The sequence below is a fragment of the Nitritalea halalkaliphila LW7 genome, from assembly GCF_000265075.1.
GTDB lineage: Bacteria > Bacteroidota > Bacteroidia > Cytophagales > Cyclobacteriaceae > Nitritalea > Nitritalea halalkaliphila.
On record NZ_AJYA01000005.1, the window covers coordinates 55,893 to 113,563 of the forward strand.

Genomic DNA, 57,671 nt, shown 5'->3' on the forward strand with positions numbered 1-57,671 from the left:
GTCTTGGTGCTCTCGCAAACATGAAAGGTCTCGTTTTTATATGGTTAGCACAAATATACCAATTTCCGCTTATCCTCCGAAAAGCTTCGTATAAAAAATATTTCTTGCCCCCACGCCCCCTATGTGATCTCCATCACCTGAAAACAGCGCCCTTTCCCCTATCTTGAACCAAAATTTCCATTGACAGCATGCGTTTTCTCTATCTTTTCCTCTTTTTTATCGCTACTCCTCTTTTGGGCTTCGCCCAAAAGCCCTCCGAAGCCCATAAAATCGTCCTCCACTACGCAGAAGGTGCCCCAGAAACACATCCCAAACTGGTGCGCAACTTAGAAAACATCCTGGCCGCCGCACCCGACACCGAGCTTGTCGTCGTCACCATCGGCATGGGCGTGGACCTGATGCGCAACAGTATCCCGCAGCCGCTACAAGAAAAAATGCAGGCGCTGGAAGCCCGCGGCGTGCGCTTTGAGGTTTGTGAAAACACGCTCAAGCAGCGCGGACTGGAAAAAGAAGACTTTCTGTCCATCAGCAGCTATGTGACTGCCGGCATCCTCGCCCTCGTGGAGCTCCAAAAAGCCGGATTTACCTACATTAAAGCGGGATAAGCCCCAGAATCCTCCGAAAATGCGTAACTTGCAGCCTTTCGTGATCGCCTTTTCGCGCACGCACCGCTCATGATGCAAGAACTCGTCGCTTTCGCCGAACGTATCGGGCCCGTTTATGCTGCCCTTATCGCTACCACCTTTACCTGGATGCTCACCGCAGCAGGAGCGGGCATCGTCTTCTTTTTCCGCACCATAAACCGCGCCGTATTCGACACCCTGCTGGGCTTCACCGGTGGCGTGATGCTGGCGGCCAGCTTTTGGTCCCTGCTCCTACCCAGCATCCACCATGGTGCCGAACAGTTTCCCGACACTCCCTGGCTGCCCGCCGCCATCGGCTTCCTCCTCGGAGGACTCTTTATTTTTAGTTTGGATAAGTTGTTACCGCACATGCATGTCAACTTCCAGCGCACGGAAGGGGTGAAAACCGACTGGCAGAAATCGACTTTGCTGGTACTGGCCATCACACTCCATAACATCCCCGAAGGACTGGCCATTGGCATCCTCTTTGGCGCAGCCGCCCAGGGGGTCGCCGGAGCATCCACCGCCGCTGCTATCGCCCTAGCCATCGGCATCGGCATCCAAAACCTGCCCGAAGGCATGTCCGTTTCCATGCCCCTCCGACGCGTAGGCTACAGCCGAAGCAAAAGTTTTTGGTATGGTCAGCTCTCCGCTGCCGTGGAGCCTGTAGCCGGTGTCGTGGGCGCCATCGCCGTGAGCCACACCCAGAGCTTTTTGCCCTTCGCACTGGCCTTTGCCGCAGGCGCCATGATCTTCGTTATCGTGGAGGAGGTCATTCCTGAAACACAGCGAGATAAATATACCGACCTGGCCGTTCTCGGCTTTATGGCCGGATTTACGCTGATGATGATTTTAGATGTCGGGCTGGGCTAAAGCCCAAAAATCACATTGCCAGCCCGAAAAAATGCAGCAGCATGCGCTACTGAGGCGCCAAAAGTGTGATCGCATTTCGGCCTACGCGTACGACGCCCCGCTGCTCCAGCTTCTTTAAAAGTCGCGAAATCACCTCGCGGGAAGAATTTAACTCCAGTGCGATCTGTTGATGCGTGGCATGCACCGTGCTACTTTGGTTGGCCTCCACGGACTTTTGTAGGTATTCGATCAGACGCTCGTCCATCTTGCGGAAAGCCACCGAGTCCACCACCTTCAGCAGCTCATCGAAACGATCCTGATAGCTGTCCATGACGAAAAAATACCATGATCTATACTTGAGCATCCACTCGTCCAGCTTGGCGATAGGCAAAATAATCGCTGTGGTATCCTCCATCGGGATGGCCTTGATTTTCGAGTAGCCCGTGCGCTCCGAGCAGATCAGCGTGATAGCACAGGCCTCCCCCGGCTCCAGGTAGTACAAGAAAATTTCATGGTCCTCATCATCTTCGCGAAAAACTTTCACCGAACCATCCACGATCAGCGGGATTACCTCCACGCGCTGGCCGATGTCCATCAGTAATTCGTCGGCTGGAAAAAGCACAAGTTCGCCGATGGATAAAATTTCCTGCTGAAGAGCGGGTTCGAAATGCGCGAAATGCGTGGTCAAATACTTTTTTAGGTCATTCGGGCTTCCCATCATAACGGTAAAGGGTGATACTGGTCACTGTTTGTTTTTACTCAACACGTAATTTTACAGTATTGTATGAAAAAAATAAAGGAATTCACTAAAAATTTATGGCACAGCGACGCGCACAATATCTCTTTCTACTGGGCCTCGGCCTGATGCTGAGCTATCGCATGCTTGTGAAACTCCCTTTTTTGCCGGATCAGCTGCTGGGTTTTGATACGCCGAAACTTCTCAAAATCCTCATCGGCATGCTGTTTATCAGTTTGACCCTCGCACACTATAGAAAATCCTTTAAAAACTAGCCTATGAATTGGGACGTAGAAACACTCTCGCGCATTCAGTTCGCCTTTACCATCATGTTTCACTACATCTTTCCGCCGTTTAGCATCGGCCTGGGACTGCTGCTGGTGATTTATGAATCGCTGTATCTGATTACCAAAAAGAAAATTTATGAAACCATCACCCGTTTCTGGGTGAAGATCTTCGCTGCCAACTTCTCCATCGGGGTGGCCTCGGGAATCGTGATGGAGTTTGAGTTCGGCACCAACTGGTCCGCTTATTCTCGCTTTGTAGGGGATATTTTCGGCTCTCCGCTCGCAGCAGAAGGGATTTTTGCCTTTTTCTTGGAGTCGGGCTTCCTCGCCATCTTGCTTTTCGGATGGAATCGCGTGCGGCCAGGCATGCACCTATTCGCCACGATTATGGTGGCCTTCGGCAGTATGATGTCAGGCTTCTGGATCGTGGTGGCCAACAGCTGGCAGCAGACGCCGGTCGCTTATGAAATCGTGGAAGATTTCGGTATTCGCCGGGCGGTTATCACCGATTTCTGGGCCATGATCTTTAATCCTTCCGCCATGATTCGCTTTGCGCACGTCATCGTGGGGGCATGGGTCCAAGGTGCCTTCCTGGTCCTTTCCGTTTCAGCCTATTACCTCTTAAAGGGTAAAAACATCGAGTTTGCGAAGCGCTCCTTCGCTATCGCGCTGGGCTTGGCAGCTATGGCCTCTTTGGCGCAGCCCATCCTCGGCCACACGCATGCCCAGGTGGTAGCAGAATGGCAGCCGGCCAAACTGGCGGCCTTCGAAGGACTCTATGAGACGCAGACGCAAGCCCCCCTGTATCTGGTTGGCTGGACGAATCCAGAGACCCGCGAGACGAAGGGCATCGCCATCCCTGGCATGCTGAGCTTCCTCGCACATGGAGATATAGATGCTGAGGTAACAGGCTTGGATGCCTTTCCTGAGGAAGACTGGCCACCGGTAAACGGCGTGTTTCAGTCCTACCACATGATGGTGGCTCTCGGGATGCTCTTCATCGGCCTGACGACCCTCTCCCTGTTTTTTCTGTGGCGGGGTACGCTCTTTAAACAAACCTGGCTGCTGAAGCTCTACCTGCCGGCCGTGGCGCTTCCCGTGTTAGCGAACCAGCTGGGCTGGATTTCTGCAGAAAGGGGGCGGCAGCCTGGATCGTGCAGGGACTCCTCCGGACGAGCGAGGGCGTCTCCCCATCGATAACGGCGCCAGAAGTTATGATCTCCCTCTTCCTCTTCTTCGTGGTGTACGTCCTGCTCTTCTTCGTCTGGCTCTATGTGCTCGACCGCGAAATCAAGCATGGACCGGAGCACGTGACCGAAATGATGGAGAGCTATAAGAAGAAAAACGATAAAATAGACGCTTTAACCTCGAATAAGTAATGGATTATCATGTAGTTTGGTATATTTTAGTGGGCATCTTACTCATCGGATATGCGATTTTAGATGGCTTCGATCTGGGCGTAGGGATTTTGCACTTACGTGCCAAAACAGATGAGGATAGACGTATCCTAATGAATGCGATCGGCCCCGTTTGGGACGGAAATGAAGTATGGCTCATCACCGCAGGGGGAGCGCTTTTCGCTGCCTTCCCGAATGTGTATGCCACAGCCTTTTCGGGCTTTTACCTGCCTTTTATGCTCCTGCTGATCGCGCTGATCTTCCGCGCCGTATCGATCGAGTTTCGAGGCAAGGAAGATAGCCGTGCCTGGCGCAATTTCTGGGACCGCGGCTTTTCGATCGGCTCCATAGCCGCCGCCCTGCTTTTCGGAATCGCTATCGGCAATGTGGTCATGGGCTTCGCCATAGAAGAAAATATGGAGTTCCAAGGGACCGTCTTTGACCTCCTTAACCCCTACGCACTGGCGGCAGGCCTATTTTCTCTAAGCATGTTTTCCCTGCATGGCAGCATTTACCTCAACATGAAGACGGAGGGAAAGCTCCAAAAGCAAATCCAAGGGTGGATCCGCGTAAATTTCTGGATTTTTCTTTTCGTTTTCCTGGGATTCTCTGGCCTCACCTTGTACCTAAAGCCAGAAATGATCGCTAATTTCTCTTTCGGAATGCTGGAGCTGCCCGGTAAAAAGCATGACCTCATCACGAATAATGAGACCTTTATCTCTCTCTTCGCCTGGACAGTGGTGGGCCTGACAGCTTTGGCTATCGCCAATATCCCCCGTACACTGGCCCGAGGTACTTATGGCTGGACCTTTATTTCCTCCGCCGCCACCATTGCGGCAGTGGTCATGCTCTTTGCACTGGGAATTTTCCCGAACATGATGATTTCGAATATCGACCCGAGCTATAACATAGACATCTATAATGGGGCCTCTTCTGCCTATACCTTACGCATCATGGCCATCCTGGCGTTCATCGGCATGCCCTTCGTCGTCGCATACACCTCGATTATTTACTGGACCTACCGTGGAAAAGTACGGATCGATGAAAATTCCTATTGAAAAAATATTGGTTTGATTCACTAGTCTAAAAAAATCTCTGACGAGAAAAAAAGGAGGCCTGCTTGCTTCGAGCAGGTTTCCTTCTCCCCATTTTTGTTTGGGCGGACACGCCCCCTCGGGGCAAAGCGCCACGCCGAGGCCTTAGCGTCCAATCGCGATCCCCATTTTCAAGCTAATCAATACCGTGTCGGGCTTAAAGCTAATGCGCGCCACACCAGCGGCATCCCCTGCCTGATAGCGAATAAATTGATTTACGCTTGAGCCCACATCAAAAAACTGCTCTATGCCCAGCTGTAGGTACTGGCGCTCTTGCAGTTGATAACTGATTGTCAAGCCCATAGCGGCACGGAGGCCCACTTTATCTTCCGATAGTTCCGGCCAAAGCTGTACCCTGCCTCCTGCGCTATCCCGAACCTCCCCTGAGCGAACTGCGTCCCCATCGATGGCACCCTGAAAAAGAGCAGGATAGGCTACCGCCTCTACGCGAAGAAATAAAGGGCGGTAAAGGCTGAGGGGAAGTTGGTATCCATACCGCAGCGAGGCCAGGAGACGCGTCTGATCGAGGCGCATTTCAGCCGTAAGGGGAGCACCCGAGGAGCTATGTCCCAAACCTACAGGGAGGCTAAACTGAGACCGCTCCCAAAGCAGTCCGATGGCTACCTGATGAGATTCTCCCTGCCAAGCTAGCGCTAAGGATGGGCTAAATCCGCCATGCGCGGTATGTCCACGAAGCGGGTCGCGCTGCAGCACTTGATGCCGCGTGGAAAATACGTTTACACCGGGGCGAAGAAAAAATCCCTGCCTGGGGCCATTCCACTGACTAGGCATGCCAGGATGCGCGGCAGATAAAGCCCCCTGAGAAAAAAAGCAGGTGATGAAAACCAAGACTGCGAAAAAGCGATACATAAAAAGAGTACTTTAGCATCGCAAGTTGGCCGAATTAAACTTTATTTACAAGCAAAGCTCTGATTTTCAATGTTTTAACTAATTCACTTATTTTCTTAATTTAACTTAATAACTTAATCAGTAACAAGACTTAAACAAGTCCAAGTCGATTTTTTCACTTCCTGATTAAGCGTTTATGGTATCTTTTAAAGATGAAAAATATACATATAAAAATCAAACCTCCCCCACCTAAAAAAGGCAGAGGAGGTTTGGATTTTTTATGCGATAGACGATTAGGCGATTCGAAATGCCTATAAGCGCTTACTTGCGCTGTAAAAGCTGCCGCACGAAATTCGGCAAAGCCAGTGAGGCCGTATGGATACTGCTATTGTAATACTTCAAGCCTTTCGCCTGAACGAAGGCCTCCACCTCCGCAGCATCGATGTGCCCGAAATCAGTGGCCGAAGCCTTCGTACCGACCTGGAAGGACCACATTCCCGTCGGATAGGTAGGCACATAAAATAGACTGACATAAGCATTGCCCTTCCCAAAAAGCCCCTCGATCGTATCGTGTAAATCCGTAAAGGCAGCTTCGTTAAATTTCGGTGACTCGCCCTGCGCAACCAAAATACCGTCTGGCTTCAGCGCCTTATAACAGTTATTATAGAATCCTACCGAAAACAAGCCTTCCGCAGGACCTACTGGATCAGAACCATCTACGATAATGAGGTCATAGCTGGAATGGGTGGCCTGCTCGGCAAAGGAAATGCCATCTCCGACGATCAACTCCAAGCGTGGGTCGTCGAACGCTGCTGCTATATCGGGTAGGTGCTGCTTACACGCCTTAATCACTTCTCCATCGATTTCCACCATGGTCACCTTCTCGATGCCCGAATGTCGGAGCACTTCACGAACCGTGCCACCATCACCACCACCGATGACCAGCACATTTTTTACGTTACCATGTGCGAAAATCGCTGGGTGACTGATCATTTCATGGTAGTGAAACTCATCGTTCTCCGTCGTCATCACCATATCATCCAGCGCGAGGAACTTGCCATACTTCGGCGATTCTAAAATCCGTACCCGCTGATAGGCTGTGGTGACATCGTGGTACACTTCCCCTGTGTAGCGTAGGGAAAGCGCCTGGAACTCATCCTTATCCGTAAACCACACATTACGGGTGTACATGCCCGGGTTCACCCACTCATCCGCCTTCTGCCGAGAAGAGCTGATATCAAAATCAATCCGCTTCAGTAAGTTTTTCGAGCCGCGCTTCATTTCGATCGCGGAATAGGAATCCGATCGGAAAGCCTCTTTTAAAAAGTCAAAAGAAATCCAGGCATCCATCTCCCCGCAGGTGAATAGGTCCACCGCCGCATATCCGTATTCCGGCCAGGTATGGATGGCCAGGTGGCTCTCCTCGATTACCACCACCCCAGACACCCCATAAGGAGAGAAATGGTGAAAAGTGGAATTGATAACTGTGGCTCCCGCCTTGCGCGCTGCCTCCACCATGTCCCGCTCGATGCTCGACACATCGTTTAATACATGCGGATCACAGCGCATAAACTCTACCAAGATGTGGTTTCCTAAAGCTCCCATCGTTCTTTTTTTATCGTTTAACAGCGCAAAAGTACGCTTTTCCACGTCCATGGAAAGTATTTTTTTTTCAGAAATCGCATCCACCCTCCTTTTGGGCGAAGCCCGAAACCACCCCACCACTCACAGGAGAAAAGCACCTTACAGCCTACTTCAGGCAAAATTTCGCGGAAAAATCAGAACATGTAAATGCGGAAACCTGTTAAAATAGAAAAAGACCTTACATGAAGTACCCTTTACTCCTAGGATTCCTTGCCTTATTTTTATTTTCCTGTGGCATCTCCGAAGAGCAGCAGCTCCAATCCCCCTCCGGCCTTATTACCGTAGACATCAGCCTGAAAGATGGGGTCCCACACTATGCTCTAAGCAAAAACGACGACAAGCTCCTACTGCCCAGCCCGCTCGGCATGGACTTTAAAGACTTTTCCATAGGAGAAAATGCCCGGCTGATCGCCGTGAGAAACTGGGAGGAAGAGGAGCCTTGGGATGCTGTCTGGGGTGAAAAAAGCAAATTTCTCGCCCACTACAAAGGAAAACTCCTTACCTATGAAGAAGCAAATGGCCTGCAGTTCCAACTTGAGTTTCGCGCCTACGACGATGGCATTGGCTTCCGATACATCCTCCCCGAGCAAGAGGGTCTACCGGACAGCCTATTCCTCCTAAACGAAAAAACATTTTTTCAACTTCCCGAGGACTACACCGCTTGGTGGATAGAAGGAAATTACGATACGTATGAGTTGCTCTACACCAAAAGCCCCGTCAGCGCTATCGGAGAGATCGAAAATGACTTGAACACCCACACGCACTCGATCGGAGGCTTCCCGAAAAACTCGGCGCACACCCCGCTGACGATGAAAACCAGCCAGGGTAAGTACCTCTCCATCCATGAGGCTGCCTGATCGACTATGCTGGCATGACGCTGGAACGCCTCGACGGCTACCGCCTAAAATCGAATTTGGTCCCTTGGCCGGATGGTATTTTAGTGCGCAGCGCCGGCTCCCTCCAGAGCCCCTGGCGTGCCATCATCGTGGCGGATAGCCCCGGAGAGCTCGTAGAGTCCGAACTTATTTTGAGCCTGAACACGCCGCGCGACCGCAGTAAAAATTATAGCTACATCGAGCCCATGAACTATGTGGGCATCTGGTGGAGCATGCACCTGGGCATCGAAACCTGGGGCATGGAAGGCGGCCGGCATGGCGCCACCACAGAAAATGCCAAGCGCTACATCGATTTTGCGGCAGCGAATAACATCCGCGGTGTACTGGTAGAAGGGTGGAACACCGGCTGGGAAAGCTGGTACCAAGACGATAATTTTGATTTCCAGACGCCCTATCCGGATTTCGATCTGGAGGAAGTGGCGCGCTACGCGCAAGAGAAGGGCGTGGCGCTCATCGGCCATCACGAAACAGGTGGACAGGTGCTATCGTACGAAGAAAATTTAGAAGCTGCGCTCGACCTCTACCAGTCGCTAGGGGTGAAAGCCATTAAAACCGGATATGCCGGGCAGATGCGCCCTGAGGGCCACTTTCACCAGGGACAGTTTATGGTTCGCCACCATCAGCGCGTGGTAGACGAAGCAGCCAAAAGAGGGATCATGGTGAATATTCATGAGCCCATTAAAGATACGGGGCTGCGCCGCACCTACCCGAACCTGATGACCCGTGAGGCGTCCGCGGCATGGAGTGGAATGCCTGGTCGCGCGGAAATCCCCCCTCCCATACCCCTACCCTAGTCTTCACCCGCATGCTGGCCGGTCCGCTCGACTATACTCCCGGTATTTTTGACCTAAAATTCGAGAATTTCCGCGAAAAAATGACGCTTTGGAACGAGCTAGACGGCCTAGAAACGCAAGGGCGCATGTACAGCACCCTCGCCCGCCAGTTGGCCCACTACGTCATCCTCTACAGTCCGCTGCAGATGGCCGCAGATATGATCGAAAACTATGAAGCCAGCCGGCCTTTGCATTTATCCGACAGGTGCCCGCAGACTGGGATGAAATTCGTGTGCTGGACGGCGAGATCGGCGAGTTTGTGATCATCGCACGCCGAAAAGGGGAGCAGTGGTTTCTCGGCGGCATCACGAATGAGCAGGAACGGCGCGTAAAAGTACCCCTTGATTTCCTCGGCCCACGCAGCTTTGTGGCCACCAGCTATGCCGACACGCCCGAAACAGATATGGACGAAAACCCCACAGCCATCGCCATCGAGAAACGCGAGGTGAACAGCCGGCAGTCACTGGAATTTACGATGAAACCTGGCGGCGGGTTCGCTGTTCAGTTCACCCCTTAAAAGGGAATTGAGGCATAGCGTTGGCCGGGGATTTAAGGGCCCGGCCTTTTTTTTTGCGCCGAGGCGCAAAGAACAGACTTCTACATTATTTCCACCTATCAAAAAAAAACCATGACAACAGACTACGCAGACCTCATCCAGACCATTTATACACGAGTAAAAAAGATGGACCTCCGAGGGCAGGTAGCCAATTATATCCCAGAGCTGGCGGAGGTGGATCCGGAGCAGTTCGGGATCGCGCTGGTGGATACGGAAGGGAATGTGTACGGCGCGGGAGATTATCAGAAGCCCTTTTCGATCCAGAGCATCTCGAAGGTGTTCACCCTGATGATGGTGTTTCATGTGTTCAAGCAGAAGCTTTGGCAGCGCGTAAACGTGGAACCGAGTGGCAACCCCTTTAACAGCATCGCGCAGCTGGAATTTGAGGGCGGCATCCCCCGAAATCCCTTTATTAATGCGGGGGCGCTGGTGATTACGGACGCCCTTTACGGCAAGTATCCGCATGCACTGCAGGCCATCGTGGATTTCGTGAACGAGCTGGCAGGAAAAAACTGTGTCACCATTAATGAGGCCGTGAAGCGCTCCGAGCTGGCACATGCACAGCGCAATAAGGCCCTCGCCTACTTTTTAAAAGCCTATCAAAACTTCCATCATGAGGTGGAGGAAGTGCTGGAAACCTATGTGGCGCACTGTGCCATCGAGATGAGCTGTGAGGACCTGGCGAAGGCCTTCTCCTGTTTTGCGCTGGACGGCTACTCCCCTTTTGCGCAGCGCCGCATCCTCTCCGAGAGCCATACCCGTCGCCTGAACGCCTGATGCTGACCTGTGGCTTCTACGATGAGGCCGGAGAGTTCGCCTTCCGCGTGGGACTACCTGGAAAGTCGGGCGTGGGAGGAGGTGTGGCCGCTGCCCTGCCGGGCAAATTCTCCGTCGCGGTCTGGAGCCCGGAATTAAACGTGAAGGGCAATTCGATACGGGCGATAAAGGCCCTCGAACTGCTCACCGATGAGCTGGATTTTTCCCTATTTTAAAGGCTGCCAGCGGAATACCTGCTGACATTCAGCGGACTACTCTTTCTATTTTCATTAGGAAAGCAGTCCGCTTAGAAAATATGCAAAAAAAATTGGCTACCTTTGCACTTTAATTCAATTTCAACATGCAGCATATTCGGAACATCGCGATAATCGCGCACGTAGACCACGGCAAGACGACCTTGGTAGACAAGATTATCCACGCGTCAAAAATTTTCGCGAAAACCAACAGTTTGATGACCTTATCCTTGACAACAATGACTTGGAAAGAGAGCGAGGCATCACCATTCTTTCTAAGAACGTATCTGTTCGTTATAAGGACCATAAGATTAACATCATCGACACCCCTGGTCACGCCGACTTCGGTGGTGAGGTGGAGCGTGTACTTAAAATGGCGGATGGCGTTATCCTTCTCGTGGATGCTTTCGAAGGTCCTATGCCGCAGACACGTTTCGTACTGAGCAAAGCCCTCTCTTTAGGCCTTACGCCTATCGTAGTGGTGAATAAAGTTGATAAAGAAAACTGCCGCCCGGACGAAGTGCAGGAGGCTGTGTTTGAGTTGATGTTCAACTTAGACGCTACCGAGGAGCAGTTAGAGTTCAAGACCCTATACGGTTCAGCGAAAAACAACTGGATGGGTGAAGACTGGAAGGTGCAGACAGACAGCATCTTGCCCTTACTCGATGCGATATTAGAACATATCCCTGCGCCGAAAATCGATGAGGGAAGCTTACAGCTGCAGGTAACCTCATTGGATTATTCGAGCTTCGTGGGACGTATCGCGATCGGTAGAGTGCGAAGAGGAACGATTAAAGAAGGACAGCAGCTTTCGCTTTGTAAGGCGGATGGTGTGATTAAAAAGGTCCGCGTGAAGGAACTTCATGTGTTCGAAGGCTTAGGAAAGCATAAAGTAAGCGAAGTGGGTGCTGGTGATATCTGTGCCGTGACGGGAATCGATGATTTCGAAATCGGAGATACCATCGCTGACTTGGAAAACCCGGAAGCACTACCGCGCATCGCCATCGACGAGCCGACGATGAACATGCTCTTTACGATCAACAATTCTCCTTTCTTCGGCAAAGAGGGGAAATTCGTGACTTCCCGTCACTTAAGAGATCGTTTGTTTAAGGAAATGGAGAAAAACTTGGCGCTCCGCGTGGAGACGACCGATAATGAAGATAAATTTCTCGTCTATGGCCGAGGTATTCTTCACTTGTCCGTACTCATCGAGACCATGCGTCGCGAGGGGTATGAGTTACAGGTGGGCCAGCCTCAGGTAATTTTTAAGGAAGAAAACGGCGTGAAAATGGAGCGATCGAAACCCTAGTCGTAGATGTGCCGGAGGAAACGGCAGGAAAGGTGATCGAGTTAGCCACACAGCGTAAGGGCGAACTGCTGATCATGGAGCCGAAGGGCGACTTGCAGCACTTAGAGTTCCGCATTCCTTCGCGCGGCCTGATCGGTTTACGTAATAACGTCCTGACGGCCACGCAGGGTGAAGCCATCATGAACCACCGCTTTACTGCTTACGAGCCTTTTAAAGGAAATATCCCAGGCCGGATTAACGGTTCCCTCATTTCGATGGAAGCGGGACAGTGTACAGCGTACGCGATCGATAAGTTACAGGATCGTGGGGTATTCTTTATCGAGCCAGGTGAGGAATTATACGGAGGTCAGGTAATCGGTGAGCACTCGCGCGATAATGACCTCGTAGTAAACGTGCAGAAGGGGAAAAAACTCACCAACATGCGCGCTTCCGGTTCGGATGACAACACGCGTATCGCACCACCAAAGCGTTTCTCTTTAGAGGAGGCGATGGAATATATCCAAAAGGATGAGTACCTAGAGATCACGCCGAAGTCGATTCGTATGCGTAAGATCTACTTGGATGAAAATGAAAGAAACCGTCTCGCTAAGAAAGAGGCTGCGGTTTAAGCATGATAGAAAAGAGGCGAGCAAATCGCCTCTTTTTTTTGGTATCCATTTTTCAGTACGTAGGGAACTCTACTTTCCGATGGGGGAATAAAAAAACGAGCTAGCTTTATCGCTGGCTCGTTTTTTTATGCTTTTTTATGCTACTGTTCGCTTATAGCTTATTCACCCTGAGAGAGGGAATAGGCACGCTGTCCGTCGAAAGTATATAAGTTCTCTGTTTTGATAAAGTCGCAGCCCAGTGCCTCCACTTGCTTCAGCAGATCCAAGATCTGCGCATGCGTCACGGCGGACTGTCCGGCGTTCTGGAAGCGGCATCTCCAGTGATCGGTGCAGAACGTCTCCTTCATACCTCCAGGGAATACTTTCACGCCACGGTTAGTGATAAGCTGCAGCTGCAAGCCATCCGCATCTAGCTGACGTAATTTCTCACCGAGGACATTGGGATCACGTCCTTCCTCATCCCACTCCAGGAAAACATCCACACCGATAAGTTCTTTGGCCTGCTTTACAGCTGGCTTCAGCTTGATGTTCATCGGCTCGGTGGCTTCTTTGCCGAAGGCAATCGGCTCCATATTCGCAGGCCCCTGCCCTAAGCGCTCGATGATCGCATCTGCAAAAGCCTGTGTCCCCACGCGCTCCTTAGAAAGGCCTTCCTGGTAGATATCTCCGGTGTGGTAGCCATCCTCCAGTGTTTTCATCCAGGCATTCGCGATTTTCTCCGCCACTTCTGGTTGGCCGATATGCACGAGCATCATGATGGCACCGTTTAGAAGACCCGATGGATTCGCGATGTCCATGCCTGCGATGTCCGGCGCGGAACCGTGAATCGCCTCGAACATGGCGACCTCTTCGCCCACATTCGCAGAGCCTCCGAGACCTACAGAGCCCGTTACCTGCGCGGCGATATCTGAGATGATATCTCCATATAGATTAAGCGTCACGATCACATCGAAAATCTCCGGACGCTCGGCGATGAGGGCAGAACCGATGTCGATAATTTTATGATCGGTTTCGATTTCTGGATATTCTTTCGCGATTTCGTCGAAGGTTTTATGGAAGAGGCCGTCGGCCAATTTCATGATGTTATCCTTCGTCATACAGGTCACTTTTTTACGCCCATACTTTTTCGCGTACTCGAAGGCGTAGCGGATGATCTTCTCTGAACCTGGCTTCGAAATAAGTTTTAAGGACTGCACCACCTCCTGCGTCTGGCGATGCTCGATGCCAGAATACAGGTCTTCCTCGTTTTCACGAATGATCACCAAATCAGTTTTCGGATAATTCGTTTTGATAAAGGGAGAGTAAGCCTTACATGGGCGCACATTCGCAAAAAGACCGAAAGAGGTACGTGTGGTCACGTTTAAGCTCTTAAATCCGCCCCCCTGAGGCGTGGTAATCGGTGCTTTTAGAAACACCTTGGTTTCTCTTAGCGACTCGAAAGCGCTGGCGTCCATCCCCGAGCTAATCCCCTTCAAATACACCTGCTCTCCGATCTCGATGACCTCTGGCTCGATCTGGGCACCCGCTGCGTCTAAAATTCTAAGCGTGGCTTCCATGATTTCCGGGCCGATCCCATCGCCGTAAGCTACGGTAATTTTTCTTTTTGATGACATATCTACTACTGATTTGTTTGGTTTTCTAGTCCTGGACAAAAATATAAAAAATAATGTGTTAAAAAGACCCTAACTACATCATTTTTGCAGGGTAAACCGCATCTAAAACCTGTTTACCCTACCCAATTACTGTACGGAAAAGCGCCGCGATGGTTTTTCCATTTAAAAAGCTTGGGGAATCTTCATGGGACTTGTATATTTGATGCTTATTACTGAAATCAGGTATGGCTGAACAACAAAATATTCTATCGGAAGAAAAAGAAGGTATTCTTTACCTCACCATCAACCGAGAAACCAAATTAAATGCCTTAAATATCGCTACCATCGAAGAATTACGTACGGCATTCGAAGAGGTAGTGGATAATAAAAGCATTAAAGGTGTCATCATCACAGGAAGTGGAGAAAAGGCTTTCGTGGCAGGTGCTGATATCAGTGAAATCGCCGAACTCACCGAACTAAACGCTAGAAAATTTGCCGAAAACGGCCAAGATGTCTTCAACCTCATCGAAAACTGCCCCAAACCAGTTATCGCCGTCGTGAATGGCTTCGCGCTTGGAGGTGGCTGTGAGCTGGCCATGGCCTGCCACATGCGCATCGCGACCGCGAATGCTAAGTTCGGGCAGCCGGAGGTGAACCTCGGCATCATCCTGGTTATGGCGGAACGCAGCGCCTAACTTATCTGGTAGGTCGTGGAAAGGCCCATGAGCTCATGATGACAGGTGACATGATCACCGCGGAAGATGCCCGCCAATTAGGCCTAGTTAACCATGTGATGCCGACAAAAGATGAAGCCATGGACAAGGCTGAACAGATTTTGGAAAAAATCATGAGCAAGGCACCGCTCGCTATCGGCATGATCGTAGACTGCGTAAATGCAGTATATAACTGTGACGAAAACGGGTACCAAACGGAGGCTAATGGCTTCGCGCGCTGCGTGAAATCAGGCGACTACAAGGAAGGTACTTCGGCATTTTTAGAAAAACGTAAACCCGTCTTTAAAGGAGAATAATTTACCCGCTATACGCACCCTCGCCGCATGGGCCGAATGAAACAACTCTTGGGCCAGACGGCCCTCTATGGTGTTAGCAGTATTTTAGGGAGGAGCATTAACTTTCTGCTCATTCTCCTCTACGTCCGCTATTTGAGCAAGGAAGATCTCGGTGCCTTCACCGGGATCTACGCGCTCATGGGCTTCCTGAACATCCTCTTTACCTACGGGATGGAAACCACTTATTTCCGTTATGCGACGGGTAAAGGTCTGGACCCAGAGGCGGTGTATCGCTCCATTTTCACCCTCATCCTCAGCAGCTCCCTACTCCTCAGTGGCCTGCTCTTCGTCCTCGCGCCCTTCCTTAGCCAGTGGCTTGACTACCCAGACCAAAGCTACCTGTTCCGCTGGATGGCCCTCATACTCTGTTTCGATGCGATCCTCGCCATTCCCTTTGCGCGACTGCGCCTCGAACAAAAAGCCGCCTGCTTCGCCGGAATCAAGCTCTTTAACATCCTGCTTAATGTAGGGCTCAATGTCTTTTTCATCCTCTACCTGCGCGAAAACTGGCGCTTACGCTCGCCCGAAGAGCTCCCTTCCTGGGCAGCCTACATCTATCAGCCCGAATGGGGCGTGGAGTACATTTTCTTGGCGAACCTAATCGCTAATGGCGCCATTTTGCCCCTGATGCTGGCCGTTCTCGGGCGACCCCGCCTGAAACTGGACTGGGAACTGCTCCGCCCCATGTGGCCCTATGCCCTCCCACTGCTGTTTATGGGACTGGCCGGCGCCACGAATGAGCTCCTCTCCCGACAGCTTTTTGAGTATGTCCTGCCGGACAATTTCTACCCGGGACTAAGCCAAAGAGAGGCCGCCGGTATTTTCGGAGCGAATTTTAAGTTGGCCATCCTCATGAGCCTCATCATACAGGCCTTTAAGTACGCCGCCGAGCCCTTCTTTTTCCAGCAGGCCAGCGACAAGCAAGCCCCCGAGACCTTTGCCCATGTCATGCACGGGTTTATTCTCTTCTGCACCGCGCTGATGGTAGCGCTATCCGTGAATTTATACTGGGTGGGGCCATTAATTTTAGGACAAGAAGGCTACCTGGAAGGCCTCTCCATCGTACCACTTCTGCTGCTCGGCTACCTGTTCTTAGGCATTTACTATAACTTGAGCATCTGGTTTAAACTTACCGATCAGACAAAATATAGCCTGTACCTCACCCTGTTAGGAGCTGGAATCACCCTGGTCACGGTACTGCTCTTAGTCCCGAAACTCGGCTTTATGGGAGCCGCCTGCAGCACCCTTTTCGCTTACATGAGCATGAGTGCCCTCTGCTTTGTACTGGGACAAAAATATTATCCGATACCCTACCAAACCGGGAAAGATTTAGCATATTTGTTGGTCGGAGCAGCACTCAGCTACGCTGGATATTACCTGCCCGTGGCAGAAAGTACCGCACCCCCGTTGCGCTTTCTTTTACATAATAGCCTCTTTATAGGTTATTTGGGCCTCCTCGTCTGGCAAGAGCGCCGCTGGTTGGCGACATTTAAACGATAAAACGCATGAAAATACCTGTTATTAATACCTCTGGACATCCCCTGCCTGCCTATCAGACGGCTAAAGCTGCGGGCATGGATCTTTACGCGGCTTTAGAGGAGCCCATCATCCTAAAACCTATGGAGCGCCGCCTTATCAGCACAGGCCTTTTCGTAGAAATTCCTGAAGGCTTTGAAGGTCAGGTACGCCCCCGCAGTGGCTTGGCCTTCAAGCATGGCCTCACCGTCCTGAACAGCCCCGGTACGATCGATGCAGACTACAGAGGTGAAATTCGCGTTTTACTCATCAATCTCTCCCAAGAGCCTTTTACCATCATGGACGGCGAGCGCATCGCCCAGCTGGTTGTCGCTAGGCACGAACAAATCGACTGGCAGCCAGTAGAAAAGCTAAGCGACACACACCGCGGCACGGGAGGCTATGGCAGCACAGCGTCTGAAAAAACATTTGCCCCATTTCCGCGTAAAATAGGGCAGAAATGGCCGCCTCCGCGCCTTCGCACCAGCTTTGGCTGAATATTTGCGCCCAGCTTCACCACATCCATCTTTAGTTATTTACCCGCATGCGTACGCCCCTTCTTCGATTCGTTCCTGTCCTGTTTCTCCTACTCTGCACTGTAGTGGTGGAGGGCTTCGCCCAAAACAAACTGAGTAGAAAGCAACAGAAGCGTGCGCTCGAAGACAAGCGTGCCGACCGCCTGTTTATCGAGGGCCAAAAATTTATGATGCTCGAGGATTTCGAGCGTGCCTATTTTTACCTAAACAAGGCCCGTGAGATTAAACCGAATGAGCCTGCCATCAACTTCAAACTGGCCGAAATACTCCTCCGTGCGGGAAATACCGAGGAAGCCATGGACTTTGCGCGAAGCGCGCGGGCAGCAGATCCGGAAAATAAATACTATGCGCTGATGATGGCTGAGGCCTATTCGCAGACCAATCAGCCCCTACGCGCCGCAGAAATCTTGGAGGAGCTGATGCGCGACACGGACGAAAACGATCAGTATATCCTCGATCTGGCCTCTATCTACCTCAGCTCTGGCATGTTCCCAGAAGCCCTAAAAGCCTTGGACCGAGCAGAAGATTATTATGGCATCGTGGAGCAGCTTATCGTGCAGAAGCAGCGAATTTATTTACGCCAGAACAACCTCGACGCGGCGATCGCAGAGGGTCAAAAACTGGTGGATGCCTTCCCCGGAAATGCAGATTATGTCATTAATCTGGTTGAAATCCTATTTAATAATGGCCGCACCGAACAGGCCCTATCCGTCATCGATGGTGCACTGGCACAGTATACCAATCAGCCCGAGCTGGATCTAGCCGCGTATGCGATCTTCCGTGAGCAGGGCAACTTAGCGAAAGCCGAGCCCCTTTTGTTTAAGGCGATGGCAAATCCTGATCTGGATGCGGCTGTGAAGGCGGAAGCCTTCGAAGACATCATGCGCGAGATGCGTACAGAGGCCCGCGAAACAAAATTAGACAGCTTGGAAACCACCCTGTATGCCTTACATCCCGACAGCCCAGAGGTTCTCGGTGTCCTCGGCATGCGCCACATGCAGCGCCGGCAGACGGCGCAGGCTCTTCCCTTCCTGAAACGCAGTGTGATGCTGCAGCCAGAAGATGAAGACTTGATTTTCAACTTATTAAGCGGTCTTTTCGAGCAGCCCGATGATTTTGCGGAGATCGAAACCTACAGCAGCATCGCCGTGGATGCCTTCCCGGAGCGCCCCGACTTCTGGTTCTTTCACGGTGTAGCCCTTTTAGCGCAGAAGAAAGGTGAGTCCGCTGTGGAGGCGCTGGAAAAAAGCTTGGAGCTAAATGCGGGCCAAAACAGCCAGCTGGACCTTCTGCTCTTCGGGCAGCTGGGAGATGCTTATCACCAGGCAGGTCGTAAAGAGGAGGCTTTCGCCCACTATGAAAAGGCGCTCGCGAAAAGCCCGGATGATGAGCACGTGCTAAATAACTATGCCTATTTTCTTTCCCTCGAAAAGCGGGACCTGGAACGTGCGAAAAACATGTCTGCTAAGTTGGTAAAAAAACATCCTAAAAATGCCACCTACCTGGACACACATGCTTGGGTACTGTTTCAGTTGGAAGAGTATGCCGAGGCCAAAATCTTTATGGAGCGCGCACTGGCTGAGGAGGAAACCCCGAGCGGCGTGATGCTGGAGCATTATGGCGATATTCTATACCATCTGGGCCAGCGAAACGAGGCCATCAGCTTCTGGAAGAAAGCTGAGGGCGGCGATGAAACTTCCGAGCAGCTCAGTAAAAAAATCCGAGATCGTAGATACTATGAATAAGGCTATTGCATTTTTTCTCCTCTTAGGGCTTGTGCTGGGGGGCTGCGCCAAAAGGGCCTCTCTTTTCACGGCGGATCAGGCCATGGAAACCTTTAACCCCGCCGTACTCGACTACACTTACCTGAGCGCAAAGGGGCGCTTCGTCATCGAGGAGCCGAATGGCAAAACCACCCGTGGGTCCATCACCATTCGGGCGGAAAAAGACGAAAAACTATGGTTTAGCTTGACCCCGGGCCTGGGCGTAGAAGCCCTGCGCGGCCTGATCGATGGGGACCGCATCTTTCTTCGGGACCGCCTAAATGGCGAGAATATCGCCATGTCTTTTGAGGAGTTCGCTGACCGCTATGGCCTCCGCCTATCGCTCGAACTCTTCCAAAACATCCTTTTCGCGAATATCCCGTACCCGTTTTCCTTCGAAGACCGGCTTATTCGGCTAAGTAAAACCTTCGAACTGACGCAGGTCCGCGATAAGGTACGCTACCATACCCGTGTAAACACGCTACACGGTAAGGCCGAAGAAATCAGCACCACCTCCCTGGAAAACAAAGGCTCCCTGCTGGTTTCCTACAAGCGTATCGAAGACCTGGAAGGGCAGCCTTTTCCGGGAGAAATGCTCCTGAAGCTTTCCCTACGGCTCGATGGGCAGCGCCAAAACAGCATTTTTCATCTCGACATCACCAAGGTAACCTTGGAAACCGAACCCCTGAGCTTTCCTTTTCAATATTGACCTTTTCTCCGCCTATGCCGCAGCGCTTCTTTTTACTCCTTTTTCTTTTCCTTCTGATCGGTACTCCGGATTTGCTGGCACAAAGTGGCAGCACCTCGCGCACCCGTGCCCAGCTGGAACGTGAAAAAGAAGAGCTCCAAAAACGCATCAGCGAGTTTGACCGCATCCTCCAGCGCACCACCGCCAGCCGGCAGGCGAGTATTTCGGAACTCAACCTCGTCAACCAAAAACTGCAGGCGCGTCTGAGTTTGATTAATAACCTCAACAAAGAAATCAATCTGATCAATGCCGAGGTGCGTGAGAAAGAATCCCGCATTCAGGAGCTTGAAAAGGAGCTCAAGGCGCTAAAGGAGGAGTATGCGCGCATGATTTATTATAGCGCCAAGTTAAATCAGGGCAGGACACTCACCGCCTTTATCTTCAGCTCGAACTCTGTAAAACAGCTCTTTCTCCGGCTAAACTATCTCCGGCAGTATGCGGCCGCGCGCAAGCGGCAGGTGGCCCGCATGGAAAGCCTTAGCGCGGAATTAAAGGAGCAAAAAGCCGCCATCGAGCAGCGCTTGGAACAGCGAAAACTAGTGTTAAAGGAGGAGGAAGCGCAGCGGAAAGCTTTGGCGGACGCCAAAAAAGAACAGGAGCGCATGGTCGCCTCCCTCCGACAGCAGGAAGATAAGATTAAAAAGGATTTGGCCGCGCCAAAAAACAGCAGGAAAGCCTGAACCGCCTGATCCGGGAAGCCATCGCAGAGGAAATCCGACTAGCAGAGGCAAAGGCCAAAAAAGAGGAGACCCCTGTAGCTAAGGCACCTGCAGGAAACATGCCGATGACCCCAGAGGTGGCTGCGCTCAGTGCCAGCTTCGCCGGAAATCGGGGCAAGCTGCCATGGCCGGTAGCATCAGGTTTTATCTCCCAGAAATTTGGCTCCACCCCTCACCCCACCCTGAAAGGGTACACGATCGATAATGACGGCATCGATATTCAAACAACGGCAAATGCTGACGTGCGGGCCGTTTTCGATGGCGTGGTGATGAAGGTGGCAACAGTTCCCGGCTATGGAGGTACGGTTTTAATCAAGCATGGCGAATATTTCACGATGTATAGCCGCCTAAAAACGATAACAGTAAAAAGCGGGCAGACCGTAAAGGCGCGCGATGTGATCGGTAAAGTGGCCACGAACAAGGACGGGATTTCAGAAGTGCATTTTGAGACCTGGAAAGGCCTCACCCCGATGAATCCGGCCAGCTGGCTTGCGGGGAAATAAGCTGAAAAACAATGCCTTCCATAAAAAAGTCAATAGAACTAAGGGCAGATGCTTTGTGTTAGCCCTGTACATGAGTATCTTTGTCCAAAATAAACGAAATGATTATGATGACATTAGGTTTCTTACCGAACGTGGGTGGAGGGTCCCTTATCCTGATTATACTGGTGATCCTACTGCTTTTCGGTGCCAAAAGAATTCCTGAACTGGCAAGAGGTTTAGGACGCGGCATCCGAGAGTTTAAGGACGCCACGAAAGAGATCCAAGAGGACCTGGAAGAAGGCCTTAACGACAAGAAAAAGAAAGATTAATTTAAGCAGACGTAGATTTTGGAAAGATTTCTTTCATTTGACGCGATCCAAAAGGCACTGGAAAACAAGCAAGCTACCTGTGTGGAGATCGTGGAGCATTACCTCGGAAATATTCAAGAACGTGCCCAGCTAAATGCCTTCGTGGAGGTGTATGCAGCGGAAGCCCTAGCGGCAGCACGGCGTATCGATGAAAAACTGGAAAAGGGCAAGGCTGGTCGCTTAGCGGGTATGGTCGTCGGCATAAAAGATGTTCTGGTCTATAAAGGCCACACCGTAAATGCTCCAGTAAAATTCTAGAGGGTTTCGAATCCCAATTTACCTGTACGGCCGTGGAGCGGCTCCTGCAGGAAGATGCCATCATCATCGGTCGTCTGAACTGTGATGAATTCGGCATGGGAAGCTCAAATGAAAATTCTGTCCATGGCAAAGTCCTAAATGCTGCCGATGAAAGCCGCGTACCGGGAGGTTCTTCTGGAGGTTCGGCCGTAGCGGTGCAGGCAAACCTCTGTACGGTTTCTCTGGGAACCGATACGGGAGGCTCTGTGCGCCAACCGGCCGCATTCACGGGCATCGTCGGCATAAAACCAACGTACAGCCGAGTGTCTCGCTGGGGGCTTATCGCCTACGCCTCCTCCTTCGACACGATCGGTATTTTTTCACGTGAGGTTTCTGATAATGCGTTGGTGATGGAAATCATCGCCGGGCATGACAAGCAGGACAGTACCGCTTCGCGCAAAATGGTGCCGGCCTACTCCACGCTTTTGCACTTTGAAAAACGCGCACGCGTGGCCTATCTGAAGGAATCTATCGATTCTCCGGCTTTGCAGCCCGAGATCAAGGAAAACACCTTACAGGTGCTCGAAAAATTAAAGGCGGAAGGACACACAGTAGAAGAAGTACAGTTTCCCCTTCTTAAATATGTGTTGCCGACCTACTATATCCTGACCACAGCAGAAGCTTCCTCTAACCTTTCCCGCTTCGATGGCGTAAAATACGGTTATAGAAGCCCGCATGCGCATAACTTGGAAAGCATGTACAAGTTGACGCGCTCGGAAGGTTTCGGCGAAGAGGTGAAGCGTAGAATCATGCTGGGAACCTTCGTGCTCAGCGCTAGTTATTACGATGCCTACTTCACGAAAGCACAGAAGGTTCGGAAGTTGATTCGCGACTTTACAGAAGACTTGTTAAACAAGTACGATTACATCGTTCTTCCGACGACGCCGAGCACGGCCTTCAAGTTTGGCGAGCACTCTGGCGACCCGGTAGCGATGTATTTGGAAGACTTGTTTACAGTACCGGCCTCCGTATCGGGTGTGCCCGCGATATCCATCCCGAATGGAAAAGATGCACAAGGACTGCCGATCGGCTTACAAATAATGGCGAATGCTTTTAAAGAGGCCGAGCTGTATGCCTTCGCCGCCTATGTTTTAAAACTCAACCCATAACCCCTCTCTTGCCCATGAAGTGGACAGCGTATACCTATATGTTGCTTGTCAGTACCGCCAGCATTCTGGTAACCCCACACAGGAGTCATGGGCAAGAGTTGTTTTTATTAAATCAGGGCCTTCAGGAAACACTAATTCAGCCGGACTACAGCGTAGATTTTATTCCTGATTTCACCTATGATGAGGTAGCGGAGCGAATCCGTACCATGGAAACGGACATGCCTTTCACCCTAAACGAGAGGGTGTACAGTTTCATCGACTATTTTGCAGTGCGTAACAGAGACTATGTGCGCATGATTTTAGCGCGTGAGGTGCAGTATTTCCCACTTTTTGACGAAGTCCTCCGCCGGCATGACATGCCAGAGGATATTAAGTACCTGGCCATCATCGAGTCTGCCTGAATCCGGCGGCACGCTCGCGCGTAGGTGGCATGGGGCTCTGGCAGTTTATGCCGGCTACCGGAAGAATGTACCAGCTAAACGTTTCCTTAGATGCGGATGATCGCAAAGATCCATTAGCGGCCACGGAAGCGGCGGCCAAATATCTGAAGTCCCTTTACCGGATGTTTGACGACTGGGAGGTGGCGCTGGCCGCCTACAACTGTGGCCCTGGAAATGTGCGCAAAGCCATTCGCAGGGCGGGAGGAAAAAAGGGCTTTTGGGAAATCTATCCCTACCTGCCACGAGAGACACGCGGCTATGTGCCCCAGTTTCAGGCCATGATGTATGTCATGCGGCACAAAGAACTCCATGGCCTAGTACTGGATGATCCTGCCTACCCGATCGCTGTCACCAAGGTGAAGCCCGGTATGCCGGTGGACTTCGAGCAGTTAGCTACGGTGACGGGAGTAAAGGCAGCGGATATTATGCAGTTAAACCCTGCCTACCACAACGGTTTCTTGCCTGAGTCACATCAGCACAAAGGGATACAACTGCCAGCCGCGGCAGTTGCGGAGTCGATGGATTGGGAAGCATTAGCAGAAACGTTACAGCCGGATACGGAACGGATGATGGCGCTTCGGGCCATATACAATCCGAATATCCGCATGGTCGCGGGTGGAGGTCCAGCCTATGAAATCAAATATCGTGTACAGTCGGGCGATGTCTTGGGTAAAATCGCGCAGCGCCATGGAACTACTGTTGCGAATATCAAAATGTGGAATAACTTGAATTCGAATACGATTCGAGTGGGTCAGCAGCTCACGTTATACACGGCCGCACCTGCTGCTTCCAGTGCAGGAGGTGCATTAGTGGCGCAGTCTACGGTAAGTATCACGGAAAAAGGCGGAAAGAAGCTATATACCGTACAGCCCGGAGATTCACTTTGGCTAATTTCCAAAAAAGTGGAAGGGCTGAGCGTCGAACAGATTAAAAAGTTAAATAATCTTCAAAATAATCAAATAAAGCCTGGACAGCAATTGATTATTGGCTAAAAGTCTTTTTTAAGCTATAAAATTACGGTATCTTTAAAGGCTTTCATCTAAACAAGAAGATTATGAAAAAATTCACCTTATCCTTCTCATTGCCTTTTTTTCTGTTTTTGCAACTTGTTTCTTCTGGTCCTGTGCAGGAGATAAAGAAGGTAAGGAAGGCTCCATTTTTGAGAACAAGCCGAAGGCGCGCGGTCAGATCGGAGAGATCATTTTAGCGATAGACAGCGCGAAATGGGCGGGCCCTGTAGGGGATCAGTTGAAAAAAATCTTCCAAGAAGAGGTTCCTGGCCTTATCCGCCCTGAGCCGATGTTTTCGGTGAAGCGCGTGGAGCCGAAAGCCATGACCCGCATTTTACGTATGGCCACGAACTTGGTTTTTGTCACCACTTTTGACGATAAGAAGCCCGGAAGTCAATCGATAAATGCCCAGTTTGCGCAGAATTTGAAGGATAAAGCAGCGGAGGATCGTAATTTTCATATGTATCGCGCTAACGATGAGTTCGCGAAAGGACAGGAAGTGATTTATTTCTTTGGAAATAATGAGGAAGAGTTAGTGGCTAATTTGGAAAACAACCGTGCACGTATCCAAAACATCTTCCGCGTTCGCGAAAAGGAACGTTTAGAGAAGCTAATCTTAAATAGAAAAAGTGGAGATGCCCGAGCGGGGGGAGAGCCTTTAGGGCTAAACTTAAACTTGCCTGCCTCTTACCAGATAGCCAAGGCCGAGTCAGATTTCCTTTGGCTCCGCCAGCCCACCCCGAACACCAATCGTGCGGATATCAGCCTGTTTTATCATGTCCAAAATTACGTTTCTGAGGAACAGCTGAAACCGGAGAACATCATGCGCATGCGTAATAACATCACGCGCCAGCATATTTTCGGAGATCCCTCGAATAGAGATTCCTTTTTAACATTAGAATACGAATACCCAGAGCCCACCTTCTTTTACACCCAAGTAGCAGGTAATTATGCCATCGAGATGCGTGGGGGATGGAAAACCAATACCAACAGCATGGGAGGGTCCATGCTAGGTATCGCATTTGTAGACCAGGAGAATAACAAGCTCTACTACATGGAAGGCTTCGTGTACTACCCGAATGAAAAGCACCGTGAGGCCATACGCGAAATAGAAACCCTGCTGACGGGCACTACTTTGCTGCGGGCAGCAGCGGAGTAAGCGTGTAAGAATCAGGAAAGGCGCTTTAACCACACGGCCGCATCAGACCTATTAAAACAATCAATAGTTTACCTATATGGCTATTAAAATCAGAAAAGAAGACGCCTTAAATTACCACACCCAAGGTAGCCCAGGAAAGATCGAAGTGATCCCCTCTAAGCCTTTATCCTCCAGTTAGACTTGGCCCTCGCCTATTCACCCGGCGTGGCAGAGCCCTGTAAGGAGATCGCTGCCGATAAGGAAAATGTTTATAAGTACACAGCGAAGGGCAATTTGGTCGCCGTTATCTCAAACGGAACGGCTGTTTTGGGCCTGGGGGACATCGGTCCAGAGGCTTCCAAGCCGGTGATGGAAGGGAAAGGTGTCCTGTTTAAGAAATTCGCCGGTATCGATGTATTCGATATCGAGATAGATGAAAAAGACCCAGAAAAACTCATTCAGATCATTCGTTCCCTGGAGCCGACTTTCGGTGGGGTGAACTTAGAGGATATTAAGGCGCCGGAGTGCTTTCTGATCGAGGAGCGCCTGAAGCGGGAGATGAACATTCCGGTGATGCATGATGATCAACATGGAACGGCGATCATTTCGGGGGCTGCACTCTTAAATGCACTCGAAGTGGTCGGCAAGAAAATCGAGGAGATTAAGTTGGTCGTAAGTGGCGCGGGAGCCTCAGCAGTTTCTTGTACCCGCTTTTACATCAGCCTCGGCGTGCGTCCGGAAAACATCGTGATGTGCGACCGGGAAGGACCTATCACCGTAGATCGACCAAACGTGGATGAAATCCGTGCGGTTTTCGCCACCAAGCGTGCGATTAAGGATTTAGCAGATGCCCTAGTGGGTGCAGATGTGTTTTTAGGTCTCTCGGCTGGAAATATCGTAAGTGCGGAGATGATTCAGAGCATGGCGGAAAACCCCATTGTCTTTGCGCTAGCAAATCCAGATCCGGAAATCGCCTACGAAACAGCCATCGCTTCTCGTCCGGACGTGATTATGGCCACAGGCCGAAGTGATCACCCGAACCAGGTGAATAATGTTTTGGGCTTCCCATATATTTTCCGCGGTGCACTCGATGTACGTGCCACAGCGATTAATGAAGCCATGAAACTGGCCGCCGCGCATGCGATCGCGAAACTGGCGAAAGCGCCCGTTCCGGAAATCGTCAACCGTGCCTATGGTAGCTCAAAAATGGTTTTTGGACCTGAATACCTCATTCCAAAACCCTTAGATCCACGGCTGATTACCACCATCGCTCCTGCCGTAGCCAAGGCCGCCATCGCCTCAGGGGTAGCCAAAATCGAGATTAAAGACTGGGATAAATATGAATTAGAGCTGCAGGAGCGCATCGGCATCGATCAGAAGTTGATGTCGCGGGTCATCACGAAGGCCAAGCGCAATCCGAAGCGCATCGTCTTTGCGGAGGCAGATAATGTGAACATCCTGAAGGCCGCACAAGTAGTACGGGATGAGAAGATCGCCACGCCGATACTTTTAGGGAATAAAGAGCGCATCTTACACCTCATCGCTGAACATCAGCTGGACCTTCTCGACGAGGCCATCATCGATCCGTTTATGGAAGATGCCAAGCGCGAAGCTTATGGCCATGTCCTGTTCGAAAAGCGTCATCGCAAGGGGCTCACCTTACAGGATAGCATTCGCCTGATGCGGGATCGGAACTACTTCGGTGCGGTGATGGTAGAGCTCGGAGAGGCGGATGGTTTTATCTCCGGCTTAACGAAAGACTACCCGAAAACGATCATTCCTTCCCTTCAGATCATCGGTCCTCGGGAGGGGGTAAAAAAGGTTTCTGGTATGTACATCGTGAACACCGACCGCGGGCCTTATTTCTTCGCCGACACGACCGTAAATGTGGATCCGACGAAGGAAGAGCTGCTTGAAATCATCGAAATCGCTGCTCAGGGAGTACGCTTTTTCGACCTTGAGCCGAAAATCGCCGTGCTCTCGTACAGTAATTTTGGCTCCGCCAAAGGGGCTATCCCCGAGAAAACCGCTTGGGCCACAGCCGCAGCGAAGGCCAAGTATCCGGATCTTATCATCGAGGGCGAGATGCAGGCAAACGTAGCGCTGAACGAAAAACTACAGAAAGAACTGTACGGATTTAGTAAGTTGATCGACAATAAACCGAACACCCTCATCTTCCCAGATCTGGCGAGCGGAAATATTGCGTATAAACTACTGGCAGAGATGGGCCATGCAGAGGCTGTGGGCCCTGTGCTCTTGGGCATGAAGAAGCCCGTGCATATCTTGCAGCTGGGAAGCTCCATCCGGGATATCGTGAATATGGTCGCCATCGCAGTGGTGGATGCTCAGTTTAATGAAGAACATAATTTATGATCGCATATTTAGCAGGTACGTTTAAGCAGCTGGATCCTACCCACGTCTGGATCGATGTCCATGGGGTGGGCTACGAGGTGAAAATCTCGCTGCAGACGTATAGTGAAATTAAAGGTAAGGAGCAGGGCATGCTCCTTACCTATTTACACATAAAAGAAGATGCCCACACACTTTATGGGTTTACCCATGCAGAAGAAAAAAACCTTTTTTTACAGCTCATCAGCATCTCCGGAGTGGGGCCGAACACAGGCCTTATGATCCTGTCCTCCCTAAAGACACAGGAGATTATCGAGGCTATTTTGTATGGAGATCATAAAACTATCCAGCAAGTAAAAGGAATCGGACTAAAAACAGCACAGCGCATCGTTTTGGAACTGAAGGATAAGGTGAACAAGACCGCTGTAGCAGACCTTCCGAGTGGTCAACCTGTCGCGGCAGAGAGCAGCAATAAAACCAAAGAGGAAGCGTTACAAGCACTGATGACCTTAGGTTTCGCGAAAGCAGTAGCTGAAAAAAATATCCTTGCCGTGCTGAAAAAAAGCGGGCCAAATATTTCGCTAGAAGATTTAATTAAGGCATCTTTGAAGATTAATTAGCGTCACATTTCACCCAGTTTAATGGCTTGTAATCCGCACTTTTTTACGACTACGAAAGCCAATTGCATGCTCTCTTTTTGGGTGCTGCCCCTTTTGCTTCTCTGTGCACTTCCTTTTCGAAGCGCCGCACAAGTAGTAGCGCCTGAAACTGTGGGCGGCGTGGCGCCAAATCGTGCGAACGACACCATTCCCTCCAAGCTGGATAGCTTAGACCTTCGGCGTAAACTGCCCTCTTTTCTCATTTGGCCCGACCGCCAGACACGGCCGCTTTACCCCGAGCAGAGCCTGCCGCGTAACCGTGTCTACTCCCCTTTCGATCTCGTGCCGCCGAGTAGTACGGACATCCAGGTAGAAATCGACACGGCGCTCCGCTACCGCGTGCGCCAGCCGATCGACAGCACCGATGTGCTGCCAGGCCAAATTTATAACTTCGAAGAGTTCTCTAAGATCCAAGAGTACCGCGTCCGACAGGAATATTGGCGCAGCCGCTCCCGTGGACTCGATGGCGAATCCGCTGTCAGTGGCAGGGGAATCATCCCTCCGCTTACCGTCAGTCCCGGCCTTGACCGCATCTTCGGAGGCTCCGATTTTAATATCACGCCTACCGGATATGTAGACCTCGACTTGGGCGCTATCTTCCGCCGCACCGATAACCCTGCCATCCCGATTCGGCAGCAGCAAAACGGAAACTTTAACTTCAACCAGCAGATCCAAATGAGTGTCAACGGTACGCTGGGGGAAAAAATGCGGCTAGGCGCTAATTTTGACTCGAATAACTCCTTCGACTTCCAAAATCAGCTCAAGTTAGAATACGTCGGATACGAAGAGGATATCATCAAGTCGATCGAAATCGGAAATGTCAGCATGCCCATCCAAAACAGCTTGATTCCCGGCGCTCAAAACCTCTTCGGCGTACGCACACAGCTGCAGTTTGGGAAACTTTTCGTTACAGGTGTGGCCTCCACCCAGCGGGGACGTCGCGATGAGTTGATCATCGAGGGCGGTTCGCAGGGGCGCCCCTTCGAAATCCAAGGGCATAATTACGACGAAAACAGACACTTCTTCCTCGGCCACTTCTTCCGGGACAACTATGAACGCTGGCTAAGAGGCATCCCTCAAATCCTCTCTGGAGTGAATATCACGCGCGTGGAAGTGTATGTCATGAATCGAAGTAATACTACCGAAACACTTCGTAACTTCTCTGCATTTATGGACCTTGGGGAAGGTCGGCGCTTGCTCAATCCCGAAAATCCTGCCATCGGCAGCCCTAACCCGAGCTCACCCACAGCGAACGATGCGAATGCACTCTTTCGAAACCTGACCAATAATCCTGCCTTCCGGGCTTTTGATACCGGCAGCCGCGCGATCGAGGCGGAGTTCAACCTAACACGGGGTGCTGATTTCGAACAAATTAATAGTGCCCGCCGCCTAAACGATAATGAATTCGTCTTCCACCGGGAGCTTGGCTATATTTCCCTCATCCGAAAGCTGCAAAACGATGAGGTGCTCGCAGTTTCGTTCGAATATACCTTTAATGGGCAGACCTTCCGCGTAGGGGAACTTTCCGAAGACTATCAAAACCGTCCTGAGTCGGAAGTCATCTTTTTGAAAATGTTGCGCCCCGCGCGTATCAATACCCGCGTGCCCACCTGGGAGCTGATGATGAAAAACATTTACAACCTGAATGCGAACCAAATTCAGCGTGAAGGCTTCCAGTTGCAAATCATCTACCGCGACGATCGAACGGGGCAGGATAATGTCAGCTTGCTAGAGGGCGAAAACGTACGGAACCGCCCCCTTATCCGCTTGTTGGGCTTAGACCGTCTAAATCCACAAAATGATCCAGCGCCAGATGGTAACTTCGACTTTGTGCCTGGCATTACCATCTTCCCAGAGCGCGGCATGATCGCCTTCCCTGTTCTGGAACCTTTCGGCAGCACCCTGCGCGAGCAGTTTCTTCCGAATGAGGCCCAGCTCGTCGATCGCTTTGTCTTCGACACCCTTTACCGCACCACCCGTGCGAATGCAGAACTGGTCACACGGCTTAACAAGTTCTTTATCCGCGGGCGCCTCACGGCGGGCTCTGCATCTGAGATCATGCTTCCAGGACTTAACATCTCTCCGGGCTCGGTCATCGTGCAGGCAGGAAACATCCCCCTCACCGAAGGAGTAGATTTTACCGTGGACTATAACCTAGGACGCGTCAGTATCATCAATGAGGGCATTCTACAGTCCGGAAAACGCATCAGCATCAGCTTCGAAAAAGCCGATCTCGTCTCCTTCCAGACCCGAAGTCTCCTCGGAACACGCCTAGACTACCTGGTAAACGATAACCTGAATATCGGAGGTACCTTCATGTACCTCAACGAACGCCCGAACATCACCCGTATCGCCACGGGGAATGAGACACTCCGAAACAGCATGTGGGGGCTCGATGTAAATTACGATGATGAATCCCGCTGCTGACCAAGCTCGCCGACGCCTGCCCTTTACGAACACGAAAGAAAAATCCTTCATTCAGTTTAGCGGAGAGTTCGCTCAGCTCATCCCCGGCACCTCGAACCGCGTGGCCGGAGAAGCGGCCTCCTATATCGACGATTTCGAAACCGCCATCACGCCGTTTAACCTCGGTGGCGCTGCCGCGCAAAACTGGAGTCTCGCCGCCACACCGGTTACGCCGAGCAATGCCTTCGATGAAAGCTTGACCACAGGCGAGGAGCTGGGTCGTGCCTACCGCCGCGCCCGTGTGGCCTGGTATAATATCGACAATATCTTTTACCGAGAGACTGGCCCGGGGGTACCTCCTAATATCACACGTGAAGATCGACGCAACCACTACGTACGCCGGGTGCTGCCGCAGGAGATCTTCCCGAACAGGGACCGCGATGTGATTATCGTGCCAGAGCCGCTGTTTGAGATGGCCTACTTCCCGAGTGAACGCGGGATGTACAACTATAACCCGCGCCTAACTCCGGAAGGCCTCCTCCCGAATCCACGCCAAAACTATGGTGGGGTCACACGCGCGATTACCACGGAAGTGGATTTTGACCGAAACAATGTAGAATTCATCGAATTTTGGCTTTTAGACCCCTTTATCGAGGCGAAAATGGTCGTGTCATCGATGGTCGCTTTAATGAAAATAACCGCACAGGCGGTATTCTACGCTTTAACTTGGGCGATGTATCCGAAGACATCATTCCAGATGGACGGCATGGCTTCGAAAACGGCCTTCCCGCTGATGGCGACGCCGCCCGAACAAGCACCACACCCTGGGGCAGGATTACCCGCGAGCAATTTTTGCTCCCAGCCTTCGATAACAGCCCAGATAGTCGCAGAAACCAGGACGTAGGTCTGGATGGGCTGCGCAATGAGGAAGAAGCCGATTTCTTCCGAAGTAACTTTATTAACCGTCTGAGCGTTTCCCAAAATGCCTTACAGGAAATCCTACGCGATCCCAGCAATGATAATTTCCGCTACTACCTGGACGAGGAGTACGATCAGCGCGATGCGAAAATTCTCGAGCGTTATAAGAAGTTTAATGGAATGGAGGGAAATACCCCGATTACGGCGAATAATAACTTGCCCTTCACCCCCTCCAGCTCTAACTTCCCGGATAATGAAGACTTAAATAATGACAATACCATCAATGAGCTGGAGAGCTATTACGAATACGAAATCGACCTCCGCCCAGGAAATTTAGAGGTAGGAAGAAACTACATCGTCGATCAGCAAACGGCTAATGTCGCGGGAGAGGAGGTCAACTGGTACCTGTTCCGTATCCCTGTCCGCACCCCGGACCGTACCATCGGTGATATCACCGGTTTTAACTCGATTCGCTTTATGCGAACCTATTTGACAGACTTCGAGCAGCCAGTAGTTTTACGTATGGCCAACTTCCGCTTAGTCGGTAGCCAGTGGCGCGTTTTTCAAGAGTCCTTATTCGAGCGTGGTTTCTTCCAGGTTCCAGAGCCCGATGTGTCTAATCTAACCGTAGGCGTCGTGAACATCGAAGAAAACAGTCAGGGAGGTCCTGATCGCAGCCTTATGTGCTCCCACCGGGCATCGTGCGAGATAGAGACAACTTGGCACTGTGGAGCGGCAGTTGAATGAGCAGTCCCTTTCCCTTTGCGTCAGCGAACTGGAGCCACGTGATGCCCGTGCGGTGTTTAAAAATACCCCTCAGCTGGACCTGGTGCAGTTCGAACGGATTCGCATGTTCTTCCATGCCGACAGCGACGATGCTGAAGATGGGAGGTAACTGCATTTTTACGCATGGGTACCGATTACACCGACAACTATTACGAAATAGAGGTGCCCCTGACGATTACACGAAGGGGAACGCGAGATCCGAGACAAATCTGGCCCGAAGAGAATGAAATCGACATCGCCATCCAAGAAGTCGTGGGGGTAAAAGTGGAGCGTGATAGAAGAAGCCATCCGATGAACCTCCCTTTCACACAGGATATCGCGCAGTACAAGGTCACCGTAGTGGGTAGGCCGGAACTCTCCATGATTCAGGGGATGATGATCGGAATTCGAAATCCAGGGCGCACAGGCACCGCTTCGCGCAGTGTCTGCGTTTGGGCGAATGAGCTCCGGGTAACCGGTTTTACGGAGTCTTCTGGCTGGGCGGCCAATGCGATTTTAAACGCACAGATAGCCGATATCGCCACGATTTCCGCATCGGTACGCCATAGCACCATCGGCTTCGGTGGACTAGAAACACGCCTCTCACAGCGTGCGCGAGAGGCCGCCACGCAGTTTGATATTTCGGCGAATGTGGCTGTAGATCGCCTACTCCCTGAGGGCTTAAATGTGAGCGTTCCCATGTACTTTAGCATAGAAAATGCCTTTGTGACGCCGGAATTCGACCCCTTGAATCCAGATGTTCCTTTTGAGCTGGCGCTCTCCACTTTCGAAACACAGGAGGAACGAGACTTTTATCGCAGTCAGGTGATCGATAGAAGTAGGCGAAGGAATATCGGCTTCACAAATATTCGGAAACTAAAAAATCCAGAAAACACCCGAAATAGACCTTATGACCTGAGTAATTTTGCGGTTTCCTATGCCTTTGGTTCGGTGAACCAAAGCAATATCCATACCGAGAGCTTCGTTTTCGAGAGCTACGTCGGGAATGTGGCTTATGCCTATTCTCCAAACCCGGCAATCGTGGAGCCTTTTAAAAGCTGGAGCTTCTTAGACGGAAAATATGGAAAGGCCCTTCAGGATGTCAACTTTAATTTCAGCCCGAGCTCCGTGGTGGCGCGTCTGGATGTAGATCGCCGATTCATGCGTACTCAGTTCCGTAACGATCAGCTGACCACAGATGGGGTGGATCCCCTGTTCCAAAAAAGCTTTTTTATTAACCGAACCTACGGGGTCAACTGGGACCTTACGCGAAGCCTGCGGGTGGACTTTAATAGCCGTGTCATGGCCATCGTGGACGAACCCGAAGGAGATCTCGACACAGAGGCTGCGCGGGATTCTGTACTAGTGAATTTACGAAATTTCGGACGTACGACGAATTACAATCACCAGATAAACGCGAACTACAAGGTGCCCTTAAACAAGATCCCCGCACTGGACTGGATCAGCATGGATACCCGATACGGAGCAAACTTCAACTGGCAAACAGGTGCCATCGGGCAGCGAGACACCCTCGGGAATGTGATCAACAATACCCGCGATCGCTCGGTGAATGGAAAATTAGATTTTGTCAAGCTTTATAACAAAAACAAGAAATACAAGGCGCTAAATGCACCGCGCAGGCCCAGCATTCCGGGCAGGGGCCAAAAAAGTGCAGAAGATACGATCGGTACACCTTTCACACGGCGTCTGGTACGCTTCGCGACCATGCTTAAGGACATCAACTTCCGCTATGCGATCGTGGAGGGCACCTTTTTGCCCGGTTATATGGCTGAAACCGGCTTGCTGGGCTTGGACAGAAGCTTCTTGAACCCTGGTCTTGGCTTTATTATCGGTGCCCAAGACCCCGGTATTCGGAATGATCTGGCCACCCGTGGGCTGATCGCGCCAAGTCCAGAACTCACACAAGCCTTCCGACAAAATCAAGCGGTCAACATTCAAGTGAACGGGCTGCTAGAACCTTTAAAAATTTCCGCGTTACGGTGGAAGCACGGAAACGGGAAACGGGAGAATTTAGCGAGATATTCCGAAATTCAATGGATAACCCAGGAGAGTTCGTCAGCCTCAGCCCGAACCGGATCGCGCCTACAGTATTTCCTTCAGCATGCTGCGCACCACTTTCGTGCGCGATAATGCAGGCGGAAGCGACAGCAGACTCTTTGAACGGTTTGTTAGCTACCGAGAAATTATTCAGAGCCGCTTAAATACAGAAAATCCAGGAGGGGAATTTGCCCTTAACGGGCAAACGGTCCTCGGTCTCTCTTTCCTGGCAGCCTATTCGGGGCGGGATCCGAACACGATCGCCTTAAATCCTTTTCCGAATATCCCTATCCCGAACTTCCGCGTAGACTACGATGGCCTTTCTAAGTTACCCCTGTTCTCGGATATTTTCTCCAGCATAAATATTACGCATGCGTACAATTCCTTTTATGAGGTGAGTAATTTCTCTAATTCCCTACTCTATCAGGATGGCTTAGAGCTCTTTAATCGCATACAAAACATCCCTGGGGCTACGCTTACGAACGAGTTTGGGGAATTTATACCCGTTTTCGTCCTGAATCAGGTTATCTTAGCAGAGCGCTTTGCGCCATTGATCGGTATCAACTTATTAACGAAAGACCGACTGAATATCGGATTAGAATACAATACGGAGCGAAACTTAGGCTTAAATTTCTCCAATGCGCAGATTACCGAGCAGCGTAGCAGAGATTTTGGCTTTGACCTCGGTTACACGAAGGCCGGAGTGAAAATTCCATTTAAGATTCAAGGCAGACAAGAAGTATTGAATAATGACTTGACCGTACGTCTCACCACCCGCATCGTAGACACCAATCAGCTGCAGCGTAGGATCGGCGAAGCCAGTACGGTTACAAATGGGAATATCAACATTCAGCTCCGTCCTACAGTGAGTTATGTGGTGAATCAAAATTTGAATTTGACCCTTTATTTCGACCGCACCATTAATGAGCCTCGTGTGACCACAGCCTTTAGACGGAGTGCTACGGCCTTTGGTGGACAGCTAAGATTTAATTTAGCACAATAGGTTTCCATATTAGCCGAAAGCTTGTATTTTTGACCTCTATAAAAGAAACGCTATGAACTTCCCAAAGGAACTAAAGTACACAAAAGACCACGAGTGGGTTAAGATCGAAGGTGATGTCGCTACAGTAGGCATTACGGAATTTGCGCAGCGTGAGCTGGGCGACATTGTTTATGTAGAGGTAGAAACAGTGGGCGAAACCATCGAAGCAGGTGAGGTTTTCGGGACTGTGGAGGCGGTAAAGACGGTGTCCGATCTCTTTATGCCCGTAAGTGGTGAGATTTTAGAGTTCAACGAAAACTTGGAGAGCACTCCTGAGGCTGTAAATGAGTCTCCTTATGAGGATGGCTGGATGATTCGCATTAAAATTACGGGCGGCACTGAGGAGCTTTTAGATGCAGATGCCTACACCGAACTCATAGGCGAATAAAGATGAACAAGAGATTTTTCCCGGTATTAGTGCTGCTGATAGGGATTTCCATCGCACTGCTACTACCGGGAGAAGCCATCCCCTCGGAAGGTCCAGAAATTCCTTACGTCGATAAAATCGCCCATTTTACGCTTTTTTTCTTCCTCGGATACAGCTTGGGCTTCGCTAGTGTGCATAAAAAACACAGACTGAAAGCACTTAGAAAAAGATATTTATTCACGATTTATTTGCTTTTCGGGGTAATTTATGCGATATTTATAGAGTATTTGCAGCAATTGGTGCCTAACCGGAGTTTTGAATACGCTGACATCATCGCGAATCTTTCGGGAAGTGCCGTCGGTGTAAGTATATTTTACTTCGTATATAAGCGAAACCGAAAATTTGCGTAAGTGAATTAATTTGGTTAAGATTGTTGAATCAAATCGGTAATTAAACCATCAACCTTAATAGTTAATCACACATGGAAGCTAAAAAGACGCCAGGAGCTGATTTAACCAAGAAGACAGGAATGTTCCTGAATATTGGTTTGGCAGTGTCTGTTGCTCTCGTCCTTGGTGCTTTTGAGTACAAGTTCTACGATGACTTGGGCCTAAAAGACTTGGGGACTCTTACAGATGACTTCGAGGACCTCCTCGATATTCCGATCACGGATCAGCCACCCCCACCACCGCCTCCCATGGAGCAGCCTATTATCCAAGAAATTCCAGATGAAATCGAAATCGAAGATGAAATCGAGGTGAATTTCGATGTGGATATTCAGGAAGAGACCGTTATCCAAGAGGTCGTTATTTCTGAAGCTCCTCCAGTAGAGAAAGCTGACGAGATTTTCGATGTGGTGGAGTCTCCACCAATGCCTCCAGGTGGCATGGAAGGTTGGATGAAATATTTGAACTCCAACTTAAAATACCCTACGCAAGCACGTAGAATGGGTATCGAAGGTACTGTATATGTGGTTTTCGTAGTAAACACGGATGGATCCATCCAAGACGTAGAACTTCTCCGTGGTATCGGTGGAGGTTGTGACGAGGAAGCTGTACGAGTAGTTTCTAATGCTCCGAAATGGGAGCCAGGAAAACAGCGAGGTCGTCCAGTACGTGTACGTATGCGTCTTCCAATCAAGTTTAAACTAGGTTAATTCCCTACATACATATAAAAGGAACACTGAAGAGTGTTCCTTTTTTTATTCCCTCGCAGCAGCGCTTTATTCTTCTTTTAACGACCCGCTAAAACTTTGACATAAAAAAAAGAGGACAGGTCCTCTTTTTTTATGTTCATCGCCACCATAGGAGCGAGCACGATCATTTCATTTAAAGAATGTTCAAGCTTTGCTCCTTGATTTTTTCCAACTCGTCCTTCATCAGAATCACATGCTTCTGCATCGCGGCATCGTTAGCCTTAGAGCCTATGGTATTGATTTCCCTTCCTATCTCCTGACTGATAAAGCCGAGCTTCTTTCCCTGGCCGTGTGTGGCTAATAAGGTCTTTTCGAAGTAATTCAAGTGTGTTTCCAAGCGAACAAGCTCTTCCGTAATGTCGATCTTCTCAAAATAATAAATGAGTTCCTGCTCAAAGCGATTTTCATCAAACTTCATATCTCCTAACCACTCACTAACATTCGTGGAAATCCGCGAGCGTACCTTCTGCCTACGAATAGGCTCTTCCCGACGCACGCCTTCCAGCTGCTCCCGAAGCACCTGCAAACTTTCTTGGAACTTTTCCATCAAGGAAGCACCCTCATCTTCACGAAAGCCATTACACTGCCGCAGCGCCTCCTCTAATACAGGCACTAAAAGCGCCCAATCCTGCTCCTCAGAGTCCGACTTCTCCGTCAACGTATGCATCACGCCAGGCGCCTGCAAAGCAAGTTTTAAGAGCTCCTCGCTGTGCGCACCCACGGACACTGCCATAGCCGAAAACTCCTTATAAAAACGCTCGAAAAGCGCTTTGTTAAAGATCACTGGAAGCTCATCTGCTTGCTTTTTCACGAATTCCACCGCTAGCGAAACCTTACCGCGCTCCAGGTGCTGACTCACAAGCTGCCGTATATCTAACTCCTTCGCAGAAAACTGCTTGGGATACCGCATCGAAAGGTCTAAAAACTTGGAGTTTAAGGTCTTCACTTCTACATGCACAAAGGCCAGCTCATTTTCAAAGCTGGCCGTGCCAAATCCTGTCATGGATTTAATCATCTTTTTTTCTTTAGAAATTATACCCTAAAGTCACATAAAGCCTTAAATTCTCAGGCTGATTATTCCGTATCGGACGAGCGACATCCATCTTGACATAATAATTTAACAAGACCGTACGAATGCCCGCTCCGTAACTCTGCAACCACGGGTTATTGAAATTATTTAACGTTATCGTAAAAGGAGATGCCGGCGTACGGATCACCTCTGTATTTTGATCATTTACACGCTCCCAAGGAGCCGCCTCATTCCATGCCGAGCCGATATCATAAAAGCCGACCATCTGGAAATTACGCAGGAAGTTGCTCGTCAAATTCCCCCGCGACAAGAAAGAGAAAATGGGTACCCGAATCTCAGAGGTGAAGGTAATGACATTATTCCCGCGAATCTCATCCAGATCATAACCACGTAAATCTACGAATTCCGCAAACAGAATATTTGAATTCTCTACCCCTGTCGGATTACGCACTGGCGAAGGCTCATTTCGATTGGCCGGAGGCTGACTGAAACGGTTAAAAACCCAGTTATCCATCCCCCCTACTAAATACGTCTGCGGGTTATTTCCGAAGAAACTTCCCACAAAGAGCCTAGAAGCAAAGGTGATGTTCTTCACCACTTTCTGGTAGTTCCGCACATCCAAATAGAAATTCGAGAAGGATCTATCTGCAGCATTCAGGCCTTGGAAATGCGCAAACCCTGCCTTAGCCTTAAACCCTTGCTGCATATACAGCCCTAACTGCGTGGTCTTATCCACCACAAACTCCGCACGTGCACCCGCATAATTTACCATCAGGCTATTCGCATCACGGTCCGTAGCACGTAATAAGGAATCTGGATTCAAGTTAAAGTACTGTGTGTTCGCATAAAAAGGCGCCAGCGTCAGGCGACTATGCACATTTAATGGATAAGAAACCCCTAGCTCCGCCTTGTTCAAGACATAGCGCTGAAACGTTTCTCCCTCCGATACCTGCAAAGCACTCCGGTCATAACGGAAACGGAAGTCTAATCTTCTCTTAAGGTATTCATAATCGAAAAACACATCCGAGCCCGACCTAAAGTCTAAGGCAGCCATGATGCCACCACGCACCCGATGATTATCGAGTAAATCATTCATCTCACCATTTAGCGCGATCCCAAAGCCACGAAGAGGATCGATCACGAAGTTCGTACGGAAGCTAGATGTCATGAACTGTGGTGTAATTCTTCGTGGCCCCGTAATACGACGCTGCAAACCCTGACGTCTGAAGTTCTCTAATAAGGCATTTCTGCCGGCCAAATTTCTCCTCGGCTCCTGCTGGAAATCCTGAAGCGCTGGAATCGTATCGAAGGTATAATTCTCATAATCGATGCCTCCCCTACCTTCAAAACGTAGCCCCTGTGTGTCGATTCGGCCACTTCCACCTGTCCTCGGAGGAACCGTATCCGTAGCTTCACCCAGCGTCACCTCTGGAAGGCGCTCGAAAGAAGGCGACTGCATACGTCTAAACTGATCCAAGACACCGCCCTGCTGCGCGGGTCCCTCCCCAGCTTGCGCACCAACCTGACTAGCAGCTCCCTGCTGCGCCGCCCCCTGTGTGGCTGCGGCTCGCGGAGTACCCGCACGACTCGGTGCACCGATCAGTAGCTCTTCTAAGTTCACACCCGCAGGAGGTGTAGTGGCCGCTCTTCGTGTCGTATCTGACGCGATGCTCTCTCGCTCCGTTCTCCTCAGCGCCTGCGACTCTCCTTCCATCGTTTCTTCTGTGGAAGCTTCCTCCACCGTAATACTCTCCACTTGCTCAGCGATGACTGCTAACTCCTCCTGAATACGCGTTATTAGCTCTTCTGTCTGCTCCTCCTCCTCAGCCTCCAGCACCGATTCCGTTTCTACCTGCTCCTCTTCGGATTCCTCCGTCACAAGCTCCGAAACAGCTGTTTCCGTCGCCGATTCTACAGCAGCGCGCTCTGGAAGTACGATCAGCTCCGTCTCAGAAACTTCCTCTTCCTCCTGCGCACGGCTTGTCCTACGCTGAGAACCCGCCGCCTCCGCAGCATTCATCCGCTCGTTTAACTGTTTGGCTTGCGCCAATTGCATCCGAGGTGTAGAAGGTGTAAACTGATCCGCATTCGAATAAGCTCATACACCAGGCGGGCCTTATTGCCGTCCCGAACGGCATACGCCACCCGGTTCAACTGGGAAGAATAATCAAACACTTCTATACTTTTATTTAGTGCAGACACCTGACTGCTAACCGCAGAAGCTACCGACATACGGTTTAAATTCGTGATGCCACTCTGATCACTCAAATACAAAATGTTATCCGAATTCAAACGCATCGGGCGCACATTCCGATAATTCACATTCGTCAAACGCTCGAAAGTCACTACAGAATCTACATCCGCCTTCCAGAGGTTAAAATAACCGGGCAACTTATTCGCATCCGGCGTACGGGTCAGCACAGAATCCGGCAGATCCACCTGATTCGAAGAAAAAATAATCGTGCTGTCGTTTAGCCACATGGGCGTTAAATTATCGAACACATCATTCGTCACCCTTCTCCCCTGTCCGCGTGCATTCAAGGTATAAATATCCGATTTCCCCGCAGAAATGACCGACATGACGATGTTTCTGCCGGAGGCATTGTAATCCATGTGCGTGATCTGCGTGATGTTTCGCAAGTAAATCTTGTCATTCGAAGAACCATCTATGGCGCGCTGCCGCAGCGTAGTTACCCCACCCCGGAAAGTGGCAATGGCTAAATTCAAGGTATCCCTCCAGGCAATCACCGGCGAGGTCGTATTGACAGGCTGATCCTTACTCACTGATCCCCCCGTGTATAAAGTCGTCTCGCGCTCTGTCGCCAACTCCCGCACTTGCACCCGATAGCGCCCCCCATTGTTAATCACATATGCTAAATGCTTGCTGTCTGGGCTAAACTTGATATCGGTAATGGCCCCATACTGCCGATCAGACGTCTCGGCTATAACAGCACTCTCTTTCACCGCCTTAAAAACATCGAAAACAGGTTTATTCACGCTCGTATAAAACGTCTGCCACTGCGTCATCACGTTTTTATAATCCATCCCGATCGTGTTCGCGATACTCGCTTCCTCGTTTCGATTGATACGGCTTAAATTTAATATCGAACTGATGTACCGCTTGCCATAGCGCTCCCCGATAAAGTTCCAGATCGACTGCCCCACTAATGCAGCCTCACGCTCTTTTAACTTGTATAGACGTACCTTCTGCCCCTCACGCTTAAAATAATGCCGGATATAATCGTCCATCTCCCTGCTCCAGCCATGCGCTAAATACATCGCCGCACCATCCACATACCAGTCCGGAAAACGATTCACTAAATTCGACTGGAAGGCATCCACGATCGAAGAACCATATAGCATCTCCTCGATAATCACCTTCGAGGTCACATAAATCAAATCTCGCTTAAAATCTTCCCAGTTGCCTGGAAACGCCACCTCTCCCAGCAGACGGCTAAAAAAAGTCTGCCCATCTATCGTATACTCGTCTTTGTTCAGGTTTAAATTACTCTGTAAAATTTCCTCCGGAGAATTATAAATAAAAATTTTAGGCTTGGTATAGGCCACATAACCGATAGACTGCGTCAGGCGATCAAATTCTGACTCTAAAAAATCAATGGCCATCCGGGCATTATTCATCCCCTGATCGTAATAGTACACCTCAAAGTTATTACTGCTGTAGTAAAACCACTGCAGCTCCTTATGCTGTACCCTGTTTTTCCCGAACCGTTCTCGGTCAAAACGCTGCGCCCATCCCACCGATGCCTGGAGGATAAACACCATCGTTAGGAGTACAAAATATGTATTTTTCATGTTGAGTTTAGCTATAGCCTCTAAATATACTTAAAAAAACGATTGATGTTTACTTCTTTTGGCACTTCCTTCCCCTCCAGCATAAAATCCATCAACACCTCACTGAAATAAGGCGCCAGAGACACTCCCTTAGCGCCCAATCCATTCAGGATATAAACGCCAGAAGATTCGGGATGTTTACCCAAAATCGGTTTTCTATCTTTCGTCGCCGGACGTAAGCCATAGCGATGCGCGAGCAGCTCATCCACAGGCCCTTGGACCAGTTTCTCCAGCTTCTCCAGCAGCTCCTTTTTCGCCCGTTCCGTCGGCCCCTCATCCAGGTCGAAATGCGTATAGGTACTGCCCACACGCACGCGATCCTCCCCGAGGGAAATACGAAAAACACCCCTATTCACGATGTAGGGTAATGTAGGCTGCTGGCGCAAATCCAAAATCTCCCCTTTCACAGGGGCAAAGCCCGGAACCGCATAGCGACTCGCCTGATGCGCACCCAGTCCGGTGCAGAGCACCAATCCCCGCGCTTTCACCCCTTCATACCATACAGATCCAGCCTCCTCCCGCACCTGATCGAGCTGAAAGGCGCTTTGGCGCAGAGCGCCAAAAGATGCAAAATAGGCCGCCGCAGCATCTAAAAAAAGGGGAATGTCCACATAACCAGAGCGCTGTAAAGACACCCCACCGTACGGATCTCCCAGTGCCTGATCCCGAGAATGCTGATGCACCCGCCGAATGTAGGGCGCATAATGGGGCTCCGCAGATTTACCCATCCACTCATTCTGCTCCTCCAAGCTCCAGAAGGGCCTGTAAATCTCCACAGGATGCAGGAAGTCCGCACCAAAATCTTGGGCACAAGCCCCATAAAATGCCTCTAAATCACCGAATAAAGCGTCTGCCAACCACGTTTTCACCATCTGACGGCCCGTGATCGGATTATAGAGCCCCGCCGCGATACGACTGCTGCGGTTTTCCTCCGGACTATCGTAAATGAGGACAGAATAGCCCCTTTCATCAACTTATACCCCAACACCGAGCCTGCCAGGCCCTGCCCCACTAATAAAAAGTCCACTTCCATACCCAAAATTACAGCCTTTATTTTTAATTTTGATGCCTTTAACAAGAGATTCCCCTATGCTGACGATAAAAAAATTCACCTTTAACGCCTTCCAAGAAAATACCTACCTCGTTTACGATGAGACAGGAGAAACGCTTATCATCGACCCGGGATGCTACGAAAAACGCGAACGGGAGCAGCTGGCCTCCTACATCGAGCAGCATAACCTTAAACCGACCCGTCTGCTAAACACCCACTGCCACATCGACCATGTGCTCGGAAATGCTTGGGTGATGGCACAGTATGGCCTTGGGCTGGCGATTCATGAAGCGGAAGTGCCCGTCTTAAAGTCAGTAGAAAGCTATGCGGCCAACTATGGCTTCCCGGCCTTTGCGCCCAGCAGCGCTACGGAATTCCTAAGGCCTGGAACAGATGTGGCCATAGGAAATACCCGCTTAGAAGTGCTTTTCGTCCCTGGCCATGCCCCTGGACATGTGGTCTTTTACCATCCAGAAACCAGCCAGCTAATCGCAGGAGACACCCTTTTCCAAGGAAGCATCGGCAGAACTGACCTTCCAGGGGGAGACCATGAAACCCTGCTACGCTCCATCCGCCAAGAGCTTTTCCGCCTGGCTGACGACACGGTAGTGTACTGCGGCCATGGACCTGAAACTCGCATCGGTTTCGAAAAAATCCATAATCCTTTCGTAGGAGAACATACCTAAACCCCTGGCCCTAAACCCGTTACCATGTCCATCAAACGCCATATTCCCAATACCGTCACCGCGCTCAACCTGCTCACCGGCATCATCGGCATCCTAACCGTGGCGGGAGGAAACTATCGTTCCGGGCTTTATTTTATTCTGATCGCAGCGGTTTTTGATTTCTTAGATGGTTTTCTGGCGCGAATCCTGGGGGTGCATAGCGAAATCGGCAAGCAGCTGGACTCCCTGGCGGATATGGTGACCTTCGGCGTGCTACCGGCCTTGATCCTGCAGCAGTTTTTAGCGGCGAGCTGGCCGGAAGGTGGCTACTGGACCTACATCCCATTCTTGATCGGAATTTTTTCGGCCTTCCGCCTCGCGAAATTCAATATCGATACGCGCCAAAGTGACCAGTTTATCGGCCTTCCCACACCGGCGAATGCCCTCTTTATGGCGAGCTGGCCTTTTTTAGTAGCCGCCAGCCCGGAAACCCTGGCCGAGGTGCTGGGACATCCCTTCCTATTAATCGGCATCGCCCTGCTGTTTTCCTACCTCTTGGTGGCTGAAATCCCCCTTATCGCCCTAAAATTTAAAGACTTCGGCTGGCGCCAAAACGCTTTTCGCTATGCCATCATCGCGCTGAGCATCCCTGCCCTCCTCATCGGACAGGCCGCAGGTTTCCCTTTTATAATTTTATCGTATATTGGCCTGTCAGTAGCAGCGAATTTACGTCATGAAAGGAAGCAGGGATAGGAAAAATACAAGCAGCATAGCGCCAAGCGTGCTGTTTTTCTGCGCCTTGCTGTTGGCCCTCAGCCTCGGCCTCCTCCCCCTCTACACCCTAAAAGCCCAAAACATCTTCCGCTTTCCCGTCACTGAAACCGGCGTGATCGCCATTCCCGGTGAACAGCTGCGCAGCCTGGGGTTCCAGCCCGACCGGGTCCGCGTCATGGGGCGGGGCGGTATGCTACCGCAAAAGCTGGACAGCGCCCAACAGTTTACGCTGCCCGAAAGCCCTAGCTATTGGGAGGCAGACACCCTTTTTGCTCTGGTGGAAGGACCTCACCTTTGGCAAAGCAGCCCTGACGGCACCCTACATTATCAGCACCACCTCTACAGCGACACCGTCTTTTATGAATTACGCCCCGGAATTCCACAGTACCGCCTGCAAGTGGAAAATGCCGCTCTGATGTCCGATGAGCCGAGCAAGGACACCGATGAAAGCCCCCGCTTTTGGCGCCAGCTGCAGACCCTGAAAGAGGAGCGGTTCAACTTGCTCTCCTCGGGGAGAAGTTGGTACAGCAATGCCATTTTCACGGGCAACCGCTACCTCTGGAATCGGGAAACTACAGGCGCTGCGCACTCCTCCGCCACGGGGCGCTACCTGCTACAGGCCCGCTGGATGGGCGCTGCCTTAAGCCCTTTGAGCATCGAGGTCAGCAGCGACGTAGGCCCCGTGGGCAGTGGCCAAATCCCCGCCATCGTCAGCAGTCCTTTCGGCGTGCAGGGGCGGGAGCGGATGGAAAACTGGGTGTTCACCGCCGCTGCTCCCCCGGCAGAGCTTCGGCTACAGCCACAGAGCGGACACCCGAATGCCGCACTTTATGTGGATCACCTTGGGCTTTTCCAGGAGGTGCGCTTAGAGGCAGAGCTGGAGGGACAGCTTTTTCCTGTGGACCAGCAGCGACCCGTAGGAGGCCCCCTCCCCGTAGGAATGCGGCTTTGGGTGCAGGATTTCCGTGGGCACTGGCAGGTCTTCGGCGAGAATTTCAGCGCAGCAGCGCTGCAAAAGGCTTTTTTGCAAGCAGCAGGCCGCGCCCGGCCTTTGCCCGAAGGGCGTAGACTTCCCGCAGCTCCTGACCTGCTACAGGGCCGACCCTCTCTGATCATCGTAACAGCAAGCCGCTTCCGTGCTTCTGCGGAAAGGCTGGCTCAGTTTCGGAGAAGCGAAGGCCATCAGGTGCAGGTCATCAGTCCGGAGGAGGTGTATGAGGCCCTGCATGGCGGGACACGGGACATTACTGCGCTGCGCAACTACCTCGCGCATCATTTTCAGGCGGGCCACCTCGCTCATGTGCTCTTTTTTGGGAAAGGCACCTTTGACTATAAAAATCGCTTAGGCGGGTTTCCAAATACAGTCCCTACCTATACCTCTCGAAATAGTCTGGAGCCGCTAGCCACCTATAGCTCTGATGACTTTTTTGCGCTTTTGGCCCCAGGCCAAGGGGAATGGGCGGAGGGGGATGCAGCTGAGGCCGAACCTCTGCAAATCGGGGTGGGTCGCCTGCCTGTCATCAGCCCAGCGGAAGCAGAAACCGTGGTGGATAAATTAATCGCCTACAGCCATGCCGCGCCTGAAGGAGCCTGGCGCAAGCAGATGGCCTTTCTCGTGGACGATGGCGATAACAATATCCACCTTCAGGATGCAGAGCAACACAGCCGCTTTTTAGAGGAGCAGTATCCGGGCTTGGTGCAAGACAAGATTTACCTCGACCGCTTTCCTTTAGAGCGTAGGGCGGGGGGACGTGCCCGCAGTCCGGAGGCCAGCGCGCCCTCCTGCAGCGCTGGGAGGAAGGCATGCTCTTGCTAAATTTCATCGGCCATGGAAATGAGAGCACCCTGACTGAGGAAGAAGTTTTTACGGTAAATGATTTACCTCGACTACCTGCAGGAGCGCCGCTACCGATCGTGGTGACAGCACCTGTGCTTTTGGTCGAATGGACAGCCCATTTTTACGCTCCGGCGCGGAGCAGCTGCTGCTTCTACCGGGCCGGGGTGCGGTGGCACTGCTGAGCACGGGAAGGCCAGTGTTTAGCAGTGTGAACTTCACGCTGAACGATGCCTTTATGCGCAGTGCCTTCTCTCGGGATGCCAGTGGGCGACCTCGAGAGCTGGGGGACATCTACAGGTCCACGAAAAACCAAAGTCATAGTGGTGTTTTAAACCGGAACTTCAGCTTGATCGGCGACCCAAGTATGCGCATCGGCTTGCCCGATTACGACCTGGTGGTCGAGGAGCTCACCGATCCGGAGGGGGCGGCACTGGACACGCTGCGGGCCTTCCAGCGCTTTCATTTGCGCGGCAGCGTACAGGATCCGCTCACGGCGGCTACCCTAAGCCTGCGCAGTGGGGAAGTGGAGGTTAGCTTATTCGACAAGCCCAGCACGGTGCGTACCCTCGGGCAGACCAGCAGTGCCACCTCCTTTACGGAAGACTTGAACCGCCTATTTCGTGTGGCGGCACCCCTCGCAGATGGGCGCTGGGAAGTGATGGGCATGATGCCCCTGCAGATGGATTACCGAGATGGCTTCGGGCGTTTTCGCCTGTTCGCGCAGCTGGACGCGGGCAGCAGCGCTTGGGGTACCGCACGTCCCATCGTAGGCGGCAGTTTAGCCCTTCCAGAGGACAGAGACCCTCCACAGATCACCCTGGAAATTCAGGCAGAAGCGGATAGTAGGGGACAGTTCGGCCTCGGTCAGCTCCCGTATCGTCTGCATTTTCGGGATAGTAGTGGCATCAACAGTAGCCCGCTTCAGGTAGGGCAGGACCTGCTGCTGCAGCTAAATGATGGGGAGGAAGAGGTGCTTAATGCCCGTTTTCGCGCCATCGGTGGGGATATGCGGCAGGGGGAGCTGCAGGGAATGCTCCGTGGCCTGGTCGAAGGAGAAAACCGCCTGCGCATCGAGGCTTGGGACATCGTCGGTAATAAAGGCGTGCTGGATACCAGTATTTTCGTTCGGGACATTCGGGAGTTTCGGATCCTCTCCGAGCGGCTCTACCCGAATCCGGGAGGTGGGCTGCGCCAAATAGATTTGCAGCATAATCGGCCAGGCGAAAACCTTGTGGGGACATTTCGGGTTTTTACCCTTACGGGTCAAATACTACTCGAAAAAGAATTACGTTATCCTTTGGCTGATGCGCAACTTCAAAGTATTCCATTGAATTTTTTAGAGCAGAAGGGGCGAATAAATGCAAAAGGAACTTATATTTACAAGATAGAGCTCCGTTCAGAAAAGGATGGAACCTCTGATCAAAGAAGTGGAAAACTGATTATCGAATGAGATTAAAGGAAAAAAAGCTGTGTATCACTCCTCATCGCAGGTGCCCTTTTCGGGTTGAACCACTTCGCGAATGCGCAGAACTCCATCGTGCTTTCTGGGCAGGATCAAAACGGTAGAAGGGTCATCACGACAGCAGTCCCTTTCTTGAATTTTGCACCCGACAGTCGGCACTCTGCCATGGGGGATGTGGGGGTAGCGACGAGCGCAGATGCTAATTCCGCCCACTGGAATGCAGGAAAGCTGGCCTTTAACGAGCAGCCGATGGCCATCGCACTTTCTTACTCGCCCTGGTTAGGGAGGCTGGTGAACGACATGTCTGTCAGCTACTTAGCTGGCTATAAAAAAATCGACGAAAACTCCGCTTTCGGTTTTGACCTGCGCTTCTTTAATATGGGTGATGTAGAGCTGACCGATGAGATGGGAAATGAGCTGGGTGAATTTAATCCACGGGATATCGCCATCGGTGGAACATACTCCCGAAAACTATCCGAAAAATTCGGCCTAGGTATTTCGGCGCGCTTTATACATTCTAACTTGTCGGGAAACCTGTCCTCAGCAGCAGGAAATGAGGCGCGTCCCGGCACTTCGGTGGGAGCAGATATCGGCGTCTACTACCGAAATGCATACACCACAGAAGCCGGAAAGGACCGCGTCTTCTCTTGGGGTGCCACCATCACGAACATCGGTCCACGCATTACCTATAACAGTGCCGAAGATTTAGACTACATCCCCACAAATCTCCGCATAGGCGCAGCCTATCAGATCTTCTTAGACCCTGATAATAGCTTGACCTTCGCGCTTGACTTGAATAAGCTGATGGTACCTACCCCGCCCGTTTTCGAGCGCAATGAGGACAATACCATCGTTACCGATGCCAATGGCAATCCCATCATCGCAGCGGGGCGTGATCCGAACCGCCCGCTTTTAAATGGTATGTTCACCTCCTTTATCGATGCCCCGGATGGTTTCGTAGAGGAGCTTCAGGAAATCACCATCTCCACGGGAGTGGAATACCTGTATAAAAATACCTTTGCGGTACGCGCAGGCTACTTCTACGAAAATCCCAGAAAAGGCGGTAGACGTTTTTTCACGATGGGTGTCGGCTTTAACTACCAGCGATTAGGTTTTGACTTTTCTTACCTAGTCCCTCAAACACAAAATCATCCGCTAGCAGAAACGCTTAGATTGACGCTTGGCTATCGATTCAACTAACCTAACCATGTCTTTACTACGTGCTGAAGCACCTCCTTTACATGTACCAGAGGCGCTAAGCCTACAAAACCCGCATTTTTACACCCTTCCGAATGGCTGAAGGCTTATTTCATGCCTACTCCAGGGATCGAAGCGGTGAAGCTGGCCGTGCTGGCTGCTGTACCTGGTGATGCATCTTCCCCCCACCTCAATCGACTCAGTGCCTATTTCACGCTGAAAATGCTCTCCGAGGGCACCCACCAGCATAGTGGTGAGCAACTTGATCAGTTTTTTGACTTCCATGCCAGTGAAGTCGAACATATCCAGGGGCTGGAGCAGATCGGCTTGAGCCTGCTAAGCACGAAAAAGCATTTTGCAAGCGTACTTCCCGTGTTCCGTTCCCTATTCACGGAGGCGAATTTCCCAGAGGAGCGCTTGGATAAGCTGAAAAAGCAGAAGCAGCTGAGTTTAAAATTGCGCTTCCAGCGCAATAATCAGTGGGCAAGTCAGCGCTTTCGCTCCCTACTTTTCGGGCCTGAGCACCCCTATGGGGAGATCAGCACCACAGAAGATGTGGATGCCATTACGCGGGAGGACTGTGTCACCTTCTTCCGGGAGCAGCTTTGGGCGGAGCCCGTACTTTATCTGAGCGGTCAGTTCGACGAGGTAAGCTTGCGGCAGATTCTAGCTACCTTCGGTGATTTACCTGTCCGAGCAGCCGAGCCTATAGGCCAAAAGTTCCCGATGCATTTCCCCGAAAAGGTGTACGAGGCCCGTGAGGAGGCCCTGCAGAGCAGCATCCGCATCGGCACCCACCTGATGCCGAAGGCGCATCCCGATTACTTGCCTTTCTATGTTTTTAATGTGTTTTTAGGAGGCTATTTTGGCTCCCGCCTGATCAAGAATATTCGCGAAGATAAGGGGCTCACCTATGGCATTTACAGCAGCATCGGTAGCCTGAAACATCAGGAATACTGGATGCTCATGGCAGATGTAGAAAAATCGCAGCTGCAGCTAGCCCTTCGCGAAATTTATTTGGAAATCGAGCGCATGCTGGAAGAACCTCTTCCCGAAGACGAGGTGGAGGTGGTACGGAACTACCTGGCGGGCAGCTTCTTATCCAAATTCAGCAATGCCTTCGATCTGATGGAGCACTTTAAGGCGGTGGACAAACAGGGCTTAGACATGCGCTTTTATGAGGCGCAACTTCAGTATGTGAAAGATTTTCAGCCAGCAGATATTCAGGCTGTCGCCAAAAAATACCTGCAGCTTCCTCGCTTGCTCGAGGTAGTCGTCGGCTAAGGATAGGCATGGCTCCGGGAGTTACCTGGGGGCATTTTTTTAACCCAAATTGTATAACGTGAGAAAAATCAACGTCATTCTTTCAGGGGGAGTCGGCAGTCGGCTTTGGCCCCTATCTCGGGAAAAACAACCCAAGCAGTACTTGCCCATTTTCGAGGGCCGCACCCTTTTTCAGCATACGGCGCTGCGTAATCAGCGCTTGGTCGATGCCTTGATGATTGTGGGTAATCAGGAAAATTATCAGCTATCGCGACAGAACCTGGAGAGCATCGGACTTGAAGCGGCGTACGAGCTGATCGAAGCCACCCCTCGAAATACAGCGGCAGCCATTGCTTTTGCGGCGCTACAGGCCGCGCCTGAAGATCTACTTTTCATCACTCCTTCGGATCACCTTATCGAGGCGGGTCCGCGCTACGAAGCCGCCGTGGCACGCGCCTTTGAGCTAGCGGAAGAAGGCGCGATAGTGACCTTTGGGCTTCAGCCCGACAGTCCAGAAACCGGCTATGGCTACATCCAAGCAGTGGGGGAAAAAGTGCTCGGCTTCCGCGAAAAACCCAATAAAGAAACGGCGGAAAACTTCCTCAAGCAGGGGAATTACTTTTGGAATAGCGGCATGTTCTGTTTCCGTGCCGGCGTCTTTTTACAAGAATTAGAACGGCTGGAGCCAGAGGTACTGCGCAGGGCTGAGCAGGCCTTAGCACAGGCAGTGGATGGTTCCTGCCCTTAGAGCCCTCCATGAACATCCCGTCTATCTCGGTGGATTATGCCGTTATGGAACGTACGCGTCAGATCAAGATGGTGGGGGCTGCATTCAACTGGTCCGATATGGGCTCTTTCCTCTCCATCTACAGCTATTTTAAGGCAAATGGGCATCCTGTAGATCGAAATGGCAATATGGTGTTCGGCACCGCGCTGCACACGGAGTTTTTAGGCCTCTCCCACTGTATGCTGGTCCATACGCCAGATGCCCTTCTCGTGCTATCGCTCGAGCATGCGCAGGATGTGAAAAAGATTTACGAGCGTTTAGGAAAGGAAAAACCCGAACTGGTGAAAGGCTAAGCGCATGTCAGAAGAACAAGCCACCGATGCCTACTGGACGCTTCGAGCGCCTGCTACTGCACTGTTAAAAGAAAAAGGGAGTAAATTTTTGGCTTTTGCCTTTCCTGTGGAAGACCAAGAGGCCATAAAAGCAGCCTTAGAAAGTCTTCGGAAAACGCATTATGACGCCCATCACCACTGCTATGCCTATCGGCTGGGAGTTTTAGGCGAAGATTTTCGTGCGAATGACGATGGGGAGCCCCATCATAGCGCTGGGGATCCTATTTTAGGGCAAATCCGTTCGTTCAACCTGAGTCATGTGCTTGTGGTGGTGGTTCGCTATTTCGGAGGAACTAAGCTCGGCGTCGGTGGTTTGATTTCAGCCTATAAAGAGGCTGCACGCATGGTTTTAGCAGAGGCCGCCGTAGAGGAGCACCTGGTCAAGACCCATTTCCGGGTACATTTCGATTATCCGCTCATGAATGAAGCTATGCAACTGGTAAAAAGTTGGGAGCCCGACGTTATCAGCCAGGATTTTGGGCTCAGTTGCACGTTACATTTAGCTATTCGTCAGTCACGGGCAGAGGAAGTTATAGGTGCCTTCCAAGAGATTCATGGTATCCGTGTGTCGGCAGATTCACTCGAATAGCTCATCGAGGTAGCCTCCGTCGAACAGGCGATCGAAGATCGCTAGGCAGGCCCATGCGTCCGTAGCAGCATATAAAAGTTGCTTGTCCGAAAGCATATCGGCTTCCCAGTTCGAGACCTGCTCGGATTTAGAAATCCGAATATTCAGCACCATAGCGGAGAGATTGCGCACCCCTACATTTTGGAAGCCCACCCGCTTCAGCTCTTCATTTAGGTCGAAGAAATTTTGTTCTAAGAAGGTTGGGTCTAGTTTGCGCAGCGCGCGCAAATCATCCAGCACGGCCGCGCCGACCTTTAGGATATCCTGATTTTCCAGTAGTCCCTTTATCTGTGGAGGGAAGCCCACATGCTGCAGGCGGAAAAGAAAGGCCTCCTCATTCGTGGATAGCTGTAGGAGAGACACCTTATACTGGGTACCCTTGCGGAAAGAGGGCCGCGTCTCTGTGTCGAAGCCGATTACCGTCTCTTCGCGTAGCCGCTCAAAGGCCTCTTGCACCTGTTCTGGCTTGTCGATCAAGTGGATTTTACCTTCAAAAGCCCCGAGGGGAAGTTCATTCACTGCATCTTTACTGATGCTCATCGGTATCATACCTGCAATTCCTTTTTTTATTTCTAAAAGCTCTTCTTCTGTGTAATAGTTTATGCCCAGCTTAAAATACCCGTATAAAATCGTCATAAAGGGACTGATGATATTAAAAAAGCAGTAAGGTGCATAGGTGAGTGTGGCGACCCCTAAGACGGAAGCCTGCGTCGCCCCACAGGTGTTCCAGGGGATGAGTACGGAGGTCACAGTGGCGCTATCCTCCAGCGTACGGCTCAGGTTTTCTCCCTTTAGACCGCGCTTTTTATAGATGTCGGCATACATACGGCCCGGTACTAAGATGGCTAAATACTGATCGGAGGTCGTCACATTAAAGAATACGCAAGTCGCTGCGGTAGAAGCGATAAGCGAGCCGATACTGTGCACACGGCGGATGACAGCCTCAGCCAAAACCCGGAGCATCCCGCTTTCCTCCATGATGCCACCGAAGATCATGGCACAGATAATCAGCCAGATGGTGTTTAGCATGCCCGCCATCCCCCCTGTCTGGAGCAACTCATTTACCACCTCATTCGAGGTGACGACGGCGATATCTCCGTAGAGCGCCTGCATGACACTGCGGAAGCTTTGATAGGCGAAACCGGCATCAGGTGCTTCGCTGATAAGCGCGATAATTTCTGGCTGGAAAATGACCGCCGCTACCCCACCTAGGAGCGCACCTACCAGCAGGGCCGGCACGGCAGGCGTTTTCTTGATAATAAGGAAAAGAACAACTGCTGGCACGACAAATAACCAACCCGTGATCCTAAATTTCGCTGCGATCACCTCACTGATTTCGCGCACTTGGTTGACCGAACCCGCTGCATCGGTATAAAACCCGATGATTAAGAAAATGATAAGCGTGATGCTGATGGACGGAACCGTCGTCTTGGTCATGTGTCGGATATGCGTAAAAAGGTCCGTTCCTGCCATGGCTGGCGCCAAATTCGTGGTATCCGACAGGGGCGACATCTTATCTCCGAAGTAAGCCCCTGAGATGATGGCCCCTCCGATTAGTCCCTCACTAAAGCCGAGGGCCTTTCCTATGCCCAGCAGCGCCACTCCTACTGTGGCGACCGTCGTCCAGCTGGATCCTGTGGCGATGGCCACCACGGCACCGATGATACAGGCTGCCACCAGAAAAATTCCCGGCGTCAGAATCTTGAGCCCATAATAGATCATGGCAGGTACGATACCGCTCAGAAGCCAAGTTCCTGCCAGCGCACCGATCAGCAGCAAAATCAAGATACTGGACATGGCCGAGCTGATGCTGTTAATCACCCCATCCTGCAGCTGCTCCCAGCGGTAGCCTAATCGAATGACTGCGACCAGACCTGCCACCGATGCACTGAGGATCAGCACGATCTGATTCGATCCGCTTAATCCCTCATCCCCAAAAACGGAAATATTTATCACCAGTAAAACGATCAAAAAGAGTATCGGAAAGAGTGCCTCTAAGATGTTCGCCTCACGGATAGGTTGTTTTACCATAAATTTAACTACACAAAAATCCTTGTAAAAAAGGAAAATTAGTAAAAATTTAACCATTTCCATAACCTGAGCCGAAATACAGTCTCGGTTTTTTTCCGTATTTTGCCCTTTAATCGAAAACGAACACTCTAATAATTTATGCTTGGATTCATGCTTGCGGCAGCTGAATTGCCCATTTTATCGGATTTAGTGATCATTTTTGGCTTAGCAACAGGCGTAATTTTGCTGTTTACACGCTTTAAACTCCCCACCATCATCGGCTTTCTACTCACAGGAACTCTCGCGGGACCTTTCGGGCTATCGCTTGTAAATGATTCGACCGTGGTGGAGACACTTTCAGAAATAGGCGTAATCTTACTTCTTTTCGTCATCGGCATGGAGTTTTCCCTTAAAAACCTCTTTTCCATTCGTAAGGCCGTTCTGCTGGGAGGGGGGCTTCAGGTCGTCCTGACGATCGCTGCCACCGCCGTACTTGCTAATTTCCTAGGCTTCGACTGGAATATTGCCGTATTTTTAGGCTTCTTATTTGCCCTAAGTAGTACCGCTATCGTCCTAAAGCTTCTTCAAGAGACGGGTGAGATGGCGACCATTCCAGGACGTACCACCTTAGCGATTCTAATTTTTCAGGACATCATTATCGTTCCCATGATGCTCCTCACCCCTATGCTCGCTGGCCAAGCCGATAATGTAGGGTTAGAAATTACGCTGATGCTGGTAAAAGGGGTAGCCGTCATCGCACTGACGATCGTGACCGCACGCTATATCATGCCCGCCATTCTTTTTCGAATCGTAAAAACGCGCAACGAAGAGCTCTTTCTGCTTAGCATCATCGTCATCTGTTTTGCGGTCGCCTACTTCACCTCCCTCCTCGGGCTCTCCATCGGTCTAGGCGCCTTCCTAGCCGGCCTCATCATTTCCGAATCCGATTACAGCCACCATGCTACAGGTCTGGTACTCCCCTTCAGAGAAATATTCCTCAGCTTTTTCTTCGTATCCGTCGGAATGCTCTTTGACATTCAGTTTTTATTCGAAAACTTCGGCCTCATACTGGCCTTCACGCTGGCGACCTTCGTGATAAAATTCCTAATTATCAGCTTATCGGTTAAAAGCATTGGCCAGGGGGCCAAATCCGCCTTTATGGTCGGCTTCAGCATTTTCCAAATCGGGGAATTCTCTCTACTCCTAGCCAAAGAAGGGGTTCGCTTCTCCCTTTTAGATGATATTACCTATCAGTATTTTTTAGCGATTTCCATTCTCACCATGGCCATCACTCCTTTTGTTTTAAAAGCACGAGAAGCACTCGCCTGCCGCCTTTTGGCTATGCCTTTACCTAAACGCCTAAACAATCGATTACATAAAGACACGAACACCCTTCCTACGACAGAAATTGAAACCCTACGGGATCACCTCGTCATCATCGGCTATGGGCTAAACGGTCGTAATCTCGCTAAAGCAGCCAAATCCGCTAATATCCCCTATGCCATTATCGAAATGAACCCCGAAACGGTAAAGGAGGAGGGAGCGAAGGGAGAGCCCATACTTTATGGAGATGCCGCAAACAGTGTGGTCCTGGAACATGTGCATGCCGGACAGGCGCGTGTGATCGTTATCGCCATTTCGAATGCCGAAGCCACTAAAAGGATCGTCGCTCAAATAAGGATGATGTCGAGTAACCCTACGGTAATCGTCCGTACACGATACATCAATGAAATAGAAGAAAATATCAACCTCGGCGCTAACGAAGTGATCCCCGAGGAGTTCGAGACCTCCATCGAGATTTTTAATCGCGTGCTGAATAAATACCTCGTCCCCCGACATGATATCGAAGCCTTCACGCGAGAAGTCCGCTCCCATAACTATGACATGTTCCGCAGCGTGGACCCCGCAGGAGATATAAAATTCCAAATGGAACTGCCTGCCGTAAACTTCGTCAGCATCGCCGTGGAACGCGATAATGGAGCCTTTATCGACAAAGCCCTAAAGGATACCCATATTCGCCAAAAAACAGGGGTGAATATCGTGGCCATTAAGCGAGGAACAAACACCATCACGGAAATCTCTGGCAACGATAAACTTAAACTCGGGGATGTCGTCTATGCCGTCGGCAAAAACGAAAACTTAGAAAAATTAGCCAAAGAACTGGAAGTGGACTAATGACTAGCCTCCTTTCTCCTGACCTACCTACTCCTCTTGGCGTAGCTGGGTTAGGCGAATGGCTCCGGCCTCAGGATCAGGAGCTGGCCAAGCGGCCATGATGGCTTTAAAACGCGACAAGCTCTGCTGGTTCTCTGGGCGATTTAAATTGTTAATAATCGACAGCTTCTCCCGAGAAGTAAGCCGCCAGTTCAGGGAAGCCCGCTGCACCTCCAGCTCATCAGCAGAATAGGTTCCACTAGGATTTCGATCCTTCAGGTAGCTGCTGGCCGCATACTCGAAAGGCACCCGCTCTATCGGAAAAGGCATCTGCTCGCGCATATAATTCAGCAGCGCCTCGTTATGCAGCGTCTGCACATTGTCCCAGTTGACTAAAACCCCACGCAAAGGCGTAAAGAACTTCTGGAGTAAGCCGCGCGACACAGTCTCTTCGATCTCTTCCACCTTCTCACTGTCGCGAATCGTCAGCAGCACCACGCCCGAGGTATTCGCCTCGATCCAGTCCTGAAAGGTGGCCACGAAGCGTAGTGCATCCTGAATCCCGAAATTATCCGACAACCCTGCGTCCATCGTCTCCATCCGCGGCAGGGTGGGTAGCTGAATATTCGGGGTCACATACGGAAAGGTCGCCGCCATCCTTAGAGCCGAACTAAACCGCAGCTCCTCCGCACCATAATCGGCAAAAAATCGCGTAAACGACACACCTTGCACCTTTTCTGACACCCCGGAACCCGCTAAAACTGCCGAAGAAGCCCCTAAATACCCCATCGGGCTGGAGCTGATGATCAACTTTCGCCCATCATTGGTGATCAGCGGATTAATCGGCAGCAGCGGCAGCTCGGCACGCAGCTCCCCCTCCCGAAAATGATGCAGCGGCACGTCCAGCAGCCCCTCCGTATTTTTATTCAGCTGCTGCTCGAAAGCAAAGCCCCTATCCTTCAGATAGCGCTTGCCCCCATACTCAAAATGCTGCCTGCGGATCAAAATATCGTTTACCAGCAGTGTGAAAATAATCGGATTTAAGTTATCGGCCGCTATTTTTTCGCGGTAGCGGGTCTCCAGCAGCGGAAAAGCTAAAGGGTCCTCCAGGTGTGCCTGGTAAAGGGCCTTAAAATAAGCCGCTCCCACCAGCCCCCCGGAAGCTCCTGTGATCAGACGGGTATTGGCCATAAATTGGCCAGGGGCCAAAGTCTCCAGCTGCTGCAGCAAGTGAAAGGTCCACAGCGCGGCCCGCTGCCCTCCCCCACTGGTGGTAACGATAAGCAGCGGAGGGGGGCTGTCCGCCGGGTACTGGGCACGCCAGCGGTTTAAAATCTGCTCCGTATCCTCGCGGTCTGCACGCAGGTCCGCCTCCTGACTGGCCTCCGCG

Annotated in this window: 44 protein-coding genes and 10 pseudogenes (2 of these 54 cut by a window edge); 42 read left to right on the top strand and 12 right to left on the bottom strand. The window is 51.0% G+C overall.

The features are described from left to right. Window positions 1-22, bottom strand: the 5' end (the start) of a protein-coding gene (locus A3SI_RS02460) for a hypothetical protein (RefSeq protein WP_156810128.1). The gene continues 1,526 nt to the left of window position 1, outside the view; only the first 22 of its 1,548 coding nucleotides appear in the window; it begins with the start codon at window positions 20-22; the stop codon falls past the left edge of the window. Between the two features lie 166 nt (window positions 23-188). Between A3SI_RS02460 and A3SI_RS02465 the strand changes: the two genes are divergently transcribed. Both A3SI_RS02465 and A3SI_RS02470 read left to right on the top strand, forming a co-directional pair. Next, complete coding sequence (locus A3SI_RS02465) at window positions 189-605, top strand: DsrE family protein (RefSeq protein WP_009053481.1); 417 nt, start codon at window positions 189-191, stop codon at window positions 603-605. Window positions 606-674: 69 nt separating this feature from the next. Continuing rightward, a complete protein-coding gene (locus A3SI_RS02470) occupies window positions 675-1,496 on the top strand; it encodes a ZIP family metal transporter (RefSeq protein WP_009053482.1) in 822 nt (273 codons plus the stop codon). A 46-nt stretch (window positions 1,497-1,542) separates the two neighbouring features. Here the strand turns inward: A3SI_RS02470 and A3SI_RS02475 are convergent, their stop codons facing one another. Beyond that, the gene (locus tag A3SI_RS02475; RefSeq protein WP_009053483.1) at window positions 1,543-2,196 is read right to left on the bottom strand and encodes a Crp/Fnr family transcriptional regulator; all 654 of its coding nucleotides are present in this window, start codon (window positions 2,194-2,196) and stop codon (window positions 1,543-1,545) included. A 95-nt stretch (window positions 2,197-2,291) separates the two neighbouring features. Between A3SI_RS02475 and A3SI_RS18750 the strand changes: the two genes are divergently transcribed. The 3 genes and pseudogenes from A3SI_RS18750 to cydB all read left to right on the top strand — a co-directional run bounded on the left by A3SI_RS18750 (window position 2,292) and on the right by cydB (window position 4,953). Next, on the top strand, window positions 2,292-2,486 hold the full coding sequence (locus A3SI_RS18750; RefSeq protein ID WP_009053484.1) for a hypothetical protein: 195 nt from the start codon (window positions 2,292-2,294) through the stop codon (window positions 2,484-2,486). 54 nt (window positions 2,487-2,540) lie between these two features. Next, a pseudogene (locus A3SI_RS02480) lies at window positions 2,541-3,877 on the top strand (cytochrome ubiquinol oxidase subunit I). After that, a complete protein-coding gene (gene cydB / locus A3SI_RS02485; protein ID WP_009053487.1) occupies window positions 3,877-4,953 on the top strand; it encodes a cytochrome d ubiquinol oxidase subunit II in 1,077 nt (358 codons plus the stop codon). The pseudogene A3SI_RS02480 and the gene cydB overlap by 1 nt, the downstream one beginning before the upstream one ends. Window positions 4,954-5,094: 141 nt before the next feature. On the opposite strand, the gene A3SI_RS02490 is transcribed toward cydB, so the two are convergent. Beyond that, on the bottom strand, window positions 5,095-5,859 hold the full coding sequence (locus A3SI_RS02490) for a hypothetical protein (protein WP_009053488.1): 765 nt from the start codon (window positions 5,857-5,859) through the stop codon (window positions 5,095-5,097). Between the two features lie 300 nt (window positions 5,860-6,159). Further along, window positions 6,160-7,488: a polyamine aminopropyltransferase gene (speE, locus tag A3SI_RS02495; protein ID WP_238531560.1), complete on the bottom strand. Its 1,329-nt coding sequence runs from the start codon at window positions 7,486-7,488 to the stop codon at window positions 6,160-6,162. Between the two features lie 176 nt (window positions 7,489-7,664). On the opposite strand from speE, the pseudogene A3SI_RS20035 reads away from it, so the two are divergent. The 4 genes and pseudogenes from A3SI_RS20035 to typA all read left to right on the top strand — a co-directional run bounded on the left by A3SI_RS20035 (window position 7,665) and on the right by typA (window position 12,694). Continuing rightward, window positions 7,665-9,474: pseudogene (locus A3SI_RS20035) on the top strand (glycoside hydrolase family 97 catalytic domain-containing protein). Beyond that, window positions 9,444-9,728 (top strand): glycoside hydrolase family 97 C-terminal domain-containing protein, encoded by a 285-nt coding sequence (locus A3SI_RS16965; protein ID WP_050977331.1) that lies wholly within the window; start codon window positions 9,444-9,446, stop codon window positions 9,726-9,728. Before A3SI_RS20035 ends, A3SI_RS16965 begins: the two are co-directional and overlap by 31 nt. 165 nt (window positions 9,729-9,893) lie before the next feature. Next, window positions 9,894-10,759 (top strand): annotated as a pseudogene (locus A3SI_RS02505) (glutaminase). Window positions 10,760-10,884: 125 nt separating this feature from the next. Continuing rightward, window positions 10,885-12,694: pseudogene (gene typA / locus A3SI_RS02510) on the top strand (translational GTPase TypA). Between the two features lie 158 nt (window positions 12,695-12,852). Here typA and A3SI_RS02515 read toward each other — a convergent pair. Beyond that, complete coding sequence (locus A3SI_RS02515; RefSeq protein WP_009053493.1) at window positions 12,853-14,307, bottom strand: NADP-dependent isocitrate dehydrogenase; 1,455 nt, start codon at window positions 14,305-14,307, stop codon at window positions 12,853-12,855. 224 nt (window positions 14,308-14,531) lie between these two features. Between A3SI_RS02515 and A3SI_RS02520 the strand changes: the two are divergent. The 23 genes and pseudogenes from A3SI_RS02520 to A3SI_RS02595 all read left to right on the top strand — a co-directional run bounded on the left by A3SI_RS02520 (window position 14,532) and on the right by A3SI_RS02595 (window position 37,200). After that, a pseudogene (locus tag A3SI_RS02520) lies at window positions 14,532-15,316 on the top strand (enoyl-CoA hydratase/isomerase family protein). Between the two features lie 27 nt (window positions 15,317-15,343). Continuing rightward, on the top strand, window positions 15,344-16,855 hold the full coding sequence (locus A3SI_RS02525) for an oligosaccharide flippase family protein (protein WP_040669873.1): 1,512 nt from the start codon (window positions 15,344-15,346) through the stop codon (window positions 16,853-16,855). A gap of 5 nt (window positions 16,856-16,860) precedes the next feature. Beyond that, entirely contained in the window at window positions 16,861-17,367 is a 507-nt protein-coding gene (gene dut / locus A3SI_RS02530) for a dUTP diphosphatase (protein WP_009053495.1), read from the top strand. 47 nt (window positions 17,368-17,414) lie between these two features. Then, window positions 17,415-19,151 (top strand): tetratricopeptide repeat protein, encoded by a 1,737-nt coding sequence (locus A3SI_RS02535; protein ID WP_009053496.1) that lies wholly within the window; start codon window positions 17,415-17,417, stop codon window positions 19,149-19,151. After that, window positions 19,144-19,878, top strand: a complete 735-nt coding sequence (locus tag A3SI_RS02540; RefSeq protein ID WP_009053497.1) for a DUF4292 domain-containing protein — start codon at window positions 19,144-19,146, stop codon at window positions 19,876-19,878. Before A3SI_RS02535 ends, A3SI_RS02540 begins: the two co-directional genes overlap by 8 nt. A 14-nt stretch (window positions 19,879-19,892) precedes the next feature. Further along, complete coding sequence (locus A3SI_RS20040; RefSeq protein ID WP_238531561.1) at window positions 19,893-20,597, top strand: murein hydrolase activator EnvC family protein; 705 nt, start codon at window positions 19,893-19,895, stop codon at window positions 20,595-20,597. 98 nt (window positions 20,598-20,695) lie between these two features. Further along, window positions 20,696-21,139 carry a murein hydrolase activator EnvC family protein gene (locus tag A3SI_RS20045; protein WP_238531562.1) on the top strand — a complete coding sequence of 148 codons (444 nt, stop codon included), beginning with the start codon at window positions 20,696-20,698 and terminating at the stop codon, window positions 21,137-21,139. Window positions 21,140-21,243: 104 nt separating this feature from the next. After that, entirely contained in the window at window positions 21,244-21,447 is a 204-nt protein-coding gene (gene tatA, locus A3SI_RS02550) for a twin-arginine translocase TatA/TatE family subunit (RefSeq protein ID WP_040669912.1), read from the top strand. Window positions 21,448-21,465: 18 nt separating this feature from the next. Then, window positions 21,466-22,892 (top strand): annotated as a pseudogene (gatA, locus tag A3SI_RS02555) (Asp-tRNA(Asn)/Glu-tRNA(Gln) amidotransferase subunit GatA). A 14-nt stretch (window positions 22,893-22,906) separates the two neighbouring features. Continuing rightward, complete coding sequence (locus A3SI_RS20050; RefSeq protein WP_238531563.1) at window positions 22,907-23,293, top strand: hypothetical protein; 387 nt, start codon at window positions 22,907-22,909, stop codon at window positions 23,291-23,293. A 47-nt stretch (window positions 23,294-23,340) separates the two neighbouring features. Next, window positions 23,341-24,324, top strand: a complete 984-nt coding sequence (locus tag A3SI_RS02560; RefSeq protein WP_449406399.1) for a LysM peptidoglycan-binding domain-containing protein — start codon at window positions 23,341-23,343, stop codon at window positions 24,322-24,324. 70 nt (window positions 24,325-24,394) lie between these two features. Beyond that, the gene (locus A3SI_RS02565) at window positions 24,395-25,501 is read left to right on the top strand and encodes a DUF4837 family protein (protein WP_050977333.1); all 1,107 of its coding nucleotides are present in this window, start codon (window positions 24,395-24,397) and stop codon (window positions 25,499-25,501) included. A 76-nt stretch (window positions 25,502-25,577) separates the two neighbouring features. Further along, window positions 25,578-27,853: pseudogene (locus A3SI_RS02570) on the top strand (NADP-dependent malic enzyme). Continuing rightward, window positions 27,850-28,449 (top strand): Holliday junction branch migration protein RuvA, encoded by a 600-nt coding sequence (ruvA, locus tag A3SI_RS02575; protein WP_009053502.1) that lies wholly within the window; start codon window positions 27,850-27,852, stop codon window positions 28,447-28,449. The pseudogene A3SI_RS02570 and the gene ruvA overlap by 4 nt, the downstream one beginning before the upstream one ends. Before the next feature lie 66 nt (window positions 28,450-28,515). Next, the gene (gene sov, locus A3SI_RS23490) at window positions 28,516-30,915 is read left to right on the top strand and encodes a T9SS outer membrane translocon Sov/SprA (protein WP_449406394.1); all 2,400 of its coding nucleotides are present in this window, start codon (window positions 28,516-28,518) and stop codon (window positions 30,913-30,915) included. After that, a pseudogene (locus A3SI_RS23495) lies at window positions 30,899-31,483 on the top strand (hypothetical protein); the annotation flags it as partial. The gene sov (A3SI_RS23490) and the pseudogene A3SI_RS23495, both read left to right, overlap by 17 nt. A 137-nt stretch (window positions 31,484-31,620) precedes the next feature. After that, complete coding sequence (gene sov / locus A3SI_RS23500; protein WP_449406395.1) at window positions 31,621-32,559, top strand: T9SS outer membrane translocon Sov/SprA; 939 nt, start codon at window positions 31,621-31,623, stop codon at window positions 32,557-32,559. Next, complete coding sequence (locus tag A3SI_RS23505) at window positions 32,540-32,707, top strand: hypothetical protein (RefSeq protein ID WP_449406396.1); 168 nt, start codon at window positions 32,540-32,542, stop codon at window positions 32,705-32,707. Before sov (A3SI_RS23500) ends, A3SI_RS23505 begins: the two co-directional genes overlap by 20 nt. Before the next feature lie 14 nt (window positions 32,708-32,721). Next, window positions 32,722-34,728: a T9SS outer membrane translocon Sov/SprA gene (gene sov, locus A3SI_RS23510; protein ID WP_449406397.1), complete on the top strand. Its 2,007-nt coding sequence runs from the start codon at window positions 32,722-32,724 to the stop codon at window positions 34,726-34,728. Beyond that, complete coding sequence (sov, locus tag A3SI_RS23515; RefSeq protein ID WP_449406398.1) at window positions 34,700-35,638, top strand: T9SS outer membrane translocon Sov/SprA; 939 nt, start codon at window positions 34,700-34,702, stop codon at window positions 35,636-35,638. Before sov (A3SI_RS23510) ends, sov (A3SI_RS23515) begins: the two co-directional genes overlap by 29 nt. A 52-nt stretch (window positions 35,639-35,690) precedes the next feature. Continuing rightward, on the top strand, window positions 35,691-36,065 hold the full coding sequence (gene gcvH, locus A3SI_RS02585; RefSeq protein WP_009053503.1) for a glycine cleavage system protein GcvH: 375 nt from the start codon (window positions 35,691-35,693) through the stop codon (window positions 36,063-36,065). A 2-nt stretch (window positions 36,066-36,067) separates the two neighbouring features. After that, complete coding sequence (locus tag A3SI_RS02590) at window positions 36,068-36,454, top strand: VanZ family protein (protein ID WP_009053504.1); 387 nt, start codon at window positions 36,068-36,070, stop codon at window positions 36,452-36,454. Window positions 36,455-36,525: 71 nt separating this feature from the next. Next, a complete protein-coding gene (locus tag A3SI_RS02595; RefSeq protein WP_009053505.1) occupies window positions 36,526-37,200 on the top strand; it encodes an energy transducer TonB in 675 nt (224 codons plus the stop codon). Between the two features lie 172 nt (window positions 37,201-37,372). Here the strand turns inward: A3SI_RS02595 and A3SI_RS02600 are convergent, their stop codons facing one another. The 4 genes from A3SI_RS02600 to A3SI_RS02615 are packed head-to-tail and all read right to left on the bottom strand — an operon-like array spanning window position 37,373 to window position 43,068. After that, window positions 37,373-38,254 carry a YicC/YloC family endoribonuclease gene (locus A3SI_RS02600; RefSeq protein ID WP_009053506.1) on the bottom strand — a complete coding sequence of 294 codons (882 nt, stop codon included), beginning with the start codon at window positions 38,252-38,254 and terminating at the stop codon, window positions 37,373-37,375. 10 nt (window positions 38,255-38,264) lie between these two features. Beyond that, the gene (locus A3SI_RS02605; protein ID WP_050977334.1) at window positions 38,265-40,325 is read right to left on the bottom strand and encodes a BamA/TamA family outer membrane protein; all 2,061 of its coding nucleotides are present in this window, start codon (window positions 40,323-40,325) and stop codon (window positions 38,265-38,267) included. Next, complete coding sequence (locus tag A3SI_RS02610; protein ID WP_050977336.1) at window positions 40,298-42,082, bottom strand: TolB family protein; 1,785 nt, start codon at window positions 42,080-42,082, stop codon at window positions 40,298-40,300. Before A3SI_RS02610 ends, A3SI_RS02605 begins: the two co-directional genes overlap by 28 nt. A 20-nt stretch (window positions 42,083-42,102) precedes the next feature. Further along, window positions 42,103-43,068, bottom strand: a complete 966-nt coding sequence (locus A3SI_RS02615) for an NAD(P)/FAD-dependent oxidoreductase (protein WP_316929053.1) — start codon at window positions 43,066-43,068, stop codon at window positions 42,103-42,105. Between the two features lie 142 nt (window positions 43,069-43,210). On the opposite strand from A3SI_RS02615, the gene A3SI_RS02620 reads away from it, so the two are divergent. The 9 genes and pseudogenes from A3SI_RS02620 to A3SI_RS02655 all read left to right on the top strand — a co-directional run bounded on the left by A3SI_RS02620 (window position 43,211) and on the right by A3SI_RS02655 (window position 52,078). After that, window positions 43,211-43,858 (top strand): MBL fold metallo-hydrolase, encoded by a 648-nt coding sequence (locus A3SI_RS02620; protein WP_009053508.1) that lies wholly within the window; start codon window positions 43,211-43,213, stop codon window positions 43,856-43,858. A gap of 24 nt (window positions 43,859-43,882) precedes the next feature. Then, window positions 43,883-44,590, top strand: coding sequence for a CDP-diacylglycerol--serine O-phosphatidyltransferase (gene pssA / locus A3SI_RS02625; RefSeq protein ID WP_009053509.1), 708 nt, complete (start codon window positions 43,883-43,885; stop codon window positions 44,588-44,590). A gap of 28 nt (window positions 44,591-44,618) precedes the next feature. Further along, window positions 44,619-46,427: a C25 family cysteine peptidase gene (locus A3SI_RS21400; RefSeq protein ID WP_162098406.1), complete on the top strand. Its 1,809-nt coding sequence runs from the start codon at window positions 44,619-44,621 to the stop codon at window positions 46,425-46,427. Continuing rightward, a pseudogene (gene porU / locus A3SI_RS21405) lies at window positions 46,415-47,898 on the top strand (type IX secretion system sortase PorU). Before A3SI_RS21400 ends, porU begins: the two are co-directional and overlap by 13 nt. 54 nt (window positions 47,899-47,952) lie before the next feature. Continuing rightward, a complete protein-coding gene (porV, locus tag A3SI_RS02640) occupies window positions 47,953-49,110 on the top strand; it encodes a type IX secretion system outer membrane channel protein PorV (RefSeq protein WP_009053511.1) in 1,158 nt (385 codons plus the stop codon). Between the two features lie 111 nt (window positions 49,111-49,221). Beyond that, window positions 49,222-50,391: a M16 family metallopeptidase gene (locus A3SI_RS02645; RefSeq protein ID WP_009053512.1), complete on the top strand. Its 1,170-nt coding sequence runs from the start codon at window positions 49,222-49,224 to the stop codon at window positions 50,389-50,391. 58 nt (window positions 50,392-50,449) lie between these two features. Continuing rightward, window positions 50,450-51,118, top strand: coding sequence for a sugar phosphate nucleotidyltransferase (locus A3SI_RS02650; RefSeq protein ID WP_316929051.1), 669 nt, complete (start codon window positions 50,450-50,452; stop codon window positions 51,116-51,118). Between the two features lie 8 nt (window positions 51,119-51,126). Further along, complete coding sequence (locus A3SI_RS22070; RefSeq protein ID WP_316929052.1) at window positions 51,127-51,450, top strand: hypothetical protein; 324 nt, start codon at window positions 51,127-51,129, stop codon at window positions 51,448-51,450. Between the two features lie 4 nt (window positions 51,451-51,454). Further along, a complete protein-coding gene (locus A3SI_RS02655; RefSeq protein ID WP_009053513.1) occupies window positions 51,455-52,078 on the top strand; it encodes an IMPACT family protein in 624 nt (207 codons plus the stop codon). Here the strand turns inward: A3SI_RS02655 and A3SI_RS19565 are convergent. After that, the gene (locus tag A3SI_RS19565; protein ID WP_169315086.1) at window positions 52,067-52,666 is read right to left on the bottom strand and encodes a 3'-5' exonuclease; all 600 of its coding nucleotides are present in this window, start codon (window positions 52,664-52,666) and stop codon (window positions 52,067-52,069) included. The genes A3SI_RS02655 and A3SI_RS19565 overlap by 12 nt on opposite strands. Window positions 52,667-52,669: 3 nt before the next feature. After that, a pseudogene (gene nhaC / locus A3SI_RS02660) lies at window positions 52,670-54,148 on the bottom strand (Na+/H+ antiporter NhaC); the annotation flags it as partial. A gap of 138 nt (window positions 54,149-54,286) precedes the next feature. Between nhaC and A3SI_RS02665 the strand changes: the two are divergent. Beyond that, window positions 54,287-56,302 (top strand): cation:proton antiporter domain-containing protein, encoded by a 2,016-nt coding sequence (locus A3SI_RS02665; RefSeq protein WP_009053515.1) that lies wholly within the window; start codon window positions 54,287-54,289, stop codon window positions 56,300-56,302. Between the two features lie 27 nt (window positions 56,303-56,329). On the opposite strand, the gene A3SI_RS02670 is transcribed toward A3SI_RS02665, so the two are convergent. Next, on the bottom strand, window positions 56,330-57,671 hold the 3' portion of the coding sequence (locus A3SI_RS02670) for a patatin-like phospholipase family protein (protein ID WP_009053516.1). It continues 1,001 nt past the right edge of the window; 1,342 of the gene's 2,343 nt are visible here — the last part of the coding sequence; the start codon falls outside the window, past its right edge; the stop codon is at window positions 56,330-56,332.

Bases quoted from the DNA above. Each gene is read 5' to 3' on its own strand.
- A3SI_RS02465 (WP_009053481.1), top strand. From the start codon at position 189: ATGCGTTTTCTCTATCTTTTCCTCTTTTTTATCGCTACTCCTCTTTTG.
- A3SI_RS02470 (WP_009053482.1), top strand. From the start codon at position 675: ATGATGCAAGAACTCGTCGCTTTCGCCGAACGTATCGGGCCCGTTTAT.
- A3SI_RS02475 (WP_009053483.1), bottom strand. From the start codon at position 2,196: ATGATGGGAAGCCCGAATGACCTAAAAAAGTATTTGACCACGCATTTC.
- A3SI_RS18750 (WP_009053484.1), top strand. From the start codon at position 2,292: ATGGCACAGCGACGCGCACAATATCTCTTTCTACTGGGCCTCGGCCTG.
- cydB (WP_009053487.1), top strand. From the start codon at position 3,877: ATGGATTATCATGTAGTTTGGTATATTTTAGTGGGCATCTTACTCATC.
- A3SI_RS02490 (WP_009053488.1), bottom strand. From the start codon at position 5,859: ATGTATCGCTTTTTCGCAGTCTTGGTTTTCATCACCTGCTTTTTTTCT.
- A3SI_RS02515 (WP_009053493.1), bottom strand. From the start codon at position 14,307: ATGTCATCAAAAAGAAAAATTACCGTAGCTTACGGCGATGGGATCGGC.
- A3SI_RS02525 (WP_040669873.1), top strand. From the start codon at position 15,344: ATGGGCCGAATGAAACAACTCTTGGGCCAGACGGCCCTCTATGGTGTT.
- dut (WP_009053495.1), top strand. From the start codon at position 16,861: ATGAAAATACCTGTTATTAATACCTCTGGACATCCCCTGCCTGCCTAT.
- A3SI_RS02535 (WP_009053496.1), top strand. From the start codon at position 17,415: ATGCGTACGCCCCTTCTTCGATTCGTTCCTGTCCTGTTTCTCCTACTC.
- A3SI_RS02540 (WP_009053497.1), top strand. From the start codon at position 19,144: ATGAATAAGGCTATTGCATTTTTTCTCCTCTTAGGGCTTGTGCTGGGG.
- A3SI_RS20040 (WP_238531561.1), top strand. From the start codon at position 19,893: ATGCCGCAGCGCTTCTTTTTACTCCTTTTTCTTTTCCTTCTGATCGGT.
- A3SI_RS20045 (WP_238531562.1), top strand. From the start codon at position 20,696: ATGCCGATGACCCCAGAGGTGGCTGCGCTCAGTGCCAGCTTCGCCGGA.
- tatA (WP_040669912.1), top strand. From the start codon at position 21,244: ATGATGACATTAGGTTTCTTACCGAACGTGGGTGGAGGGTCCCTTATC.
- A3SI_RS20050 (WP_238531563.1), top strand. From the start codon at position 22,907: ATGAAGTGGACAGCGTATACCTATATGTTGCTTGTCAGTACCGCCAGC.
- A3SI_RS02560 (WP_449406399.1), top strand. From the start codon at position 23,341: ATGCCGGCTACCGGAAGAATGTACCAGCTAAACGTTTCCTTAGATGCG.
- ruvA (WP_009053502.1), top strand. From the start codon at position 27,850: ATGATCGCATATTTAGCAGGTACGTTTAAGCAGCTGGATCCTACCCAC.
- sov (WP_449406394.1), top strand. From the start codon at position 28,516: ATGCTCTCTTTTTGGGTGCTGCCCCTTTTGCTTCTCTGTGCACTTCCT.
- sov (WP_449406397.1), top strand. From the start codon at position 32,722: ATGGGTACCGATTACACCGACAACTATTACGAAATAGAGGTGCCCCTG.
- sov (WP_449406398.1), top strand. From the start codon at position 34,700: ATGCTGCGCACCACTTTCGTGCGCGATAATGCAGGCGGAAGCGACAGC.
- gcvH (WP_009053503.1), top strand. From the start codon at position 35,691: ATGAACTTCCCAAAGGAACTAAAGTACACAAAAGACCACGAGTGGGTT.
- A3SI_RS02590 (WP_009053504.1), top strand. From the start codon at position 36,068: ATGAACAAGAGATTTTTCCCGGTATTAGTGCTGCTGATAGGGATTTCC.
- A3SI_RS02595 (WP_009053505.1), top strand. From the start codon at position 36,526: ATGGAAGCTAAAAAGACGCCAGGAGCTGATTTAACCAAGAAGACAGGA.
- A3SI_RS02600 (WP_009053506.1), bottom strand. From the start codon at position 38,254: ATGATTAAATCCATGACAGGATTTGGCACGGCCAGCTTTGAAAATGAG.
- A3SI_RS02605 (WP_050977334.1), bottom strand. From the start codon at position 40,325: ATGCAATTGGCGCAAGCCAAACAGTTAAACGAGCGGATGAATGCTGCG.
- A3SI_RS02610 (WP_050977336.1), bottom strand. From the start codon at position 42,082: ATGAAAAATACATATTTTGTACTCCTAACGATGGTGTTTATCCTCCAG.
- A3SI_RS02620 (WP_009053508.1), top strand. From the start codon at position 43,211: ATGCTGACGATAAAAAAATTCACCTTTAACGCCTTCCAAGAAAATACC.
- pssA (WP_009053509.1), top strand. From the start codon at position 43,883: ATGTCCATCAAACGCCATATTCCCAATACCGTCACCGCGCTCAACCTG.
- A3SI_RS02645 (WP_009053512.1), top strand. From the start codon at position 49,222: ATGCCTACTCCAGGGATCGAAGCGGTGAAGCTGGCCGTGCTGGCTGCT.
- A3SI_RS22070 (WP_316929052.1), top strand. From the start codon at position 51,127: ATGAACATCCCGTCTATCTCGGTGGATTATGCCGTTATGGAACGTACG.
- A3SI_RS02655 (WP_009053513.1), top strand. From the start codon at position 51,455: ATGTCAGAAGAACAAGCCACCGATGCCTACTGGACGCTTCGAGCGCCT.
- A3SI_RS19565 (WP_169315086.1), bottom strand. From the start codon at position 52,666: ATGATACCGATGAGCATCAGTAAAGATGCAGTGAATGAACTTCCCCTC.
- A3SI_RS02665 (WP_009053515.1), top strand. From the start codon at position 54,287: ATGCTTGGATTCATGCTTGCGGCAGCTGAATTGCCCATTTTATCGGAT.